This is a genomic window from bacterium (assembly GCA_035281585.1).
Taxonomy (GTDB): Bacteria; UBA10199; UBA10199; order DSSB01; family DSSB01; genus DATEDP01.
In genome coordinates, this window is the sequence record DATEDP010000044.1 from 1 (window position 1) to 47,046 (window position 47,046).

The 47,046-nt window shown below is 60.8% G+C and carries 35 protein-coding genes; 14 read left to right on the forward strand and 21 right to left on the reverse strand.

The genetic code is table 11. The features are described 5' to 3' along the window. Nucleotides 1–563, reverse strand: a 563-nt coding sequence (locus tag VJR29_03285; GenBank protein HKY62418.1) for a lyase family protein, incomplete at its 3' end; no start/stop codon positions are given. 455 nt (nucleotides 564–1,018) lie between these two features. On the opposite strand from VJR29_03285, the gene rho reads away from it, so the two are divergent. The 4 genes from rho (at nucleotide 1,019) to VJR29_03305 (ending at nucleotide 6,834) form a co-directional block, all read left to right on the forward strand. Then, nucleotides 1,019–2,242, forward strand: a complete 1,224-nt coding sequence (gene rho / locus VJR29_03290) for a transcription termination factor Rho (protein ID HKY62419.1) — start codon at nucleotides 1,019–1,021, stop codon at nucleotides 2,240–2,242. A 12-nt stretch (nucleotides 2,243–2,254) separates the two neighbouring features. Continuing rightward, nucleotides 2,255–3,658, forward strand: a complete 1,404-nt coding sequence (locus VJR29_03295; GenBank protein ID HKY62420.1) for an MBL fold metallo-hydrolase — start codon at nucleotides 2,255–2,257, stop codon at nucleotides 3,656–3,658. Between the two features lie 77 nt (nucleotides 3,659–3,735). Beyond that, nucleotides 3,736–5,232: a tetratricopeptide repeat protein gene (locus tag VJR29_03300; protein ID HKY62421.1), complete on the forward strand. Its 1,497-nt coding sequence runs from the start codon at nucleotides 3,736–3,738 to the stop codon at nucleotides 5,230–5,232. Between the two features lie 99 nt (nucleotides 5,233–5,331). After that, nucleotides 5,332–6,834, forward strand: coding sequence for a hypothetical protein (locus VJR29_03305; protein HKY62422.1), 1,503 nt, complete (start codon nucleotides 5,332–5,334; stop codon nucleotides 6,832–6,834). 36 nt (nucleotides 6,835–6,870) lie between these two features. On the opposite strand, the gene VJR29_03310 is transcribed toward VJR29_03305, so the two are convergent. From VJR29_03310 to VJR29_03340, 7 genes are all read right to left on the reverse strand, one after another. After that, nucleotides 6,871–7,959, reverse strand: a complete 1,089-nt coding sequence (locus VJR29_03310) for a hypothetical protein (protein HKY62423.1) — start codon at nucleotides 7,957–7,959, stop codon at nucleotides 6,871–6,873. 2 nt (nucleotides 7,960–7,961) lie between these two features. Next, complete coding sequence (locus VJR29_03315; protein HKY62424.1) at nucleotides 7,962–8,945, reverse strand: SPFH domain-containing protein; 984 nt, start codon at nucleotides 8,943–8,945, stop codon at nucleotides 7,962–7,964. Between the two features lie 62 nt (nucleotides 8,946–9,007). Beyond that, nucleotides 9,008–9,355 carry a DUF3147 family protein gene (locus tag VJR29_03320; GenBank protein ID HKY62425.1) on the reverse strand — a complete coding sequence of 116 codons (348 nt, stop codon included), beginning with the start codon at nucleotides 9,353–9,355 and terminating at the stop codon, nucleotides 9,008–9,010. Between the two features lie 43 nt (nucleotides 9,356–9,398). Then, nucleotides 9,399–10,373 (reverse strand): deoxyhypusine synthase family protein, encoded by a 975-nt coding sequence (locus tag VJR29_03325; protein ID HKY62426.1) that lies wholly within the window; start codon nucleotides 10,371–10,373, stop codon nucleotides 9,399–9,401. A gap of 15 nt (nucleotides 10,374–10,388) precedes the next feature. Continuing rightward, complete coding sequence (locus VJR29_03330; protein ID HKY62427.1) at nucleotides 10,389–12,047, reverse strand: FAD-dependent oxidoreductase; 1,659 nt, start codon at nucleotides 12,045–12,047, stop codon at nucleotides 10,389–10,391. A gap of 194 nt (nucleotides 12,048–12,241) precedes the next feature. After that, entirely contained in the window at nucleotides 12,242–13,243 is a 1,002-nt protein-coding gene (locus tag VJR29_03335) for an endonuclease/exonuclease/phosphatase family protein (GenBank protein ID HKY62428.1), read from the reverse strand. Between the two features lie 12 nt (nucleotides 13,244–13,255). Continuing rightward, nucleotides 13,256–13,588: a 4a-hydroxytetrahydrobiopterin dehydratase gene (locus tag VJR29_03340; GenBank protein ID HKY62429.1), complete on the reverse strand. Its 333-nt coding sequence runs from the start codon at nucleotides 13,586–13,588 to the stop codon at nucleotides 13,256–13,258. 23 nt (nucleotides 13,589–13,611) lie between these two features. Between VJR29_03340 and VJR29_03345 the strand changes: the two genes are divergently transcribed. Then, on the forward strand, nucleotides 13,612–13,977 hold the full coding sequence (locus VJR29_03345) for a hypothetical protein (protein ID HKY62430.1): 366 nt from the start codon (nucleotides 13,612–13,614) through the stop codon (nucleotides 13,975–13,977). A 7-nt stretch (nucleotides 13,978–13,984) separates the two neighbouring features. On the opposite strand, the gene VJR29_03350 is transcribed toward VJR29_03345, so the two are convergent. Both VJR29_03350 and VJR29_03355 read right to left on the reverse strand, forming a co-directional pair. Beyond that, on the reverse strand, nucleotides 13,985–14,695 hold the full coding sequence (locus VJR29_03350; protein ID HKY62431.1) for a phosphodiester glycosidase family protein: 711 nt from the start codon (nucleotides 14,693–14,695) through the stop codon (nucleotides 13,985–13,987). A 35-nt stretch (nucleotides 14,696–14,730) separates the two neighbouring features. Further along, entirely contained in the window at nucleotides 14,731–15,570 is an 840-nt protein-coding gene (locus VJR29_03355; protein ID HKY62432.1) for a universal stress protein, read from the reverse strand. Nucleotides 15,571–15,701: 131 nt separating this feature from the next. Here VJR29_03355 and VJR29_03360 point away from each other — a divergent pair, with 131 nt between their 5' ends. Next, a complete protein-coding gene (locus tag VJR29_03360; protein HKY62433.1) occupies nucleotides 15,702–15,908 on the forward strand; it encodes a hypothetical protein in 207 nt (68 codons plus the stop codon). A gap of 37 nt (nucleotides 15,909–15,945) precedes the next feature. Here the strand turns inward: VJR29_03360 and VJR29_03365 are convergent, their stop codons facing one another. The 3 genes from VJR29_03365 to VJR29_03375 form a co-directional block, all read right to left on the reverse strand. Next, a complete protein-coding gene (locus tag VJR29_03365) occupies nucleotides 15,946–17,265 on the reverse strand; it encodes an AAA family ATPase (protein ID HKY62434.1) in 1,320 nt (439 codons plus the stop codon). A gap of 119 nt (nucleotides 17,266–17,384) precedes the next feature. After that, complete coding sequence (locus VJR29_03370; protein ID HKY62435.1) at nucleotides 17,385–21,164, reverse strand: hypothetical protein; 3,780 nt, start codon at nucleotides 21,162–21,164, stop codon at nucleotides 17,385–17,387. A gap of 155 nt (nucleotides 21,165–21,319) precedes the next feature. Then, the gene (locus VJR29_03375; GenBank protein HKY62436.1) at nucleotides 21,320–22,618 is read right to left on the reverse strand and encodes an efflux RND transporter periplasmic adaptor subunit; all 1,299 of its coding nucleotides are present in this window, start codon (nucleotides 22,616–22,618) and stop codon (nucleotides 21,320–21,322) included. Between the two features lie 197 nt (nucleotides 22,619–22,815). Between VJR29_03375 and VJR29_03380 the strand changes: the two genes are divergently transcribed. The 4 genes from VJR29_03380 to VJR29_03395 are packed head-to-tail and all read left to right on the forward strand — an operon-like array spanning nucleotide 22,816 to nucleotide 29,290. Beyond that, nucleotides 22,816–24,147: a glycine--tRNA ligase gene (locus tag VJR29_03380; protein ID HKY62437.1), complete on the forward strand. Its 1,332-nt coding sequence runs from the start codon at nucleotides 22,816–22,818 to the stop codon at nucleotides 24,145–24,147. A 43-nt stretch (nucleotides 24,148–24,190) separates the two neighbouring features. Then, nucleotides 24,191–26,863: a pyruvate, phosphate dikinase gene (gene ppdK, locus VJR29_03385; protein HKY62438.1), complete on the forward strand. Its 2,673-nt coding sequence runs from the start codon at nucleotides 24,191–24,193 to the stop codon at nucleotides 26,861–26,863. After that, the gene (locus tag VJR29_03390; protein HKY62439.1) at nucleotides 26,863–28,146 is read left to right on the forward strand and encodes a hypothetical protein; all 1,284 of its coding nucleotides are present in this window, start codon (nucleotides 26,863–26,865) and stop codon (nucleotides 28,144–28,146) included. The genes ppdK and VJR29_03390 overlap by 1 nt, the downstream gene beginning before the upstream one ends. Further along, nucleotides 28,088–29,290, forward strand: a complete 1,203-nt coding sequence (locus tag VJR29_03395; protein HKY62440.1) for a hypothetical protein — start codon at nucleotides 28,088–28,090, stop codon at nucleotides 29,288–29,290. Before VJR29_03390 ends, VJR29_03395 begins: the two co-directional genes overlap by 59 nt. On the opposite strand, the gene VJR29_03400 is transcribed toward VJR29_03395, so the two are convergent. Genes VJR29_03400 through VJR29_03410 form a run of 3 tightly spaced genes read right to left on the reverse strand, consistent with a single transcriptional unit; the run spans nucleotide 29,287 to nucleotide 35,975 of the window. Next, nucleotides 29,287–31,284, reverse strand: a complete 1,998-nt coding sequence (locus VJR29_03400; GenBank protein HKY62441.1) for a hypothetical protein — start codon at nucleotides 31,282–31,284, stop codon at nucleotides 29,287–29,289. The genes VJR29_03395 and VJR29_03400 overlap by 4 nt on opposite strands. 31 nt (nucleotides 31,285–31,315) lie before the next feature. Then, the gene (locus VJR29_03405) at nucleotides 31,316–33,673 is read right to left on the reverse strand and encodes a hypothetical protein (protein ID HKY62442.1); all 2,358 of its coding nucleotides are present in this window, start codon (nucleotides 33,671–33,673) and stop codon (nucleotides 31,316–31,318) included. 46 nt (nucleotides 33,674–33,719) lie between these two features. Continuing rightward, entirely contained in the window at nucleotides 33,720–35,975 is a 2,256-nt protein-coding gene (locus VJR29_03410) for a hypothetical protein (GenBank protein ID HKY62443.1), read from the reverse strand. Between the two features lie 225 nt (nucleotides 35,976–36,200). On the opposite strand from VJR29_03410, the gene smc reads away from it, so the two are divergent. Then, complete coding sequence (gene smc / locus VJR29_03415; protein HKY62444.1) at nucleotides 36,201–39,761, forward strand: chromosome segregation protein SMC; 3,561 nt, start codon at nucleotides 36,201–36,203, stop codon at nucleotides 39,759–39,761. A 54-nt stretch (nucleotides 39,762–39,815) separates the two neighbouring features. Here smc and VJR29_03420 read toward each other — a convergent pair whose 3' ends face one another. Beyond that, nucleotides 39,816–40,475 carry a hypothetical protein gene (locus VJR29_03420; protein ID HKY62445.1) on the reverse strand — a complete coding sequence of 220 codons (660 nt, stop codon included), beginning with the start codon at nucleotides 40,473–40,475 and terminating at the stop codon, nucleotides 39,816–39,818. A gap of 149 nt (nucleotides 40,476–40,624) precedes the next feature. On the opposite strand from VJR29_03420, the gene VJR29_03425 reads away from it, so the two are divergent. Continuing rightward, nucleotides 40,625–42,313: a hypothetical protein gene (locus tag VJR29_03425; protein ID HKY62446.1), complete on the forward strand. Its 1,689-nt coding sequence runs from the start codon at nucleotides 40,625–40,627 to the stop codon at nucleotides 42,311–42,313. A gap of 70 nt (nucleotides 42,314–42,383) precedes the next feature. On the opposite strand, the gene VJR29_03430 is transcribed toward VJR29_03425, so the two are convergent. The 3 genes from VJR29_03430 to VJR29_03440 all read right to left on the reverse strand — a co-directional run bounded on the left by VJR29_03430 (nucleotide 42,384) and on the right by VJR29_03440 (nucleotide 44,444). After that, nucleotides 42,384–43,367 (reverse strand): hypothetical protein, encoded by a 984-nt coding sequence (locus VJR29_03430; protein HKY62447.1) that lies wholly within the window; start codon nucleotides 43,365–43,367, stop codon nucleotides 42,384–42,386. A 228-nt stretch (nucleotides 43,368–43,595) separates the two neighbouring features. Further along, nucleotides 43,596–44,225, reverse strand: a complete 630-nt coding sequence (locus tag VJR29_03435; protein ID HKY62448.1) for a hypothetical protein — start codon at nucleotides 44,223–44,225, stop codon at nucleotides 43,596–43,598. A gap of 12 nt (nucleotides 44,226–44,237) precedes the next feature. Further along, nucleotides 44,238–44,444, reverse strand: coding sequence for a hypothetical protein (locus VJR29_03440; protein ID HKY62449.1), 207 nt, complete (start codon nucleotides 44,442–44,444; stop codon nucleotides 44,238–44,240). A 205-nt stretch (nucleotides 44,445–44,649) separates the two neighbouring features. On the opposite strand from VJR29_03440, the gene VJR29_03445 reads away from it, so the two are divergent. Next, entirely contained in the window at nucleotides 44,650–45,294 is a 645-nt protein-coding gene (locus VJR29_03445; GenBank protein ID HKY62450.1) for a DUF2490 domain-containing protein, read from the forward strand. Here the strand turns inward: VJR29_03445 and VJR29_03450 are convergent. Next, entirely contained in the window at nucleotides 45,277–46,044 is a 768-nt protein-coding gene (locus VJR29_03450) for an exodeoxyribonuclease III (GenBank protein HKY62451.1), read from the reverse strand. The genes VJR29_03445 and VJR29_03450 overlap by 18 nt on opposite strands. Before the next feature lie 41 nt (nucleotides 46,045–46,085). Between VJR29_03450 and VJR29_03455 the strand changes: the two genes are divergently transcribed. Further along, nucleotides 46,086–46,607 (forward strand): CAP domain-containing protein, encoded by a 522-nt coding sequence (locus VJR29_03455; GenBank protein ID HKY62452.1) that lies wholly within the window; start codon nucleotides 46,086–46,088, stop codon nucleotides 46,605–46,607. Nucleotides 46,608–47,046 lie beyond the last annotated feature (439 nt).

Consider the following 47,046-nt stretch of genomic DNA (forward strand, 5'->3'; position numbering starts at 1 on the left):
GAGCCCAGCAACCTTTGAATGTCGCGATCGAACATCTCGAAGTAGGCCAGCAGGTAATGGGCCAGCGAGATCGGCTGGGCCCGTTGCAAATGGGTGTAGCCGGGCAGGAGGTCGTCGACGTGGCGCTTGGCTTGATCGACCAGGCTGCGCTGGACCTTGAGCAAGGCGCCGACGGTCTGGAATACATGGTCCCGGGTGTAGAGCCGCAAATCGGTGGCGACTTGGTCGTTTCGGGAGCGGGCGGTGTGAAGCTTGGCGCCGGCCGGGCCGATCCGCTCGGTCAGCTTGGATTCGATGTTGAGGTGGACGTCTTCCTTGGCGACATCCCAGCGGAAACGGCCTTGGGCGATATCCCGGTAGATGACTTGGAGTCCGGCGACGATCTTCTTGGCTTCGGCAGCCGTGAGGATCTTGCATTTGGCCAGCATCTTGGCATGGGCGATGCTTCCGGCGATATCGTAGGGGTAAAGCTTCCGGTCGAAGCCGACCGAGGCGTTGAAGGCATCGACCTCCTCCAGCGTCCGGTTTTTGAAACGACCTCCCCAAAGCTTCTTGTTTTTCATGGAGTCGAAAGCCTTAGGATGGAGCCTGGTGACTGTCAAGAAAGCTCTTGACACACCCCTGGGGCCTCACCATAATCGCCGGAGAATAGAGAAAGACAGATACTCGGTTTGAGTTCATTCCCGACCAGCCTACTGTCTTAAAGAAAAAATCCCCAATCGTTGAGAAGGAACCGAGGGCGGCAATGAGCGGCTCGCGGCGCAACGTTCTTACCTTTCAATTCTTATTTCCCCCTCGGGAAGCCCAATGAAGAGTTATGCCTGAAAATAAAACCTACGAATCCAAAGTCCGCCGTGGCGCCGGGCGCCGCAACATGTCCAATAAGCGCGGAGGCGAGGGCGCCAGCCCGCCCCCGATGATCACCGACACTCCGGGCGAGATTCCCGACGTCGCCGACGAGGAGATCCTCGAGACCGAAGAGGGCGGGGCCCTGCTCAACCTCAAGGACTTGAAGGAGATGAAGATCAACGACCTGATCCACATGTCGCGGGACTTCGGCGTCGAGAACGCCGCCGGCATGACCCGGCAGGAGCTGATTTTCTCGATCCTCCAAAACCAGACCGAAAAGCGCGGCATCGTCTTCGGCGAGGGCGTGCTCGAAACCCTGCCCGACGGCTTCGGCTTCCTGCGGGCCCCCGACTACAACTATCTGCCGGGCCCCGACGATATCTACGTCTCGCCCTCCCAGATCCGGCGCTTCAACCTGCGGACCGGCGACACCATCTCGGGCCAAATTCGCTCGCCCAAGGAATCGGAGCGCTATTTCGCGCTGCTCAAGGTCGAATCGGTCAATTTCGAGGATCCCGACGTCGCCCGCGAGAAGATCCTCTTCGACAACCTGACGCCGCTCTATCCCAACTCCAAGCTCAACATGGAGACCGAGCACAAGAATTTCACCTCCCGCATCATCGACCTGCTGACCCCGATCGGCAAAGGCCAGCGGGCCCTGATCGTCGCCGCCCCCCGCACCGGCAAGACCATGATGATGCAGAACATCGCCAATTCGATCACCAAGAACCACCCCGAGGCCATCCTGATCGTCCTGCTGATCGACGAGCGGCCCGAGGAAGTCACCGACATGCAGCGCTCGGTCAAGGGCGAAGTCATCAGCTCGACCTTCGACGAGCCGGCCAGCCGCCACGTCCAGGTCGCCGAGATGGTCCTGGACAAGGCCAAGCGGTTGGTCGAGCACAAGCGCGACGTCGTCATCCTACTCGACAGCATCACCCGCTTGGCCCGGGCCTACAACACGGTCGTCCCGCCCTCCGGCAAGATCCTCTCCGGCGGCGTCGACTCCAACGCCTTGCACAAGCCCAAACGCTTCTTCGGCGCAGCCCGTAATATCGAGGAGGGCGGCTCGATGACCATCATCGCCACCGCCCTGATCGACACCGGCTCGCGGATGGACGAAGTCATCTTCGAGGAGTTCAAGGGAACCGGCAACTGCGAGATCCATCTCGACCGCAAGCTGATGGAAAAGCGCATCTTCCCTTGCATCGACATCAACAAGTCCGGCACCCGCCGGGAGGAGCTGCTGCTCGACGACTCGGTCCTGAACCGGATGTGGATCATGCGCAAGCTGCTGGCGCCTCTCAACTCGGTGGACGCCATGGAATTCGTCCTCGATAAGATGCAACATACCAAGACGAACAAAGAATTTATCGAATCGATGAACAGCTAGAGGTTTTCCTCTTTGAGACTTTTATTCTTGGGCGGAGTACGAACGGTCACCGGTTCCATGCACGTGCTGGAAATGAAGGGCCACCGCCTGCTCCTCGAATGCGGGCTATTCCAGGGTCATCGCAAGGAATCGATGCTCCGCAACCGGATTTTGCCCTTTCCCTTCGACGTCAGCATGATCGACTCGGCGGTCTTGAGCCACGCCCACATCGACCATGCCGGCAATTTCCCGACCCTGGCCAAGAAGGGCTTCGGCGGCAACATCTTCTCGACCCCGGCGACCCGCGACCTTTCCTCGATCATGCTGATGGATTCGGCCTACATCCAGAAGGCCGACGCCGAGTATCTCAACAAGCACGAGCTTTACGACCCCGATTTCGGGCCGGTCGATCCGATTTACGACGAATCCGACGTCCTCAAGGCGATGGGCCAGTTCATCTCGGTCGACTACCACCGCGAGTTCGACGTGGCCCACAACGTGAAGTGCAAATTCCTGGAGGCCGGCCACGTCCTCGGCTCCTCGATCGTCCAGCTCGACGTCAAAACCCATTCCGGCAAGACCCGGGTCGCCTTCACCGGCGATCTGGGGCGGCGCAATATGCCGCTGATGCGCGATCCCGAGCCGCCGATCCAGCCCAATTACCTGATCATCGAGAGCACCTACGGCGACCGGGTCCACGAGCCGATCACCACGATGAAGACCCAGCTGGCCCGGGTGGTGAACGAGACTTACGGCCGGCGCGGCAAGGTGATCATCCCGTCCTTCTCCTTGGAGCGGACCCAGCTTTTGGTCTACACCTTGAATCAGCTCCTCCTCGAGAAGGCCATTCCCGAGATCCCGGTCTACGTCGATTCGCCGCTCTCGGTGCGGCTGACCGATATCTTCAAGCTCCATCCCGACTCGCTCGACGACGATGTCCGGGGCATGATCACCGCCGGCCATAATCCCTTCGGCGCGACCAACTTGAGCTACATCACCGAGGTTTCGGACTCGATGGCCTTGAACGGCCGCGAGGAGCCGATGATCATCATCTCGGCCTCGGGCATGTGCGAGGGCGGGCGGATCGTCCACCACCTCCGCAACAACATGGAGAATCCGAACAACACCATCCTGGTCATCGGCTACATGGCCCAGCACACCCTGGGCCGGCGGATCGTCGAGCGGCGGCGGCGGGTCCGGATCCTCGGCGTCGAGCGCGACCTCAACGCCCGGGTCGAGGTCATCAACTCCTTCTCGGCCCACGCCGACAAGAATGAGCTGGTCGACTTCGTGGAGGCCTGCGGCAAGCAGCTCAAGGGCATCTTCATCGTCCACGGCGACGAGGACCAGTCGCTGGCCCTGGCCAACCACCTCAAGGCCAAGGGCTTCGAGGGCGTGGTGGTGCCGATGCCGAAGCAATTCATCGAGATCGACTAAATCCCGCCGATTTCAAGCAACTTTGCCGGGCCGGGGCCGAGCCAACCTGACTATCGAATCATCCATAAGGGGCACTTATGATACCGATCCTTCTCGGGGCAGGCGCGGCTTTGGCGGCCTTTTTCCTTTCGGGATGCACCGACAATCAAAACCTCAAGGAATCCAATAGGCCCAAGCCGATGGGCAGCGGTCCCCAGCCCCCTTCCTCGGCCGACGCCTCGGCCCCGGCGGCGCCCGCCAGCTACTTCGCGAGCTTCGGGAACAACATTCGGGCGGCCGAGATGTACCAGCGCCTGACCGAAAAGGGCGTATCCGATGCGGCCTTGGACCAGGGCTGCCCCCCGCTCTTCGACCATTACGTTCCCCAACCCAAAATGGCCAAGGACCTCCGGATCGAGGTCTGCGAGGTTTTCAATTATGGCCTGAACAAGTACCGCGAATTTCCCGAAGCCGCGATGGCGCTCACCGGCAAGCCGATTCCTTGGACCCTGGAAGACGGCGATGCCGACCGAAAGGAGGATGAGCTCCTCCGAGCAAGCGTCCAAGAGAAGATCGTCTATTTGGAGAGCCAACCGGCTCTCCTGATGTACGAAAAGGGCAGCGAGGAATACCGAAAAAGACTGGGCACGGCCCTGAGTTTCTACGTCGACTTCCCCAATCTAATTCCGACCATCAATGCTCGCCGTGAAGAGCTGCGCGAGAAGACCAAGGTTTTGGCGGAGTGGGGCTTGCAAGAATTCCAAGCAAAGCTTTTGGAGAACGGCGGCCTCGGTGGAGTGCATATCTCGCAGAGCGCCGGCCAAGAATGGGTCGGCAACGCGGTCGAAGCCTGGACCTCCCAAGTCGGCGGACCCGGCGCCCGCGCCAAGCTGCTCTATGCCGTCTTGGCCCAAGCCGGCATCGAGCCGGTCTTCGTCCTCTCCACCGTCAAATCCAACGCCGACTTCATTGAAGTGGCTCCGGAAGCGCGGCCCTTCTTGCTCAACTTCGGCGGAAGTAAATCCGAGCACCTCCAGGTCGGCATTCCGCGGGCCTCATCCGGCCGCCCCGAATTGCTCCGTTTTCAAGGTTTGCAAACCGACGCCGACCCCTTCGCCGAAGCTCCTACTCAAGAATTGAGCTTGGCCGCCTACCTGGCGATGGACTTTCACGAGCAAGCCGATTTCTACCTGTTGCACGGGAAGGGCGATCCGGGGATTCCCTACAAGATCGCGCTCAACATGGCGCCGACTGACAGCGCCATCTTCAACAGCATCGCGGTGCTGCTGGAAAAACTGGAGAGTCCCGGCTATGCCGAGACGGCCTATAAGGAAGCCCTGCGCTTCGATCCCAAGAACGCAAGCGCCGCTTATAATTTGGGACAGCTCTACCAGCGCCAAGAAAGCTTCGAAAAGGCCGTCGATGCCTATCTGATCCCGGCCTCCTCGTTCCCGCCGGATCGAGTGAAGACGATCGCGCCGGCGCTGGAAAAAGTTTTGGCCAAGGATCCCAATGATCCGGAGGCTCTGGCCCTCGAGTCGAAGCTGAAAGTCGCGAGCGGGGTCAATTCGGCGGCGGGCTCCGTCGTGCAATAAAAATCTTTCCCGACGCCGGGGGTGGGCTTGCGGACCGCTCGGAAATTGTCTAGGTCAAGCCGGCCTCGGCCATCGGGGCAAAATTGAAAAGGGGCACTTATGATACCGATCCTTCTCGGGGCAGGCGCGGCATTTGCGGCCTTATTCCTTTCCGGATGCTCGGACAATAAAAAATCCACTCAAACCCAGGCTCCCTCGGCGAGCGCCAGCGGCTCGGCACCGCCCCCGCCTCCGCCGCCGGATGCCGGGGCGCCCGCGGACCCGGGATCGTTTCCGGTCTACTACAACGCCTTCGGCAACGACTTGCGGGCCGCTCAAGCTTATCAAAAGCTGGTCGAGATGAAGGTCACCGACGAGACCTTGGACCGGGGCTGTCATTATCCGGTGAGCCTGCAGGCCCGCTTTTTCGAGCGAGCCAAGGACCGGCGCATCGATGCCTGCGAAGTCTACGATTACGCCTTGGAGAACCACGTCAAATATCCCGAGGCGGCTTGGGCCGTCACCGGCGACCCGATTCCCTGGACCTTGGATTACCAGACCCTGGTACGTGTCCAGGAGGTGGTTACCAAGCTGCAAGAAAGCCCGGGTCTCAAAAAGTTTGCCAAAGATTCCGACGATTACAAGCGGCGGCTCGGAACGGCCTTGGCCTTGTTCGTCGATTTTCCGAAAGATCCAACCTCCCTCCAGGCCGCTCGTGAGGCCCTGAGCAAGAAAACCGCATTCCTGGCGGCCTGGGAGCTCCAAGATTTCCAAAAGGAGCTGCTCGAGAAAGGCGGCCTCGGCGGCTCGAAGATCGCTGAGACCATGGGGCCGGAGTGGGTGGAGAACGCTCAGCAGGCTTTGGCTCTCGGCCAGGGCGGGCCTGGCGCTCGGGCCAAGATCTTGTATGCTGCCTTGGAGAAGGCCGAGCTCCGGCCGGTCTTCGTGCTGGCGACCGACAAGTCGACTTCCGATCTCTTCGAGGAAGGGACCAAGGGGATGCCCTTCCTCTTAAATTATGGCGGCAGCCGCCTGCAATTTATCCAAGTCGCGGTGCCGCTGAACGAAATGGATCCGGCCAGCAAGCGGCCCAGCTTGTGGCGGCTCAAAGGCTTGGGCGAGGACGCCGGCGCGGCCGGCGGTGTCCAGGAGCTGGGCCTGACCACTTTCTTGGCGATGGATTTCCAGGAGCAGGGCGATTTCGCCTTGATCCGCTCCAAGGGCAATCCCAGCTCGGTCTACAAGAACGCGGTCCACCTTTACCCGACCGATACGGTGGCTTTCAACAGCATCGGGGTCTTGTTGGAGAAAGGTGAGAACCTCGAATTGGCCGAAGTCGCTTACAAGGAAGCCTTGCGCTTCGATGCCACCAATGCCGTGGCTTCCTACAATTTGGGACGGATTTATGAGCGGCTGGAAAAGCATCAGGCGGCGACCGACGCCTTTTTGAACGTCGCGGTGTTCTCGACCGATATCCTGGAGAGCCGGGCCGGCGTCATCGAGCCGGTCGTGAAAAAGGTCTTGGCCAAGGATGCCCAAAATCCCAATGCCATGGCCATTGTGAGCAAGCTCAAGGAGCTGCGCAGCGACAAGGCGGCCGAGAAAGCGGACGCCGGTCAGTAACCCCGCTTTGTCATCCTGAGCGAAGCGAAGGATGACCTATTCGCCGAGGTATCCGAAGATCATCAAAGCCGCCAGCACGCCCAAGACCGCCAACAAGATCTTCACCCAGCTCAGCGGGAATTGGCCGTCGATCTTTCCGGTCTGGCCGTTGGCGTGGAAGGCGTAGTCCTTGCCGCGGTAGTGATAATGTCCGATGTAGAGCGGCAGCAGGGTGTGCTTGATCTTGATGTCGCGGAATCGGCTGGAGGAGCGGAAGTTGCGGTGGGTGTCGGCCCGCATGTCGCGTAGGCAGTTGGCCTTGATTTGGGCCAGCATCAGGCTTTCGGCTTGGCGCCAGGCTTCCTGGGGGCCGATCGCGTAACGCTCGCAGAGATAGCCGGCGAGAAACTCGCTCCGGTAAGGCTTCACTTCTTGGGTTCGGTAGGGCTGGAGCGAGCGGATCTTGGGAAGGCCCACGCCGGTCGAGGCCGGGATCAGGGTGTCGTCGAAGGCATCCTCGCGAGCGCCCTCCCGATATTCCCAGCGAACTTTCTGCACCCGGCGATCGCCCTGCCGCTCGTAATAATAAAATCCGGCGTCGCCGCTCCACTGGGTCGAGGCCTGGGCGTCGAAAGTCCAGAAGGGTAGGTAGACGCCGCGGATCTTCCCCTTCTCCCAATAATTCTTCAAGTCGTTGGGCGCGAACCAGCGCTTGCCCAGCCAGGAGCGGAGCGACTCGGTCATCTTGCCGCTGTCGATGGCGAAGGGCAGGACGCTCTCCGGCCGGATGAAATCCTGGGCCTGATGGGCGTCGCTCACCACCAGCGGCTTGTCGCAAAAGGGGCAATTCAGCGAGGTGAACTTGTCGTTGGTCTCGGTGGTGGCCCCGCAACCTTCGCAACGCAGCTCGGTCAACTCCAGGCCCCAGGTTTTGGATGTCCGCTCTTGGAGATAGGTTTCGAGGTCGTGCTCGACGACCTTGGCCTCCAAACTCTCGGGCACTTGCTGGAGCGAGCCGCAATAGGGGCACTTGAGCTGGGAAGAGCCGGGATCGTAGCTGAGCTGACCGCCGCAGACCGAGCAGGGAAAGCTGTCGGATTTCTTGGCGTCGGATGCCGGAGCCTCGGACTCGATTTCCAAGGCCATGCTTATCCTCGGGGCTTACCGCAGTTGGGGCAGAACTTGCCCTCGGCCGGCAAGGCCCCGCCGCATTCGCCGCAGAATTTGGCGCCGGCCGCCGCGGCCGGTGCCGCCGCCGGAGCCGGCGGCTGGTTTGCCGCGTTCATGCTCTGGGCCATTTGCTGGGCCATCGCGAAGCCGGCGCCCATCGCCGGGCCCATGCCGGCCATGCCGCCGGGATTCTTGGCGGCTTCCTCGATGGCTTGGGCGGTTTGAAATTGGGTGTATTGTTGAAGGTTGCCGACCACTCCCATCTGGGTCCGCTTGTCGATCATCTTCTCGACTTCCTCGGGCAGCGAGAGATTCTCGACGATGAACTTGACCAGCTCGAGGCCGTAATTCTTGAACTCGGGCTGGAGCTTCTCCTTCACGCCGGCGCCGAGCTCGTCATAGTGGGTGGCCAGGTCGAGGGCCGGAATGCCGGCGGTCGCCACGAAATCGCTGAAGCCGCTGACCGCCGTCCGCTTGAGCTGGCCGGTGATCTCGTCGGTGGTGAAGTGGCCGTCGGTCCCGACGATCTCCTTCATGAAGACGGCCGGATCGACGACCTTGATCGAGTAGATGCCGAAGCCGCGGAGCCGGATCATGCCGAACTCCTTGTCCCGCAGCATGACCGGATTGTTGGTCCCCCATTTTTGGTCGGTGAACTGGCGGGTGCTGACGAAATAAACCTCGGCCTTGAAAGGCGAATTGAAGCCATAGGGCAGCGAGAGGATCTTGGTCAGGATCGGGATGTTCTGGGTCTCCAAGGTGTACATCCCGGGTTTGAAGACGTCGGCGATCTGGCCCTGGCTGACGAAGACGGCGTTCTGGCCCTCGCGGACCGTCAGCTTGGCCTTCATCTTGATCTCGTTTTGATGGACCGGAAAGCGGTAGACCAAGGTGTCGCCGGAATTGTCGGTCCACTCGATGACCTCGATCGCCTGGTTCTTGAGGAAGTTCATGATGCCCATGGGGAGCCTCCTTCTCGGAATGAGGGACCATTCTAGGGCGGCGAGGTTAAATCCACAACCGCCTAAATTCGAATCCCCAGCTTGGCCAGAAGCGCGGCGTAGAGAAAATAAAAGAGCGCCATCGCCGCGCAGGCCAGGGGCATGGCGACGGCGAAAGGCAGATGCTTGAGCAGCAGAGGCAGGAGAAGAAAGAAACCGAGCGAGGGCACGACCATCCAGAAGACGCCGATCGAGAGCCGCGAGACTTTGGCGGTGTCGCCGGTGTCGTGGTAGAGCCAGACCATGGCCAGGATCGAGGTCAAGGGCAGCGAGGCCAGAATGCTGGCGAACCAACCATAACGCTTGGCTAGCTCGGAGATGCCGGCGATGGCCAGGGCGCTGATCAGGGTTTTTAAGAGGAAGTAGGTCATTGGAAAGTCATCCTGAGCGAAGCGAAGGATGACAGGCCTCAAATTACCACCCCAGCAAATACGCGAAGATCAGCGGCGCCACGATGGTGGCGTCGGACTCGATGATGTGCTTGGGCGTGTCGATGCCGAGCTTGCCCCAGGTGATCTTCTCGTTGGGCACGGCGCCGGAGTAGGAGCCGTAGCTCGTCGTCGAGTCGCTGATCTGGCAGAAGTAGCCCCAGAGCGGGACTTCGGGTCGCTGCAAATCTTGGTGCAGCATCGGGACCACGCAGATCGGGAAGTCGCCGGCGATGCCGCCGCCGATTTGGAAGAAGCCCAGCGAATGGTTCTTGGTGAGCTTGGTATACCAGTCGGCCAGCTCGATCATGTACTCGATGCCGGTTTTCACCGTGTGGACGTTCTTGACGTCGCCTTCGATGACGTGGGCGGAATACATATTGCCGAGAGTCGAGTCTTCCCAGCCCGGGACGAACATCGGCAAATTCTTCTCGGCCGCGGCCAAGAGCCAACTGTCCTTGGGCTCGATTTGGTAGGAGCCCGTCAATTTTCCCGATAGTAAGATCTTGTAGAAGAATTGATGGGGGAAGAAGCGCTCCTTCTTGCTTTCGGCCTCCTGCCAGGCGTCGACGCAGTGCTTTTCGATGACCCGCATCGCTTCGTGCTCCGGGATGCAGGTGTCGGTGACGCGATTCAAATGCTTGTCCAGCAACGCTTGCTCTTGTTGGGGCGTCAGGTCGCGGTAGTTGGGAATGCGCTGGTAGTGGTCGTGGGCGACCAGGTTGTAGACGTCTTCCTCGAGGTTGGCGCCGGTGCAGCAAATTCCGTGAACCTTGTCTTGGCGGATCATCTCGGCCAGCGAGAGGCCGAGCTCGGCGGTGCTCATGGCGCCGGCCAAAGTGACGAACATCTTGCCGCCCTTCTGCAAGTGCTGGGCATAGCCCTCGGCGGCGTCGACCAGCGCGGCCGAGTTGAAGTGGCGATAATGCTTCTTGATGAATTGGGTGACGGGACCGGTCATGGAGGTTCCTCCTGTTTAAGCGGAGCGTAGTTGGTGGGAGGCGCCGCCCGCTTGGGGCGCGAAATCGGGCAGGTCGGTTAAATATTCTTCGAATTTGAGAGCCTCGGCCTCGCGGCGCTCCGGATCCCAGCCCAGCTCGTCGCCGAGGATGGCCAGGACCCGCGGCAGAGCGTGACGGGAGGCGGCGATATCGAGAAAAGCCAAGCGGGTGCGCCGGGCCAGGACGTCGACCGCCGAGGCGCCCAGCTCATGGCGGACGCCGTAAAGCACTTCGGCCTCGATGTGGGGGTGATTCGGCGCCAAGCGCTGGCCCAAACCGTCGCGGGCCAGCAGAGCCACCGCTTCGGCCCGGCCACCGTAGGCCTTGGCCAGATGCTCAGCCACTTCGGGCTCCAGCGCGAAGCGGCGCACCAGCCGTTCCGGCAAATCCTTCGAGTATCCCTCGGCCCCATTGAGCGGCACCACCTCGCTGCGCGAGGGGCCCAGCGGCTTGAGCTGGCCGACCTTGATCGCATGGTCGACGGCGTCGAGGGCCATCTTGCGATAGGTCGTCCACTTGCCGCCGGTGATGGTGAGGAGGCCGGAGCCGCTGATTTGGATCACGTGATCGCGCGAGAGCTTGGCGGTGTCGGCGGCCTTGGGATTGGAAACCAAGGGGCGAAGGCCCGACCAGGCCGAAAGCACGTCGGAGCGGCTCACCGGGATGTCGAAATACATCTCGAGGTGGCGGAGGATGTATTGAATGTCGTCTTCCGAAGGCTTGGGATTGGTCTCGATCTTGGCCGGATTGTCGGTGGTGCCGACCAAGGTGTGGCCGAGCCAGGGCAAGAGGAAAAGCACCCGCCCGTCTTCGGTCTTGGGGATGAGCAGGCCGGTCCCCGGCGGCGAGAAGCGCTTATCGAGGACGATGTGAATGCCCGAGGAAGCGGTCAGCATCGGCTCGACCTGGGGATCGTCCATCCGCCGGATGTGGTCGCAGAAGGGGCCGGTGGCGTTGACGATCAAGCGAGCCTTGACTTCGAATTCCTCGCCATTGATTCGGTCGCGAACCTTGGCGCCGACGAGCTTGCCGTCCTCTTTCGATAGCGAAACCACTTCGACGTGATTGAGCACGGTGGCGCCTTGGTCGATCGCGGTCATGGCGATCGTGACGTTCATCCGGGCGTCGTCGAATTGGCCGTCGTAATAAAGGACGCCGCCGCGCAGTCCCTTGCCCTTGAGCATCGGAAAATTGCGCTTGGCCTCCTTGGCGCTCAAGTAGCGGCTGGGCTTGAGGTTGGATTTGCCGGCCAGCCAATCGTACATCTTGAGCCCGGCCCGGTAGTAGGGAATCCCGAACCAATTGTAGAGCGGCGTGACCAAGGGCAGGGGATGGGCCAAATGCGGCGCCAGCTTGAGGACGGTCGCCCGTTCGTGGAGGGCGTCGCGAACCAGATTCCATTGGCCGCGGTCGAGCTTCTTCACCGCCTGCTCGAGGTAACGAACGCCGCCATGGATCAGCTTGGTGCTGCGGCTCGAGGTGCCGGAAGCGAAATCGTCGCGCTCGACCAGCGCGACTTTGAGTCCGCGGGTCGCGGCGTCGAGGGCGATCCCGGCGCCGGTGGCGCCGCCGCCGACAATCAGGAGATCGAAGGCATCCCTTTTCAATTGTTCGCGTAAGGCCGGGCGTTTCATAAGAAAATAGGGGGAGGCCGGGGCTCACCAACCTCGAGCCCTGCCTAACTCAAGGGCAACGGCGAGAGCAATCCCTAAGATACGATTTCCCCCCTTTGAAAAAGGGGGGCAGGGGGGATTGAGCGGCTATTGCATGCTGCAGGCGGTGCTTTTTTGGCCTTGCCGTCGCTCTAAATCCCCCCAACCCCCCTTTTTCAAAGGGGGGAAAGAATAGCCCAGACCGCGAGGTGGTCGCTGGCCGTCGAATCGGCGATATTTCCGGCCTTTTCGAGCCGAAAACCGGGCGAGTAGAAGATGTGATCGATGAGCTTATAGGCCCCGGAGCTGGGCATGCTGTAGAAGGGGGCCTCGGCCTTGAAGGGGCTCAGGCCGGTATTGGCCGCGAAAACCTTCAGCAATCCCTTAAGGTCGCGGTCGCTGTCCTCGCGGTCGGGGACGATCGGGTCGGCCAAATTGAAGTCGCCGGCGGCGATCTTGGCCGGGAAGGGGTCGGCCTTGATCAGGCGGCCAAGCTGGCCGATCTGCTCCTCCCGGGTCGCGGCCGAAAAAGCTTCGAGGTGGAGGTTGTAGACCGAGACCTGCTCTCCGCCCAAATCCAGGATCAGGTGCTGGACGATGCGGTCGAGGTAGAACCAGTTGTACCAGAAGGGGTTGTTCGGCGGCTTGGGGAACTCGATCAGCTGCTGGGACTGGATCGGAAAGCGGCTCAGCACCGCTTGGCCCGAGACGACTCGGCCGAAGTGGCGGTCCGGTGGCCAGTAGGGCCAGGCGACGTAGTTCTTATTCCAAGTCAAAACGTAGGCCCCATGGGCCAGGCCCAGCTTTTCGGCTAAGTAGCGCATTTGATCGACGTCGAAGCTGCGCCGCGAATAGAAATCGACCTCCTGCAGGAAGAGCAGGTCCGGCTTTAATTGCTGGAGATCGGAGGCCATCCGCTGGAGATTGGCTCGGACCTCGGCTTCAGTCGCCGGTTCCTGGTTATTCTTCAATCCCGAGCCGTAACCGATGTTGTAACTGACCACCGTGATCCGGTCGGGCTTGGCCGGCGGGGCCGTCGCTTCACCGAGGGCGAGGATGCCGCTGCGCGGGAGCTTCGATTCGGAGATGCCGGGACCGATCGCGTAATAGAGGAAGATGCCGAAGGCGAGGATGGCGATCGCAATGAGGAGGGCCATGGTTTTCAGGACTCGCTTCATGAGGACCAGGGATTAACCCATGGGCAGCAAGGCGTCAAACTTCGCGGCCAGGATGAAATCGTTTTCGGAAAGCCCGTCGATGGCGTGGGTCCAGATCGTCACGTCGACCTCGCGGTAATTCACGCAAAAGTTGGGGTGGTGATTTTCGGCTTCGGCGATCTCGGCCATCGCGTTCACGAAGGCGATGGCCTGGGGGAAGCCCTTGAAACGGAAGAGCCGGTGCAATTTCTCCCCCCGGAGCTCCCAGTCCGGCGTTTCCTTGAGCAGCAGCTGGACGATGGGCCCTTGAAGCTTGGGGACCCCGCCTTCGCAGGGCACGCAGTGTTTGCTCTTGAGATCGGTCATCGCCCCTGAGTATAGGCTTCCCCATGGCCTTCTCCAAGCTTCTCCTGGTTCCAGTGCTGTTCCTCTGGGGGCTGGCTCCGGCCTTCGGCGGTGAAAGCGCCGAGGATCTTCCGCCCCTGATCGAGGCCACTCCGACCCGACCCTACGAGGTTCTCACCCCGGTCGGAGCGGGCAAGAAGGACATGGCCGAAGCCCGCAAGCAATTGCAGCGCGAGGCGGCCAAGGCCCAGGCCGAGGCGGTGATCGCGGTCCGTTGCGAGCCCGGCGGCCTCAGCCGTCAGGGGCTTACCTGGTATCACAAGGATGCTTATTGCCGAGGCTTGGCGATCCGCTATTCGGGAGCTTCAGGAATTCCCCCCTTTGAAAAAGGGGGGCCAGGGGGGATTTAAAGTTCTATTATTTCCGGAAAATACCCAAAGCCACCGGCACCTTGGCCAGGCCCGAGATCCAGAGCTCGAGGTCGCCGGCCTTGGCGAAGAATTGAGTCGAGGAGCCGCCGTCGAGGTTGAGGGCCTGCCAAAGCCCGATCCCGCCGGCCTTCTCCTTTTTGGCCAGCCAGCCGGCGAATTGGTTGATCTCGATGCCGCCCTCGGTGGCGATCAGGACCAGCCGGCCTTGGCGGTCGATGCCGACCGCCGACTTGGGCGAGAACTCTTCCTTCAGCTTGAGGGTCCTGCCGTTGACCACCAGCCGCGGTCCGGCTTGGATGCCGTTTTGGAATTGGAGCGAGCGCTCGGCTCCGACGTTCTTCTCGATTTGGATCGAGCCGTCCTTGAGCAGGAGCGAGGCCCACCAGGAGATTCTTTTGGGCGGGTTCTTGAGCTTGCCGTTCTGCAGGACCAAGCCCAGCGGCTTGCCTTCGGCGTCGAAGAAGTTGGCATTGATCGCGGCCAAGGCCTTGCTCTTCTCGGCCAAAGTCTTGACCGCCAAAGTCGAGCTCTTCAAGTCGCGGGCGTCGATGACTTTGGCGTCGAAGCGCTTCAAATCGACTTTGAGGACGTGGATCTTGGCCCCGGCTTCGGTCTGGAGGGTGGCATAGTCCAGGCCCTTTTCCAGCGGCCGGTAGTCGAGAGCCCAGACCCGGGAGGCGAAAAGCGCGAGCAGCAATGACAGGCCCAGACAAGAAACCCTGAAACCTTGCCTCATCGGTCCACTAAAACATGACAATTGCCGCTCCACAAGGCGTATTCGGTGGTGGAGCCGAGGATGAACTCGACCAGGCGGCTGTGATGGCCCCGGGCCCCGATGAACATCAGGTCATGGAAGTGGCGCTTGGCGTAGGCCGGGACTTCGGTGTGAGGATCGCCCTCGGTTTGCTCGTACTTGGCGATCACCGGATAGGCTTCGAGATAAACCTTGGCCTCGCCCAGGATTCGCTTGGCCTCTTCCTTGTCCTTGCCGACGTAGAGGACGGTCAGCGGCAAATGCAAGTCGGCGCAGACCTGAGTCGCGGTGGCCAAGGCCTCATGGGCCTCATGCGAGCCGTCGTAGGCCAAGAGCGGATTTTTCAAATCTTGGAAGTCGTGGGTCACCACCAGCACCGGATGCTTGGACTTGCTCACCACCCGGTCGGCGGTGGAGCCGAGCAGCTCCTTGTCGAGTCCGTAATTCAGGCCGTGCCGGCCCAAGACGATGAGGTCGGCGAGCTCGGATTTTTCCAAGATCACTTTGTGGACGATGCCCTCGGCGATGGTTTCTTGATGGGCGACGCCGGCTTCGTCGCAGGCCTGGGCGAAACCGGCGAGGATGTTCTTGGACCTCTCCTCCATGACCTTGCGGGTTTCCTCCAAGAGGTTGAGCTGAGGGATGAAAGCCATGGCGCCGGAGATGTCGTACATCAGGGGACCTTCCAGAGTGAGGATATCTTGGACCGTTAAGGCATGAAGCTTGGCTTTTAATTTCTGTCCAAAAAAGAGGGCAGCTTTGAGGATCGAGGTATCCGCCGTCCCGCCATCCAAACAAACCAAAATATTTTTGTACATAATTTGACTCCTCAAGGTTTGCTTCGAGCCAGATTTCTTAACTATCAGAAAGGATAGCGATTTTAACGCAGGCCGTCTTGTCAAATCTTGCAACCTTATGTTACATCCACCGACAAGCTCGGGGGACCCCTATGGATCCGAAAAGGTATCAGCTCTACATCAACGGTAAGAGTCACGAAACCCGGGGCTTGGATCTAGCTTTCAATCCGCACAATGGAAATGTCGTTGGGAAAGTGGTTCTGGTCTCGGAATCGCTGCTTCACGAGAAAGCCCAGGACGACATGGAAGACACCGTCCGCATCCCGATCGCGGACCTCGACCCCAAGATGTCGTCGTAGCAGGGCCGTAGCAAGGGGCTTTAGCCCCGCCTCTTTTTTACCCCAAAGCCCAACTCGGCAGAAATAAGACGCGAGACTCGGCGTCCCATTTCCACTCTCCGTTATAAATATAAAATCCCCGCTCGGCTGATTTTTCCGCCCGGAGGAATTGCTGAAGGTGTTTCACTTTTCTTGGGTCTTTTTGCGAAGAGTAGGTGACTTCGAAGGGAAAGACTCGAGGCTGCTTCTGGACGACGAGGTCGACTTCGACATTGCCGCTGGTTCGCCAATAATAGATCTCGCTTTGCCGAGGGTCTCGATCGAGAGAAATCTGAATTTCCCGCAAGGCCCAATTCTCGAAGCGATGCCCGACGGCGCCGGTTTTCTCCAGAGCATTGAGGTCGTAGATGCCGGTTAAGTAGCTGAGCAGCCCATTGTTCGTTATGTAGCCCTTCGGCGACTTGACCAACCGTTTCAGCGAGCTTCCGATGAAGGGGAAGAGCTCGCGGTAAACCAGCGTTGCTTCGAGGTAGCCCCGATATTTTTTTAAGGTGTCGCGGGAACAGCCGAGGGCGTCCACGATCCGCTTGTCTTCGCGCACCGATCCCGTTTGCTGGGCGATGATTTCCATCATTCGCTGGTAGAGCCCAAGGTCGGACACGGTCGGAATGTCCCGGACGTCTTTTTCAAGATAGGTCTGGAGGTAGTTGCCGAGGTAGGCGATCCGGCCTTCGGTATCTTCGGTTTGCAAAACTTCGGGCAAACCGCCCCAGATGAGTTGTTCCCGCAACCGTTCTTGCAAAGGAATACGGTCGGGGAGCGTTTGGGAATGGATTTCCTCCAGGGCTGGGATATCCGAAGATCGAAAGAGAGCGTCTAAAAGCGAAGGCCGGCCTTCCTCGTTCTTTTGCTCTTTCAATGCCAGCGCTTCCCGCAGGTTGAATTCTCTTAAGTGATGCAGCTCGATCCGGCCGGCCAGGGTTTCGGCGGCCAATTGGTGAAGGCTCAAGAAGCCGGAGCCGGTGAGGATGAACTTGAGCGCCGGCGTTCCCTTGAAGCGGTCGTAAAGTACCTTGATCTGCTCGAAGAGCGCCGGGCATTTTTGGGCTTCGTCGATCGCGATCCATAAAGGCGACTCCGGAGAGATTTGCTTTCGCCCTCGCTCGATGAGCAGAGCTTCCAATTGCTCGGCCTCGATCCGGAGTCGCTCGGCTCGAACGTCCATGTTCAGCATCACCCAATTTTTTTCGGGAAATAGCGAGACGAAGGCTTGAGTCAGGGTCGATTTGCCGACCCGGCGGGGACCAAGCAGGGCGCTGATGTAGGAGGATTCGAAGGATTTAAAAATTATCTTCTGATTACTTCTAGTTACGAGCATTATTGTAATAATGCTTATTAAATTGTAAATTTACAAGTAATATTGCTAGTTAGATTGGGATTTACGAGATAATGTCATAATGACATGTTTTATTTGAATATATTGATACACCCGTATGTTTAAAGTTTTTGGTGCGTCCGCATTTTTTCGGTAAAGCTTTCCCGCTCCTCTTCGCTCAAAGCCTCTTCACCATTCAATTCGATGAGGTTGGGCAGGTTTTTGGATTCTCGAATGACTTGGGTTGCCGCTTCGTCAATCGGATTGAAGGTTAAATCGAGGTATCGCAGGTTGATCAAGTGATTGGATTCCGCAATGGCGCGCGCGCCCGCGGCGCCGATGTCATTGTCCCCAAGATTCAGGGCTTGCAGGTTGGTCAGCCCACTGGATCCTGCAATGGCTTGAGCCCCCGCATTTCCGATGGCATTGTCCGCAATATCCAAGGCTTGCAGGTTAGTCAGAACTTTGGACTGCGCAATGGCTCGCGCCCCCTCAGCGCCGATCGAGCCGCCCCCGAGTTTCAAGGATCGAAGATTGGCAAGAGCAGCGGACCCCGCAATGGCTTCGGCGCCTTCCTCGCCGATGTAGTTAATCCCAAGATCCAAGGCTTGCAGATTGGTGAGCGTCTTGGACCGCGCAATGGCTAGCACGCCTTCCTCGCCGAATTGATTGAACTCGAGATTCAAGGACCTCAGGTTGGCCAGAGCGCCGGATTCGGCGATGGCCAGCGCGCCCGCGTCGCCGATGTCGTTGTTCCCAAGGTGCAAGGTTTGCAGATTGCCGAGGGTCTTGGACTCCGCAATGGCTTGGGCACCGACCTCGCCGATGAAATTGTAACTGACGTTCAAGGACCGCAGATTAACCAGGGTGTTGGATTTCGCAATGGCGCGCGCACCCCCATTTCGGAAGGAACCGTTGTGCGAAAGATCCAAGGATTGCAGGTTGGTGAATGTCTTGGACTCCGCAACGGCGCGCGCGTCGGCCTCGTCGATTCCACTGCAAGTAAGCGCCAAGGATTCGAGCCGGCTCAACGCCGAAGACCGCGCTATGGAGGCAAGATTTTGGTCCAGTTGAGAGCCATGGATTCGCAGCCTGCGCAGACCGGCGAGATGCCTTAAGCGCTCCCCGGCGAGAGGCCATACTTTGTCTTTCGAAAAATACTCCAATTCAATGCCTTCCAGCAGGCTCGCATGAGGGCTTTGGAAAAAACGGTCCCAGTTTTCTTGAGTGGCGCCCGGGCTTTTATCGCCTTCCAAAACGAGACTGAAACCTTTCTCGAGATGGAAGTCGATCCTGATTGACAAATGGAAGTCTTCCTCGATCGTAGCTGCTATTTTCGACCGAATTCGATGGATTTGATTCTCAATCCAGGCGGCTGGTTCGGAGCCGTAGCCTTGATCCAGCAATTCTTGCCGCTTGATTTCGAGCGCGATCCACTCGCCGCGAGGGTCTCCGGCTGATTGGAGAAAGTCGCCGATGACGGAATAGTGGGCCGTGATCTCGTCGCCCTCCGCTTCTTTATCTCGGAGAGCGACGAGATCTTGCTCCAAATCCCTTAGCGTGGTTTTGACCTCAGAATCCGTCGGGGAAGGGTCCCAACCGCCAAGCCCTCCGGCGCTTAACGCGGCCCACATGGGAGCGAAGAGAGGATTTTTCATCCATTGCCGCCGGGTTTTTAGCGTCGTCGGGAGCGCGAATGAGGATTCCGCCGGAGCGATGGCTGCGCCAGTGCGCTTGTTTTGCATGGCCACTGCGCCGATTTGCAATCCACCGCCGGCGAGGCAGATCTTGGCGATCTCTTGGATCTCGCCGAGGCTCAAGGCTTGGAAGTTGCCGTCCAAGGCTTGGCGGACGTATTGGTCGAGGACTTCCTCGACCGCTTCGAGGCCGGTGTCGGAGAGAAGGTTCAGCGCTCCCTTGGAGCCGTGGCTCAGGTAACGGGCGGCTAGGTCCTTAAGAAGATACTTCTCAACGCTCTGGCCGCCGGCCTGGGCCAGCGGCGTCACCAAGGCCATCGAGGCCCCGGTCGAGAGAGCATCCTTGAGCCACTTTTCGATGGTGTCTTTCTCGACCCGAACTTCGCCGGTCGAGACGGCGAGGGCGTTCTCCATCGTGGCCATCGTCGCGCCCCAGAGAAAGCCCTGGACCGGCCTCAAGGCCGTCATTCCGGTGATGAAGTTGCGGATGGCGGAGAGCGCCGCCGGCCCTCGGGCCACCGCGGCGCTGCCCTGGGCGGCAAGACTCAAGCCTCGGGTCGCTGTGGCCGCGATCAAGATCGTTCCGAGGGTTTGAATGAAGCCTAAAAGCTGCTCGCCGCCGCTCATCTCGGCGGCCTCAAGTCCTTGATGAAGGGCATTTCCCTCTTTTAAGAGCTCTTGGAGCCTGTCGACTTGAGTTTGAACTTCTTCGGCCGTCTCGGCATTTTTTAGCTTCTTGATCAGGCTGTCTATTTCTCGGTTGGCTCCTTCGATATCCTGGATGTCGCCGGCTTTGGCCAGATTGGCGAGATTGGAGATCCCTCGGGAAAGGGCCTTGTGCTGCTTGTAGCCGTACCAGAGCTCCTGCTTGGTCTGCTCCAGACCCTGGATCAGCGAGACCACCGCCTCTTTGAGCTTCGGGTCTTTGATCTTGAGCTCGGTTTTCTTGGTAAAGATCGCCTCGCCCGACTCCTGGGCGTATTTCCAACGGTCGGATAAGGTGAGCAATGCCTCATAGGGGGCTTTTAGCTCCGGGCTTCGGCTCTCGAAGCGCTCTTTAAAGCCCTGGCCGGAGAATTGATGCTTCACCCAGGTATAGCTCTGGCTTTCCTTGGGCTCGGCGATGCCGTCTTTTAGGAAATCCTGGAGCTCTTCGTTGAACTTTTGCAGCTCTTCTTCGCTCTCGATCTTGTCGGCCTTGGCCAGGAGCCGCTCGGCCTTCTCGATCATCCAGGCATTGAGGCCATAGGGCTTCTCGCCCAAGGGCTCGTTGAAATAATCGGCGTCGGCGGCCAAGAGCCAAAGCCCGGCCAGCTTGCCTTTGACTTGAAGGATCGGATCCAAGCTCTTCGAGCCTTGAAGCCGAAGCTCTTCCATTTCCTTGATTTCATGAGGTTTGATTTTAAGGCCGGTGGAGCTCTCCAAGTGAATCACGCCGGTCACTTGCTCCGGATGTTTCAAATAGAGCTCACGGCGCGAGGCAAAGTCTTTTTCTTTCTCGTCCTTCGCATTCAAAGCCGAAGCCGCCACCCGGGAGGCGTGATCGACGTCTTCTTCGTTAACGCCCAAGTTCCAATAGTTCCACAGCGAGATCTTCTGGGTGATGAAGTGCTCCCAGTCGGGCGAAACCCGGGCCACCGCCTTGGCGAGGTCAGCTCGCTGCTCCAGGGAATAATGGGATTTATCGTCAAAGATAGTCTGAATCCGCTTTCGGCCCGAGCTCGAATTCAAATGGCTTTGAGCAAAATGATCGGCGTCGACCTCGATCAAGCGGGCTTGGAATTTTCCCAAAAGCTCCGAAGCTTCGGCAGCCGAAACGAAGACGGAGTAGTCGGGATCGATTTCCTGATAGATCAAAGCCAGCAGCTCGGAGAATTCCCCGTCTTCCAAGAGCCGCTGGTAGGGATCGCTGAAGCTGGAATGGTCGTTCAGCTCGGCTTGGGTCTGCAAAAAGGAAAAGAGCTCCTCGCGGCTTCCCACCTTGATTCGCGAGACATCCAAAGCCCCTTCGGCGTCCCGCAGCGGGGCCGGCACCAAAGGCCCCAAGAGCCGCTTGAGCTCCTCGCGCACCGAGCGGTGCCGGACGCTCAAGCCCGCCTCATCCGGCGAGTGCTTCAGCAAGCTCGGGTCATAGCCGGCGGCGTGGAAGTCCCCGAGCTCCTTAGCCCAATCGAATTTGCTTAAGTTTTTGGATTTTTCCGACATGATCTCTCACAAGCAATACTGCAGGGGAGATGCCAATGCCGATTTACAGATAAGTTATTGATATAAATGGTAATTATGAAAAGAATCGAACGGAAATTAATACTTAAAGTTCACGTTTTGTAATCAAATGGGAAGGCCTGCCCCTCAAACGAAAACTAGCCCGAAATCTTCACAAATTCTTCGTCTTCCTTGAGCGAGCCCAGGCCGTTGACTACGACCCGGTCGCCGTTGCGAAGGCCGCTCTTAATTTCGATCAGCCCTTCCATCGAGACGCCGGTTTCGACTTCGCGCTTCTCGGCGACCTGGCCCCTCACGACGTAGACGTACTTTCTAGTGCCGTCGCTTTGCACCGCATTGGCCGGAACCAGCAGGCCTTGATGCGACTTGTTGGCGATGGCGAGGTTGGCGATGCCTTCCATTCCGCCCTTGATGCGTAGAGCTTGGTTGGCGACGCGGATCCGCAGCTCCAAGGTCTTCTTCACCGGATCGAGCTCGGCGCCGATGAAGCTGATCTCGCCGCCGAAGGTTTCGCCGCCCAAATCGGGAACGGTCACCCGGGCTTCCATGTTCTTGTCGAGCCGGGCGATGTCTTCCTTGGGCAGCTGGAGCGTGAGCTCGATCGGGTCGATCTTGACGATCTCGACCAAGACCTCCTCGGGCTTGACCATCGAGCCCTCGGCGATCGGAATCTTGGCGACGAAGCCGTCGACCGCCGCCTGAATCGTGCTGCCGGCCAATTGGCGCTCGGAGATGGCCAGCTCGGCTTTGATCCGGTCGACCCGGGCCTGATCCAAGGCGACCCGGTCCTCGCTGGCTTCGGCCGGAACCGCCGGGGCCGGTGCGGTGGGAGTCGCGCGTTGGCTGCCGAAAGGCCGCCGCGGAAAACGGCGGAAAGGGAAGCGCCGCGGGAAAGGCGTGCTCTCGGTGGGCTCGGCCGCCGGGCTGGCTTCGTCGGTCACGACGTCTTGGGCGGCGTTGTCTTCCTCGATCGGGGGGTTCGCGTCTTCGATGGCTTCTTGTTGGGCGGCGGCCAAGTCTTCGATGGCGGTTTCGATGGCGTCGACGGTTCCGTCGGAGGTCCCGCGATTGCTGTCGAGCTCGAGCTGGGCCTCGGCCTCGCGCAGCTCGGCCCGCTGCCGCTCCAAGACATAGGGTAATTTTTCATCGTCGATCTTGAGCAGGGTTTCGCCGGCGGCGACCTGCTGGCCCTCGATCACCGAGAGGGCTTGGACCTTTCCGGTGAAATCGCTTTTGACCTGGAGCCGCTCCGAAGGGCTGAAGCTTCCCTTCAAGTCGATGGCATCGGGGATGTCGCGGGAGACGACCGCGGCGACGCCGACGCTGTAAACCTTGTCGTTGGGTCCCGGAATGTCTTTCTTCTTGGCCATTTTCCCGCAGGCGGGGGTGAGCGCCAGGGTGAGTGCCAAAATCGAGGCCGCGGAGATTTTTCGCATGGATGTTCTCACTTCGCAAAATTTGCAATTTTGCTGCGCGGATCGGCAAAGCCGATCCTTGCCGGTTTTAATAAGTCAGACGGGGGAAATTGCAATCGAAAACTCAACGCTAAGGGTGCGCAAAACTTAAAGCTTTTGTCTTGACACCCCCAAGCGCCAAGGTTAGTCGAGCCGGGCGTTTAAGGTAAAAAATCCACATGGAAAAACTAGTTTCTCTCGCCAAGCGACGGGGCTTCATCTTTCAATCCAGCGAAATCTACGGCGGCATCAACGGCTTTTGGGATTACGGCCCGGTCGGGGTCGAATTACGGAATAACATCAAGAACTTCTGGTGGGAACGGATGGTCCGGCTGCGCGACGACGTGGTCGGGGTCGATACCTCGATCATCGCCCACCCCCAGACTTGGGTGGCCAGCGGCCACGTGGCCAGCTTTTCCGACCCGATGGTCGACTGCAAGACCTGCAAAGGCCGATTTCGAGCCGACCACATCGAATCCTTGCCCTGCGGCCAGAAGCCTTCCTTGACCGTCCAGCAATGCGCGGTCGACCACAAGGGCCCCGGCGAGCTGACCGAGGTCCGCCAATTCAACCTAATGTTCGAAACTTTCGTCGGCGCGATCCGTGACGAGAACGCCAAGGCTTACCTCCGGCCCGAAACCTGCCAGTCGATCTTCACCCAGTTCAAGAACGTCCAGATCGTCTCGCGCCAGAAGATTCCCTTCGGCATCGCCCAGATCGGCAAGAGCTTCCGCAATGAGATTACGCCGCGCAATTTCATCTTCCGGTCCCGCGAATTCGAGCAGATGGAGATGGAATTCTTCATCAAGCCCGACGACGAGGCCGAGGCCCAGAAGTGGTACGAGTACTGGATCGACTATCGCTTCCAGTGGTTCCTCGATTTGGGAGTGAAGCCCGACAAGCTGCGCAAGCGACCCCATCGCCCGGACGAGCTGGCCCACTACGCCAAGGGCTGCGTCGACATCGAGTACGAGTTTCCCTTCGGGGTCTCCGAGCTCGAGGGCATCGCCAACCGCGGCAACTACGATTTGAGCCAGCACATCAAGGAAAGCGGCAAGGACCTGAGCTACTTCGACGAGGTCACCAAGGAGAAGTTCGTCCCGGCGGTGGTCGAGACTTCGCTCGGCGTCGACCGGACCCTGCTGACGGTTTTCGCCGACGCCTACGCCGAGGACACGGTCGAGGGCGAGGAGCGGACGGTCCTGCGCTTTTCGCCCCGGGTGGCCCCCTTCAAGGTCGCGGTTTTCCCCCTGAGCCGCAAGCTCGCCGAGCCGGCAATGAGGCTTGAGAAAGAGCTGCGCAAGCGCTATGCCACCGACTATGACGACGTCGGCAGCATCGGGAAGCGCTACCGGCGCCATGACGAAATCGGCACTCCTTTCGCGGTGACCTACGACTTCCAGTCCGAGGAGGACAAGCAAGTCACGGTCCGGGATCGCGACAGCACCAAGCAAGAACGCGTTTCGATCGACCAGCTCGAGGGTTATTTGAAGGATCGTTTGCAACTGTAGGGGCACCCCTTGCGGGTGCCCAAGGCACGGCGAAGGAAATCTTATGCCACGTCCCTGGGTCTATTTTTTCGGAAACGGCAAAGCCGACGGCAAGAGCGACATGAAGAACCTGCTCGGCGGAAAGGGCGCCAACCTGGCCGAGATGAACCTGCTGGGCCTGCCGGTGCCGCCGGGCTTCACGATCACTACCGAGGTCTGCACCGCTTACTATCAGAACAACCGCCAATATCCCGAGGGCTTGAAGGAAGAGGTCGCGCAAAACCTGGCCAAGGTCGAGGCGATCATGGATTGCCGCTTCGGCGATCCTGAGAAGCCGCTGCTCCTTTCGGTTCGCTCCGGCGCCCGGGCCAGCATGCCCGGAATGATGGACACCATCTTGAACCTGGGGCTCAACGACCAAACCGTCCAGGGCGTGGTCGCCCGCTCCGGCGACGAGCGCTTCGCCTACGATTCCTACCGCCGCTTCATTCAGATGTACTCCGACGTGGTCTTGGACGTGGATCGCGAGTTCTTCGAGCATCAGATCGAGGAGCGCAAGGAGCAGAAAAAGATCCGGCTCGACACCGAGCTCAGCGCCCAGGATTGGAAGGAATTGGTCGCCGTCTTCAAGAAGCATGTCCGCCAAATCACCGGCAAGGACTTCCCGGAGGATCCCAAGGAGCAGCTCTGGGGCGCGGTCGGCGCGGTCTTCGGCTCCTGGATGAACAAGCGGGCCATCGAATACCGCCGGATCAACGACATCCCGGAAGCTTGGGGCACCGCGGTCAACGTTCAGGCCATGGTCTTCGGCAACATGGGCAGCGACTGCGCCACCGGCGTCGCCTTCACCCGCGATCCCTCGACCGGCGAGAAGCGCTTCTTCGGCGAATTTTTGGTCAACGCCCAGGGCGAGGACGTGGTCGCCGGCATCCGGACCCCTCAGCCGATCAACCTCGCCGGCAAGAAGCATGACAAGTCGGATTTGCCCTCGCTCGAAGAGGTGATGCCCGAGTGCTACCAGGAGCTGGTCAACATCTACCAGAAGCTCGAGAAGCACTACCGCGACATGCAGGACATCGAGTTCACCATCGAGAAGCGCAAGGTTTGGATGCTCCAGACCCGCAACGGCAAGCGCACCGCCCAGGCGGCGGTGAAGATCGCGGTCGACATGCTGAACGAGAAATTGATCGAGCGGAAGGAAGCCATTCTCCGGGTCAACCCGGCCCAGCTCGACCAGCTCCTCCACCCGATGCTCGATCCCAAGGCCAAGAAGCAGGTCATCGCCAAGGGCCTGCCGGCCTCGCCCGGCGCGGCTGCCGGCAAGGTCGTCTTCTCGGCCGAGGATGCCCAGCACGCCCACGAAAAAGGCGAGAAGGTCATCTTGGTTCGATTGGAAACCTCGCCCGAAGACATCCACGGCATGCATGTCGCCGAGGGCATCCTGACCGCCCGCGGCGGGATGACTTCGCACGCCGCGGTGGTGGCTCGGGGCATGGGCAAGCCTTGCGTCACCGGTTGCGGCGAGCTGGCGATCAGCTATTCGAAGCGCCAGATGTCGGTCGGCGAGCATGTGATCAAACAGGGCGACTTCCTCACCCTGAACGGCTCGACCGGCGAGGTGATTTTGGGCAAGGTCCCGACCATCGAACCCGAGCTTTCCGGCGACTTCGGCATCTTCATGAGCTGGGTCGACGAGTTCCGCAAACTGAAGGTTAGGACCAACGCCGACACGCCCCACGACGCCAACGTCGCCCGCCGCTTCGGCGCCGAAGGCATCGGCCTCTGCCGGACCGAGCACATGTTCTTCGAGGGCGACCGGATCGACGCGGTCCGCGAGATGATCTTGGCCGACGACCGCCGCGGCCGCGAAAAGGCCCTGGCCAAGATCCTTCCGATGCAAAAGGGCGACTTCAAGGGCATCTTCCGGGAGATGAAGGATTTGCCGGTGACGATCCGGCTGCTCGACCCGCCGCTCCACGAGTTCCTCCCCCACACCGACGACGAGATCCAGCAAGTCTCGGAGAAGATCGACCTGCCCTTCGAGCGGATCAAGAAGAAGCTCGAGACCCTCCACGAGTTCAACCCGATGCTCGGGCACCGCGGCTGCCGGCTCGGCATCTCCTTTCCCGAGATCTACGAGATGCAAGTGCGGGCGATCATGGAGGCTGCCTGCGAGCTGGCCAAGGACGAGGGCTTCAAGATCATCCCCGAGATCATGATCCCGCTGGTCGGCCACGTGAACGAGCTGGCTTACCTCCGTCAATCGACCGAAGAGGTCTGCAAGAAAGTCCTGAAGGAAAAGGGCCTCCAGCTCGAATATTTGATCGGCACCATGATCGAATTGCCGCGGGCCGCGCTCACCGCCGACCAAGTCGCCCGCGAAGCCGATTTCTTCTCTTTTGGCACCAACGACCTGACCCAAACCACCTTCGGCCTGTCGCGCGACGACGCCGGGAAATTCCTGCCGGCCTACCTGGAAAAAAAGATCTTGCCCGAAGACCCCTTCGTTAGCCTCGACATCGAGGGGGTCGGGACCTTGATCAAGTACGCGGTCGATTTGGGCCGGCGGACCAAGCCCAAGCTCAAAGTCGGCATTTGCGGCGAGCACGGCGGCGATCCCCGCTCGGTGGCCTTCTGCCATAAGATCCATCTCGACTACGTCAGCTGCTCGCCCTACCGGGTTCCGGTGGCCCGGCTGGCCGCGGCCCATGCCGCTCTCAAGGAAGGGGATAATTGATGTCGGGCCTCAAGAAGAAACTCGGAATCCTCGGCTTGCTCCTATTGGGGACGGCCTCCTGCGCCGACGACACCTCCATCTTCAAGAACATCCCCTTGACCCTCGACCCGATCTTGCTGGCCAACCCGATCGCGATGGTCGGCTCCAGCGGCTCGAAGCGGCTCTACGTCGCCAACTCCAACAACGAGGTTCTCTGGTTCGACTCGTCTTTTTACGTCCTCGACATCAGCAACCCGGTCGCGCCGACCGCGGTGGCGGTGATTTCGATCCCCAATTTCTCGGGCAATATGCTGCTCGACGAGGCCCGGGGCTTCGTCTACCTGCCCAACCGCCAAAGCCCCGACGAGTCCACCACCGTCGATCATGTGCTCCGGATCAACATCAACGAGGCCTCGCCGGCCTTCCTCAACGTCGAAATTTTCGAGTCCGGCGAGGATCCCTTCGGCGGCTTCTTCGACGGCGTCGATTCGCTCTACGTCTGCGCCGACGGCGAGGCTCTGCGCTACGACGTCAACAACCTGACCAATTTCACCGCGGTCGACCTGGCGGTCACCACCGCCGACGGAAGGCTGATCGAGGCCGACGACACCCGCGAGCTTTCGCTCTCGCCGTCCGGCAACAATCTCTTCGTGACCAACCGGACCGACAGCATGTTGATCCTCAACGTCAGCCAGTTCCCCGCTCCGACCGCGCCGGGCCGGACCAATTTGGGCACCGAGGCCGTCGACTACATCGTCAACGGCACGATCTCGACCCGCGGCGCGACCCGCGACTCCCGCTTCCTCTACATCGTCGACGGCGTGCCGCCGGAGCTGCGGGTGATGAGCGACGTCGGCTTGGCGCCGGTCAACGGCGCGCCCCAAGAGATCACCACCGGCTCGCTTCAGGTGGCCTCGATCCCGGTCGGCAGCGACCCCGGCGAAGTCATCGTCGATGAGGTCAACCGGCGGGCCTACGTCGCCAACACCGACGATGACACCGTTTCGGTCATCGACACCGACCTTTTCGTCGAGATCACCCGGGTGGCGGTCGACAACAATCTGCCGCCGAACTTCGATCCGGGCGACGGGCCTTTCCCCTTGGCGCTGGCCAATGTCGACGGCAAGAACTACCTCTACGTGGGCAATTTCTTCAGCAACAACATTACGGTGGTGGACGCCGACGCTTTGGCGGTCCTTTCCTCTTTCCCCGACATTCCTGAATTTGAAGAGGACGAAAGTGAAGATGATGACATCGACTTCGACAGCGTTACCCAAACTCCGGGCTTCGGCAACACGATTTAAGCGGTTCGGAATCGCCGGATTCCTCGCGGCGCTCAGCCTGCTGGGCCTTGGCTGCTCGGGCAACGACGAGAACGATCTTTTGCTTTTCCCGGCCATCGTCGCGGTCGATTCGGAGTTGAACCGGGTCTTCGTCGTCGACAATGAGTTCAACGGGCTGAACCTCGTCGACCCGCTCATCGATCAGGCCATCGGCTTCGGGGGCGACGACCAGCCCTTGCTCGACGGCGAGGACGAGCAGCTCTTGCCGCTCTTCCCCTCCAACGCCGCGGTTGCGGCGTTGCCCGGCGGGGTTTCCCGGCTATTCGTGGTCGGCGGCGGCGTGGCGCCGATGAATCAGGTCACGGTCCTCGACTTCGACGACGTCAACTTGATTCGGCGGGCGACATTCTCCCCGATCGCGGTCGCCGGCACCGAAGAGGATTTTCTGCCCGGCGTGACGGTGGCGCCCGACCAGGGTTTGCTCTTCGTCTCGAACTCGGCCAGCGGCATGGTTCACGCTTATCAGATCGAAAGCGGCGCCGAAGCCGTCGGCTCGCCGATCGCGGTCGGCGGAATTCCCGGACGGATGAACTTCGATCCGGTCAGCGGCCTCTTGGTCGTTTCCAACGCCGGGCTGACGACGGTTTCATTCATCGACGCCGACGATTTGGCGGCGCCGGTTCAAACATTGGAAGTGGGGATGACCACCCGCGACGCCGCGGTTGCGAGCAATGGCAGCGGGAGCGCGCTCTTCGTCAACGGCAGCCAGCTCAACCTGGCCCGGGTCTTCCGGCTCAATTTGGCCAACTTGCCGGCTTCGGTCCAGCTTTTCGAGCTGGCGCCCAATGCGCCCGACGTGCCGATTCCCGACCCCAACTTCGTGCCCGGTACCTTGAACTACGCCAAGGCCGCGCCGCTCACCGACGGCCGGGTCGCCGGCTTCTTCACGATGTCGACCGGCGATTTGGTCGAGCTGGACCTGTCGCCGGATTTGACCACCCTGACGCCGGCCATCACTTTGGTCGGCGCGATCAGCGCCGAGGGTTTGGATACCTACGTCAACGCTTCGGGCCAGGCGACCAAGGTCTATTACGCGTCGCCCGGCGTCGGCACCCTCACCGCGGTCAACCCGCTCAATAACCTCTTCATCGATCAGATTCCCTAATCTTCGGACAGATTGGGGCTACGGTAACTCTGGGGCACCAGGCGCTGGATCACCCTTTGCCGCAACCGGGCTTCGCTGAATTGGTCGAAGTAGTCGGGCCCCGCCTCCAGATATTCGCGCAGCGCCGGCTGCTGGAAATATTTGGCCAGAGCCTCGGGCTTGGCATTTTGGGGGGGAGCGGGAAGCGGGGCTTCTCCCAGCAGAATCCGAAGCAAGCTGGCATGGGCAATGGCGGTTCTCAAGTCGAAGCGGGGTTCGGCGGGTTTCCCGGCACCGGCGGCAAATTCCTGGAGCTGCCTTTGCTTGGTCCGGAGTTGCAAAGCGATTTGATCGATCACCCGCTTGTTCCTGCTCAGGTTGAAGAGCAGGCTCCGGGCTTCGGCGATTCGCCGGGCGCTGTCCAAAGGCGCGGCCGCTTCGACGATCATGAAATATCCGCTCAAGGTGTTTTCGGAAAACGCCGAATTCAAGTAGGGCGCGATTTGTTGGATCAGACCGCGACGGTCGGCCGGCGGAATCGAAGGCAGGACCTGGCGGAAGGCTTGAAGGGCTCGAGGCTCCGCCCCCTTTTTGCCGCTTTGGACTACGTGAACCAAATCTTTCAAAAAGCGAACTCGGGCCGATGGCGGCTCGATCCGGGGAATCGCGGCTTCCAAAAATTCGATGGCCGCCAAAGAGGTTTGGATTTTATCGATTTCTTTCCCCCAGAACCTTCCTTTTGCCAAGCAATGGCTCGCGTATTCGGCGCCGTTTTTCAGCGCCGCCGGTGGAAGGGTAGGGGCTTTGGCTGTCAGGTTCTTGAGGACTTGAGCTTCCCGCTTCAGCTCAGGTCCGTAATCGGGCCCGTTTTTGAGCTTCCGGGCATCCATAAATTCGATGAGACCCCAAGCGAGGGGGCCTCCGGCCAATAGAAGGATCTCGAGCAGCATGAAGGGATCGAGACCGGCCATCGACATTCGGAGGCCTTCGGTTCCGGCCCAAGCCGCGGGGCTTCGGAGCAGGATGCCCAGGCCGGCTGCGCCGCCCAAGGCTTTGGCAGGGACTTTTAGAGTTTGGAGCAAGGAGAGATCCAAGGCCCGTGGCAGCGTTCGGCTTCGCCATTCCAGCTCCCGCATCTGCCGGGCATAGCCTCGGCCCAGCAACCCGGTGCCGAGGCGCATGCCGGCGCCCAAGCTGATCATCGAGGCCAAGGTATCGGTCACCGCGGTGGCGTCGTCGACTTGGGGTCGCAGGCCCAACCGCGTTTCGGCCCAATGGGCGGTCAAGAGGCCGCCGAAGAGCGCCGATTGATGGACGAGGGGATGGCTGTAGCGGGCGAAGGCGGCGCCTCGAGTGAGTGCGCCCCATTCGTTGACGCCGTGAAGCTGGGCCAGGCCTTGTTTTCCGGCCAGGCCGAAGAGCTTGATCGCGCCCAAGCTCAGGGCGGCGCTTTGCAGGTCCCGGCTCCAAGGGTTTTGCACCTCGAGGCCGCGGAGGACCCGGCCGGTGGCGACGAAGGTCGGCACTTCGGCGGCGAAAGCCAGCGAGCCGGCGCTAAGTCGCGCTCCCAAACCGCGGCTGTACCAAGCGGCCGGGCCGGCGGCCAAGGCCCCCAAGCCGGCCGCTCGGACCAGCCCGGCGACGGTGGTGCCGGCCAGCATCGGCAGGATCATCGCCGGATCGCTGGCGTCCTTGACGAAGCGCGAGATCAAGATTTCGGCCCGGGCCCCGATGGCACCGCGGCCTTCAAGGGCCGCGATCGCTTCACCGGCCTTTTCCGACAGTTCCGGAAATTCGGTTTGGGCGGCGACGGCGGCATAGAGCTTGAGCGCCCAATCGAGCTGATCGCGGTTCTGGAACCGCCGTCCCAGCCGCAGCAGATCGCCATAAAATATTTCGGCGTCCTGCTCGCGGCCCAGCGACTCCAGCTCGGCTAAAAGAGTAGGGGAAGGTGCGGTGGTTTCATCGCGCGGCCCTTGCAGCAGGCTGTTCGCGACATTTTTGAACTCGACCATGCGAATCTCGAAAGCTCCCGAGCCCTCGGATTCATTTTTCCGGTCCCAGAATCAGTTTGGGCATAAAAGCCTCCCGATAGGCGGCATTATGCTGGTGATAAAGCTTGTCATCGACCACGATCCAGCGCAGCGGCACCGGCCGCCCCTCCTGAAAGGGGCCGATGTTGCGAGGCCGGGAATAATCGCCTTCGCCGATCAGCCGGGCCTTGACGAAACCGGCGCCGGCGAAGAAAGCGGCGGTGGAGCGGTGGTGGCCTTCCTCGATCAGAAAATTCCCGTTGGGCTGTTCCCAAACGTCGATGCTCGGCATGGGGGCTCCGCGCTCGATTCGTTGCTGAAATTTTCTTGCCCGCGAGCGCTCCACCGCGAAGTGATAAGGCCGGAAAAAGATCCTGGAGGTCGGGATGTAGGCCAAGTCGGAGCCGAGCTCGATCTTTCGGTCGGCCGGCAGGAGGCCGAAGCCGTCGAAACCGAAGGGCAGGTGCTCCTCGATGAACTCGGAGTAGCTTTTGCCGAGCTCTTGGGCCCTTTGCTGCAAGCTCGCGGGCGAAAATTCCCGGGTCTGGAGCAAGCTGCGGTAGAGGAAGGCCTGGTTCTCGACATTGAGGTCCTCGGCTTCGAGCCGACGCCAGCGGAGGCGGCGGGCCTGGGCCGTCTTGGAATGGTAGAACTCGGCATCGAAGCCGCTTTCCTTGTCCCAATAATTTAAAAATTGGGGATCGACCTTCTTTGGCTGACCTAATTCCTGGATCGCTTCGAGAAAAGCTTCGGCTTCGTGACGATAGAGCGGGGCCAGCTGTTTCACAAAGCCCTCGAAAGCTTTCGGCGGCAGGTCGGCGGCGATTTGGTGAAAGATGCCGTCGAATTCGGCCGAGCCGAAATGGAGGTCTTCGAGCTTTCGCATCAGGGCCAAGTTGGAATCGGTGACCGGAATCTTTTCCTCGGCGATGGCCAGCGCCAGATGACTCAGGGCCTTCGCCTCGTCCCGCGGCAGCTCCGGATTTTCGTGCAAGAGCCGCCGGGCCAGCTCCCGGACCGCGCTGCTCGGGTGGGGTAACCATGAATAAAGCGCGGTGAGATCGCCCAAGACAGCGAGGGACTTGAGCAGCGCCGGCAGCTGTTTGGGGCGCTTGGAGCGCGCGAGAAAGTTCAGCACCCGATCATGATAGAGGCCGATCAGCTCTTCGACTTTCGGCGAATGTTCCGTTTGCTCTCGCATGGCCCGGAGCAAGGTTGCCAGCGGCGGCAATTGGTCCGGCGACATTTTGGGAATGGCCAGCTTGAGCGCCGCCAAGTTGCTGGCGGCCTGATCGAGCAAGGGAAGGAGCTCGCCTTGGACGTCGGTGGCGCCCTGCAGGGCCTTGCCCCAGAATCTCGGCTTGGCCGCCGGGTCCTTGAATTGGCTGATGGCCCAATGATGACCGGGTCCAGGCCCTTCGCCCGCCGCGGAAGCCAGGGCCGGAGCGAAGGCCGGATTCCAAGTTGAAGTTTCGCTGCCGAGAGCGGGCGGCCGGGGCTTCGACCGCAGCTCGAGCTCGGCTTGAAAGCGCGCGAAATCGCGGCCGAGCAGGCCGCGGCCCAAACGGGCGCCGGCTCCGAGGCTGATCGTGGCGGCCAGAGTGTCGAGAACGAGATTCGCTCCGCTCAGCTCGGGGCGGAGACCGAGCCGGCTTTCCAAGCGATGAGCCACGAGCAATCCGGCGAAGGTCGGCAGCTCGGTGGGCATCGCTGGCGCCAGGGCCCGGCCGGCAAAGCCCACCAGCTTCAAGGTGCCCAAGGTGAGCGCCGAAGGGATCAGCTCGGTGGCGAAGCTTGGTTCAGCGGCCGGGCCGATGCCGGCGACGCGACGCAGCGACCGCGCGGCCAAGACGAAGCTGGGAACCTCGGCCAAATAGCCGGCCGCGCCCGAGGCCAGGCTCAATCCCAAGCCCCGGGAAGCGAAGCCCGAGCCGGCGAGGAGCCGGGAAGCGGCGGCTGCCCGGGCTATGCCATAGACGGCGCTGCCGGCGATCATCGGAACGATCAACAGCGGATCAATGGCTTCCTTGGCGATTCGGGAGACGAGGATTTCAGCTTGGGCTCCGAAGCTGCCCTGGCCTTCGAGGGCCGCGAAGCTGCTCCGGGCCTTTTGGGCCAGCAGCGGAAAGCTCTTTTGCTCGGCGACCTTTTCGAAAAGGCGGCGGGCGAAGTCGGGACGCCGGCTTTCGATGCGCCGGCCCAGCCGGTAGAGGTCGGTGAAAAAGATTTCGGAGTCTTTCTCCTTGGCCAAGGCGGCGAGCTCGGCCTGGCAGGCTCGGCTTAAGGGCGAGCTTCCGCCCCGAGCCTCGTCCAGCAGGGGGCCTGCGACATGGTTCGCCGAAAATCCGTCAACTGCACGGAACACTGCCATTCGGAAATCCTCACCCGAGCCAATCTTTGCTTCTTCAAAAATAAATCTATTTGCGCTCGGGGTCGGTCTTCTTGAATCCGAGCAGCTGTTCAGCGAGCATCTCCCGGATCGCGGCGCTGGTGACCGGCTTGATGAGGGAGTCGCCGTTGCGAAGGTAAGCTTGCATGGCGGGTTGATTCAAATGCTCGCGGAGCGAAAAATCGGTTTCGAAATTGGGCGGCCGGTAACCCTCCGATTCGCCGAACAGCTCCATCAGCTTGTGGGCTTGGACCAGCGCATCTTCGAGGTTAAACCTAATGTTCATGGCATCTTCCGAATCCTTGAGGAATTTCCGGAGCGTTTCCTCGATTGGAGGTGCCGGCGGGTTCTTGACCTGCTCCTCCAAGACCTCGATGCGGCTCTGGCGCTGCCCCGGAATCACCCCGCCCTCGGGATTTTTTTTCAGCTCGTAGAGCTCGTTGACCAGGCCTTCTCGAATTTCCTGATATTGCTTGTCCAGGAAATTGCGGAGCTCCCGAAGCACCGATCGTTGCCGCATGAGCAGGGCGGCATTGTTGTCGAGGTTGTTGTCGCGACGGTCGCGTTGGAAGTCCAAGGCCTTCGCCGCTTTTTCATAAGCCTCGGCTCGTTGCTCAACACCCAGCTCCATGGCCAAGGCATTGAGCAAGAAAAAGGCGGTCAACGCTTTATCCGGTTGATAGGCGCGGGCTCCCATTTGGACCCGGTCGAGCAGCTTCGCTCTTCCTTCCTTGCCGAGATGCTTGAAAGTTCGACCCAGCGCCGCCAAGGCGAGGGGACTGAAGTTTTCCTTCCCATCCAAAATCAGATCGACCCAGGCCGAGAAGACTCGAAATCTCTGTTGAGCATCGAGGTGGTTCGTTTCCAAAGCCTTTTCCATGAAATTCATCGCGGCTTCTACCGTTGAGGCATCGCCGCGCCGGCGGCCGGCCATGCTTTCCTTCAGAGAATTTTCCGCCCGGACCGTTTCCTTGGCCAGCTTGGCCGGGAGCATGGTCGGAATGTCTTCTCCGAGCCGGTTCAATCGGTTGGCCGGGCCGGTCGGCGCTACGTTGGATCGGTAAATTCGGTAAATCCCATAAGCAATGGCTCCGCCGAATACGAGACTGGAAAGGATGGTCGCGGTCAAGGTCGTGGAATTCCAGCGCCCATCGGAGGCATGGGCCAAGGGGCTCCGCAGGAGAACGCCGAGACCGGCAGCGGCGGCGGTGGAGGCGGCGTTCAAGCGCGGCAGCTCCAAGGCGAGGGACGGCAGCGGCAGCGCCTTTTGCACGCTTTGCGTCCGCCATTCCAGCTCGTGCATTCGCCGGGCGTAAGCCTCGCCCAGCAGGCCTCGACCCAAGCGGGCGCCGGCCCCCAAGCTGATCATCGAAGCCAAGGTGTCGGTCACCGCGGTGGCGTCGTCGACCTGGGGCCGCAGCCCCAGCTTCGTCTCGACCGAATGGGCCGACATCAGGCCGCCGAAGAGCGAGGCTTGGTTGACCAAGGGATGGCTATAGCGGGCTAAACCCAGGCTGCGAGTCATGACGCCGTATTCGTTGACTCCGTGGAGCTGGGCCAATCCCTGCTTGCCGGCGAAGCCGAAGACCTTGATCGCGCCGAGGCTCAGGGCGCCGGTCGAGAAATCCTGGCCCCAAGTGGCTTGGGGAGCCGAGCTCATCGCCCGCAAGGCCCGGCCGCTCAAGACAAAAGCCGGGACTTCGGCGGCGAAGCTCAAGCCGCCGGCAGTGGCGCTGGCACCGAGACCGCGGCTGTACCAAGCCGCCGGCGTGGCGGCCAGCCGGCTCAAACCGACGCCGCGGACCAGGCTGCCGACCGAGGTGCCGATCATCATCGGGGCGATCATCGCCGGGTCGCGAAAATCCTTGCTGAAGCGGGAAACCAGCACCTCGGCCCGGGCCCCGATCTCGCCATGGCCTTCGAGGGCCGCGACCGACTTCTTGGCCCGTTGGGCCAGCTCGGGAAAGTCGTTTTGGCCCGCGACCAAAGCATAGAGGCGCTGAGCCCATTCGGGCTTGTCCCCGCCCTGGAGGCGGCCGCCGAGGTGAAGGAGGCCGCTGTAGAAAAGCTCGGGGTCGCGTTCCTTGGTCAAGGACTGGAGCTCGGCCCAGAGGCCGTGACCCATCTGCTTTTGAAAAGAGGCGACTTGTTCGGAAGAAAGGGAGTTGAAGGAAGGGAGCCCCAGCAGCGAAGCCGTCAGTCGGCTTGCCGAAAACTCATCCCCGGCCGGCGTCGGTTTCGAACCAATGCCAAGTCCGGTCTCGGTCTGGATTTGTGCCCCCATACCAATTCCTTCGAGATATCATGGCCTCGGGAAGGCCATTTCAGCGTTAATGGTCCTTCATCTATCGGGTAAAAAGGCCCTTAGTTGCGGCCTTTGCTCTTTACAGCCGAAACGGCTCCATGCTAACTCCGAGGAAGTCGGGTCCTAAGAGGGGACCTTCCTTCCAGGTCAGAAATTCCAAAGATTTCATATATTTATTGTCCTCGTGCGCGTGGAGTTTGGCTTTTGAAGATCAAAAGACTGGAAATCCAAGGATTCAAATCCTTTCCCGACAGGACCGTGATCGACTTTCAGCAAGGGATCACCTCCATCGTCGGCCCCAACGGCTGTGGCAAATCCAACATCGTCGATGCCATTCGTTGGGTCATGGGCGAGATGAGCGCCAAGCACCTCCGGGGCAAGGCGATGGAAGACGTCATCTTCGCCGGCAGCCAAACCCGGCCGCCGACCAATTTCGCCGAAGTCACCATGGTCATGGGCAACGAGGACGGACGGGCCCCGGCGGCTTACGCCAATTATTCGGAGATCGCGGTCACCCGCCGGCTCCACCGCTCCGGCGAGAGCGAGTACGCGATCAACAAGACGCCTTGCCGCCTGCGTGACATCTACGACGTCTTCCTCGGCAGCGGCGTCGGCACCAAGGCCTATTCGATCATCGAGCAGGGCAAGATCGGCCAGATCATCACTTCCAAGCCCGAGGACCGCCGCACCATCATCGAGGAGGCGGCCGGCATCAGCAAGTTCAAGAGCCGCAAGGAAGCGGCGCTGCGCAAGATCGAAGCCACCAAGGGCAATCTGCTCCGGCTCGCCGATATCCTGGCCGAGCTCAAGCGCCAGATCAACTCCATCGACCGCCAAGCCCGCAAGGCCGAACGCTACCGCGAGACCGAGGTCGAGCTCCGCGACCTCGACTTGCATCTCTCGAGCCACGACTTCCTCCGGTGGAACGGCGAGCTCGAGGAGCTGGAGCGCGGGCTCAAGGCGCTGGAGGAAGGCGAGGCCGCCCTCAGCGCCGAGGTCGCCCAGCAAGAGACCCAAATCGAAACCGCCCGTCTCCGTTTGGTCGAGCTCGAACGCCAACTCATGAGTTTGCAGGAGGTCCTGTATGAGAAGAACAATTCCCTTCAGCTCCATCAGGCCGGCATCGACTATAAGGGTCGCGAGATCGATTCGCTCGGCCGACAGAACGAGGCCGCAACCAAAGACATCGAGGTGGTCAAGGGTCGCTTAAGCGAGCTGAGCCAGGCCGTCGCCGCGGCCAACGAGTCCCAAGTCGGCATCGATCTCGAATTCGCCGCCGCCCAGGAGAATTCGCAGAACCTCGAGGCCGAGCTTCAGGCCAAATCGGCCGAAGAGCGCGACGGCGCCTTCGCGATGGAACGGCTCTCCCATGAGATGATGGCCTTGCTCCAAAGCCTTTCCGAGCGAGGCAGCCGCAAGGAAGCCGTCCAGCGGCGCAAGGTCGACTTGGCCGGCCGGATCGGGAAGGACCAGGCCGAGATCGACGAGATCGACCGGCTGATCGGCCAGCAGAACGCCAAGCTCCGCGAGATCCACGCCCAGCTCGGCGAGGTTAAGCAATTCAAGCTCGAGCTGATCCAGCAGGGCGACAGCATCGCCTCCAACATCGCCGGCCAGCGCGAGGAGAGGGCCCAGGCCGAGGCCAAGCTCCACGAGCTGAAGGACAAGCTGGCGCTGAAGCGCTCCCGGCTTCATTCGCTCGAGGAGCTGGAGCGCAACTTCGAGGGTTACAAGGACGGCGTCCGCAACGTGATGACCAAGCGGAGCCAGCTCGATCCCGACAGCGCGATTTACGGGACGGTGGCCGACATCGTCGAGACCGACTCGCATTACGAGATGGCGGTCGGCGCGGTCTTGGGCGAGCGCCTCCAGTACGTCGTCGTCAAGAGCCAAGAGGCCGGCGTCGAGGCTTTGCAATATCTCAAGACCGAATCGATGGGCCGGCTCTCCTGCATTCCGCTGGAGGTGCGGGAGGAAGGCGAAGACGCCCATTTCCCTTATGGCGAGGAGCACGGCGTCCTCGGCCCCTTGCAGCATTTCGTCCGGGTGAAGCGCGATTACGACAAGGTCGGGCGCTACCTCTTCGGCGACGTCGTCCTGGTTCAAAACCTCAACCGGGCCCTCGACCTCTGGAGCAGCAACGGCCACCGCAAGACGCTGGTCACGCTCGACGGCGAGGTCGTCGATCCCTCCGGCATCGTCACCGGCGGCTCGCGCGAGGGCGGGGCCCAAGCCATCCTCGAGAAGAAACGCGAGATCAAGGAGCTGCGCCATGAGGTCGGCGTCGTCGAGGCCCAGGTTCGGGAGCAAGTTTCCCAGGTCGAGCGCTGCGGCGCCCGGATCCAGATGCTCGAGCAATCGCTCGAAGCCCTGAAGCGCGATTCCCACAGCGAGGAGCTCAAGATCGTCCACCAGGAGCAGGACTTGAACCACCTCCAGACCGAGCTTCGCCGCCTGACCGAGCGCCGGGACAAGCTCTCGCTCGAGATCTCGGCGGCGATGCAGGAAGAATCGGACTTGGTCCGGGAAATCGAGGAGCTTGAGGCTGAAATTCTCGGGATCGAGACCAAGAAGACCGAGGCTCAGGCCAAGACCGAGGAGACCAAGCTTCGCCAGGCCGAGCTGCGGACGGCTCTCGACCTGCTCCGCCAGCAAACTTTCGAGCAGAAGTCGCGGCTGGCCCTGGTCGCCGAGAAGAAATCCAACCTCGAGCGAGAATTGCAGCGGATGGTCGAGGAGCGGGCCGCGGCCCAGCAGCAGCTCGACGAGCGCCATGCCTCGATCAGCGCCGCCAACCAGCAAGTGGCCCAGCTCAAGCGCGAGATCGAGGAGAGCCGCGAGCTTTTGGCCAAGCTGGTCGTCGAGATCCAGGAACGGGAGGCCAAGGCCGTGGGCCTGCGCGATGAAATCCAAGGCTTGAAGGACCTCATCGCCTCGCTCGAGGCTTCGCTTCGCCAAAACCGGACCCAGGCCGAAGGCCTGCGCCAGGAGCTGCACCAGCGGGTCTTGGGCCTCAGCGAGGGCCGGACCAAGGTTCAGCTCCTCAAGCAGCAGATCTTCGAGCGCTACCACGTCGATTTAGTGGAGAAAGCGCCGGAATTCGCCGAGCGGCCGATCGAGCGCGAAACCCAAGCCGCCAAGGTCGCCGAGCTGCGGGAAAGGCTCGAGAAGATCGGCCCGGTCAATCTGGGTGCCATCGAGGAATACGAGGAGCTCAAGCAGCGCCATGAGTTCATGGACAAGCAGTGCACCGACTTGACCGAGTCGCTGGACGCCCTGCAGCGGGCCCTCAACAAGATCAACCGAACCACCAAGAAGCGCTTCCAAGAAACCTTCGACACCGTCAACCAGCTCTTCCAAGAGGTCTTCCCCAAGCTCTTCAAGGGCGGCAAGGCCGAGCTCTTGCTCACCGACCCCGAGAACATCCTGGAGAGCGGCGTCGAGATCGTCGCGCAGCCCCCGGGCAAGAAGCTCCAGAGCGTTTCGCTGCTCTCGGGCGGCGAGAAGGCCTTGACCGCGGTCAGCTTGGTCTTCGCGATCTTCATCATCAAGCCCTCGCCCTTCTGCTTGCTGGACGAAGTCGACGCTCCGCTCGACGACGCCAACATCGACCGTTTCAACGACATGGTCCGCTCCTTGGTCGACCGGTCGCAGTTCATCCTCATCACCCACAACAAGCGCACGATGGAGATGGCCGACACGCTTTACGGCATCACCATGGAGCAGCCCGGCGTCAGCAAATTAGTCAGTGTTCAATTGCAGTAGCCCTCCCCCCTCGCGGGGGAGGGTGGTTTCGCCCAGCGAAACCGGGAGAGGGGACTAATAAGCGCTCGAGCCGTTGCTGACCCGCGAAGCCCCCCGGAACAGAGCCAGGGCCGCCGCGATCTCGTCGGAGCTGTGGAGGACGCTGCCCAAGGCGCCCCAGCGCTGGGCCATCTCGGGAGTTTTGCCGAGGCTTTGGCCGATCCGATAGCCGCCGTAGGCCAAGCCCAAGCTGATCACGCCGACGCCGAAGTCGGTCGAGGCCTCGCGGAGCGCCGCCCGGTCGTCGGCCCGCCAGGCGGCGACGCCATTCCAAGTGCCGCGCGCGATGAAGACCCCCGAAACTCCGGTGCCGAGCCAAAGGAGGCCGCGGGAGAATGCCCGGGCGTAGGGATTGGGCAGCCAAGCCCCCAGCGCGACGATGGTGCCGACCACGCCGCCGACCACGATGGGGTGCTCGTAGGCGTCGTGTAGCATCCGGCGGCCGCCTCGCGGCAAGCCCAGGATCATTTCGGTGAGGAATTCGCCGGTCGAAATCTCGTGATAGCTCGTCACCCGTTGAATTTCGGCCTCCCGGCGGCGGCGGAAGTCTTCCATCGCGTTGAGCCGGCGGGCCAAGGGCGAGGGCTCGGGCGGGGGCGCCGAAGCTATCGGGATGCTTGGGGTAAAGGGTCGTCGCGGCGGCGGGGTCATGGTGTCGTAGCCTTTCCAAAACAAATGAAAACAATTTTCAAAAATGTAGAAATCCGAATCGGCGCCCCGCGTCAAGAAAAAATTCAAATTTTAAAGGGCTTTTTTGATTTCTGATTGACAGCCGCCAGGCCCTCCACTAGCTAGCGAAAGCTATTTTCAGCTTAGGAGAGCCCATGGAAAAGCGGCGTTTGGATTGGAAGTTCTTGTTCGTTTTCGGCCTCGCGGTCTTGTCGGCCTGCGCTTCGCCGATCGTCCCCGAAGAGGAAGAAGAGGAGGCCGATCCGGCCGAGGTCGCGATCGGCGAGCGGCTGTTCCAGGAAACCCGCTTCGCCCAATTTTTCTTCGCCAATTCGGCCGGCGTGAACCAGGCCCTCGCCGTCGGCGATCCGGTCCTCGACATCAGCGAGACTTTGGCGGCGGCCTTGCCCGGGCCTTTCGCCGGCAAGTCGATGAACTGCGCCGCCTGTCACCTGGTCGACCAGCAGTTGAACGTCAGCGGCGGCGGAATGCGGACCTACACCGATTTCGCCGAGCGCTCTCCGATCCCGGCCCGCGAGGACGGCAAGACCCATGCGCCGCGAAATTCGCCGCCGCTGGTGAACTCGGCCCTGCCGCGGCCCGGCGATCTCTTCCTCCACTTCGACGGCGAGTTCGCGACGATGCCGGATTTGGTCAAGGGGACCCTCACCGGCCGTAATTTCGGCTGGCTGCCGGGCGAAGCCGATACCGCGATCGCCCATGTCGCCAAGATCATCCGCGAGGACGACGGTCTGGGCGACATCGCCCAGAGCTTCGACGGCCTGGCCTATCGGACCCTGCTTACCGGCACCGACCCCAACATTCCGGCTGACTTCCGCCTGCCGCCGGAATTCCGGATCGACGTGGCTTCGGCCAGCGACCAACAGATCTTCGAGGCCGTGGCCAAGCTGGTCTCGGTTTACGTCAATCAATTGATTTTTTCCCAGGATGCCCGGGGCAATTTCAACTTGTCGCCCTTCGATGAGTTCCTGCGGCTCAACGAATTGCCGCGCCAGCCCGAAGCCGGCGAATCCGATCTCGACTACAGCCGCCGGCTGCTCGCGGCGGTCGATAACCTGCCCAATCCGGTTTTCGTGGCCGCCGGCAGCAAGAGCTTCGCTTTCCACGACCAGCCCTTTGAGTTCGGCCCGGCCGAGCTCGAAGGAATGAGGATCTTTTTCCGCGAGCCTTCGGCCTTGCCGCTTCCGCCGACCGAGGTCGCCGGTGGAGGCATCGGCAATTGCATCGCCTGTCACGCCGCGCCGGCCTTCAGCGATTTCAGCTTCCACAACACCGGCGCCACCCAGCGCGAGTATAACGGGCTCCACGGCGACGGCGCCTTCCAGGCGCTTTTCGTTCCGGACTATGCCGCTCGCCAAGCCGATCCCCAGGCATGGTTGCCGGCCTCGGCGCTCTATCCCAACGGGACCGGCGTCTTTTTGAGCATTCCTCAAGCCGACCGGCCCGAGCTGACCGATCTGGGGCTTTGGAACGTCTTCGCCAACGACGCCGTTTCCAAGCCCCAGGCCGGACTGCGCGATCTGCTCTGCCGCCGCTTGAACGACGTCAATTCGCCTTGCACCGCTCAGGAGCTTTTGCCCCTGGCCTTGGCGGCCTTCAAGACGCCGGGGCTCCGCGATCTCGGCCATTCCGATCCCTACATGCATAACGGCAAATTCCCGACTCTCGAGGCGGTGGCTCTCCACTACCTCCAATTCTCGGAGCAGGCTCGGAACGGCGGGATGCGCAATCCGCCGGCCGAGTTCCAGGGCATGGCCCTGCGAGGCGAGAACTTGCCGCTCTTGGTGAAGTTCCTGGATTCGCTGAACGAGGATTACGAGTAGGGGCGGGGGCTTGCTCCCGCCCTTTTGCACGGAGAGGGTTGGGCGGACAGGGCACCCGCAAGGGGTGCCCCTACTTGGTGAAAGGCACGGCGCCGCTGAAGGCGGTTTGCAGCCCCAAGAAAACCTGATTGGAGGCATAGTACTGGCCGTGAACTCCCCGATATCCCATCGAGAGCAGGAAGGATTCGCTGGGATAGTAGCCGGCCGAGAACTCGAGGTGATTCTCGCTGATCGCAATCGGCGGGTTGGCCTCGCTGTCGGCGGTGGTCGACTGGGTGATCCAAGAGTAGGCTCCGCGGAAGAGGAAATTGTCCGGCGCCAGCATCAGGGCCAAGGTCACCGCGCTGCGCTCTTCCACCGCCGAACCTTGAAAACCGCCGTAGCGGTGGGTGAAGCCGAAAACTCCCGAAAACATCCCATACTCCAAAGCCGCGCCGATCCCCTGTCCGTGGACTAGGCCGGGCTGAGACTTGAAGGAGGTGGCTTCGGCCTCGGGCTGGACCGTTCCATAGGCCGCCAAGGTCAGGGTCGGGGCCTCGCTGTGATCCTCCAAGCCTAGAGTCACCAGGCCCTCGAGGATTCCGAAGTGCGAACGGTCCTTGCTCTTGAGATAAGCGACATTGGTCTTGAGCTCGCGGAGGGTGCCTTCGTCATTGTCGATGTGATAGAGCGCTTCGCCGCCGAAGATGCCGAGGTCGGGGACGATATTGGCGAAGTTGGCCGCGACGCTGTAGGCCCGGTTGGTGAGAAGGCCCTCGACCTCGGTCTTCTCGTAATGGTGACGGCCGAGGCGCAGGTAAAAGGAGTCGCGAATCGCGAGACCGCCGCTCAGGGTGAAATTGAAAGGCGGGGTGAGGTCGTAGTGATCGACGCCGAGCGGGGAGGCATCGACGTCGTGCAAGCTGCCTTCGAGGCCGCCTTCAAGGAAGACCGGCTCGTACTCGAGGCCGAGCCCGCCCTCGAGCTTGAAGCCCAAAGGGTAGGTCGTCGTATCCTGAAAGTTGGCCGGAAGAACGCCTACTCCGGCGATGTTCCAGCGAAATTCGTCCCCCATGGCTCCTCTCTCAGACCCTCTTGCCCTTAATTAGTGAAAACAGCTTTCAGCTTATCGCCGGGCGATCGCAAAAGTTTCGCCTTGGTGGGGCGGGCCTGAAGGCCCTTGCTACAATAATGTGGCGAGGGGCTTTAGCCCCGCTTCCTCAGTCCCGCTTCCTCATAATAAAAAACGGGGCCGGCTTTGAAGCCGGGCCCCGTTTTTAGCGGGTTTGTTGGGAAGCTTTTTTTAAGCGTAATAAGCTCGAAGGCCGCGCAAGGCCGACTCGATGCTGGCGCTGGCGAACATCGCATCGTTGAAGCCGATGTCTTCGTCGCTGCCGCCGACTTGAAAATCGTAGGCATAGGCCGCGAAGACGGCGTCGACCGGATCCATGCCGGGTCGGGGATCGAGCTCGGTGACGTCATGGGACTGAAAGACGGCCCGAATGTCTCGCTGCACCGACTCGTCGCGGATGCGTCGCCAGCCTTGGCCGCGGGCCGAGCACTCGGCCATCAGGCTTTGGGCGGCGCTACGGCCACCGCCGGAGTCCAAGCGGCCGATGGTTTCCTGCAGCTGGTTGTAGGCGGCCCGGCTTTCGTTGGCCGCGATCAGCCGATCGCCGTCGGCCGCCCGATTGAGGGCGGCGATGGCCAGGCGGGCTTCGGCGAGATCGAGTTGCCGGCCTTCGTCAGGCGCGGCTTCGCCTTCGGCTCGCTCGTTGACGGCGGCGGCCGCCCAAAATGTGTTGTTGATTTGGTCGATCGACGATTGCCGGCTGGAGGTTTCCCAGCCTAAAAACTCACGAGCGCAGGCTCGTTCGATGGTTTGGCGGTACAGGGCTTCGACTTCGGGGCATAGTGTGAAAGTTCGGGACACGGTTTCCTCTTTTTAGTGGGCGAGATGAGGCGAATAGGGCTGGGAAAAGCCCTTGCTCTGCCGTTCATGCTTGGCCAAAACCTCTTGGGCGGCCTCGATCAGCGATTTCAGCTCCTCGACTTCGAGGAAGAAGGCGCTGCGCCCCAAATAGAGGGTGGCGTGGCCGCTGGGGCAGATCGAGACCCCATAGTGGGGTTTGTTTTGACATTCCTGGCTCATCGCGCCCTCCTTATTTGAAAGTTAATTTCAATTAAGTGATGGTTTAGGAAACATTAAGAGAATTGTCAAAGAAAAATGGGAAATAGTTAATGAAATATATTTTCAATACGAAGCCGCAGTGTTCACCGCGAATTCACCGAACCGGCTTGAGGTCTTTTCGGAACTCCCGCAAAAAGACTGCAAACCTTAGATGGGGGTGTGTTCCATGAGGAAGAAGCTTTGCGGCCTGCTGGCCGCACTGGGGATTTGCTTCAGCGTTTCGGCTCAGGCTCAGTCCGATTTCCAGCTCTGGACCGAGCTCAAGTATGCCCATCCTTTCGGGAAGTCGCCTTGGACTCTGCACTGGGCCACCGAGAATCGCTGGGGCGACGACGTCACCAACTACATCACGTTCAACACGACCCTGGGCTTCGACTACCGGGTCTTCAAGTGGTTCAAGCCCGGTTTTTTCTATCGCTTCGAGAAATCGGACGGAAAACCCCGGGAGAACCGGATCTTTCCTCAAGCCGAGTTCATCGGGCGACTGGGGCCGGTCGAAGGCTCGACTCGCCAACGCTTCGAGATCCGGTTTTTCCCCGATGAGACGCGCTTCCGCTATCGCTCGCGATTCAAGGTGGCTTTCCCGATCAAGGCCAAGCCGGTCTCGTTTTCGCCGTATCTCTCGGAGGAGATCTTCGTCGAGCCGAGCAACGGCGGCTTCAACCAAAACCGCTTCGCCGCCGGCAATGCCTTCGGCTTTCTGGAGGGCAAGATCGTCTTCGATCTTTATTACATGCTGCGGATGGACCAAGCCGACCCCGATTGGAGCAAGAAGCACATCCTGGGTACTTCGTTAGGTCTTAAGTTCTAGGATGAGGGGGCAGTGATCCGAACCCTGGACTTCGGGTTGGTGATAGATCTTCTCGACCCGGCCGCGCAGCTCCGGCGTGATGAAGAAGTAATCAATCCTCCAGCCGATGTTCCGCGGCCGGGCGCCGGAGCGGTAGGACCACCAAGTATAATGATTGGGGTCGGGGGTTCTTTCCCGAAAAATATCGACGAAGCCGCTGGCGATGAACTTGTCGACCCAGGCCCGTTCCTCGGGGAGGAAGCCGGTGTTCATCTCATTCTCCTTGGGCCGGGCCAAGTCGATCTCGCGGTGGGCGGTGTTGTAGTCGCCGCAGAGGATGACCGGCTTGCCGGTCTTTTGGCGGAGGCCGTGAGCATATTCCATCACGGTGTCGCTGTAGCGCAGTTTGTAGGGCACCCTGCCCAGGTCGGGCTGGCCGTTGGGAAAGTAGCCGGTGATCAGGTGGAAGTCGTCGAATTCGGCGCTCAAAGTCCGGCCTTCGTCGTCGAACTCCGGCCGGCTCAGGCCTTCGACCACCGAAAGGGCTTGGCGGTTCAGGAAGATGGCGACGCCGCTGTAACCCTTCTTCTTGGCGGAGGACCAATGGCTGTTATAACCTAAGGGCTGGCGCAGCTCCGGCTCCAATTGGTCGGGATGGCACTTGGTTTCCTGGAGGCAAACCACATCGGGTTTCTCCTGGGCCAGCCAATCGAGCAGGCCTTTTCTGGCGGCGGCGCGTATGCCATTGACGTTCCAACAAGCGATTTTCATAAATGGACCCCTTGATACGATTCTTTTCTATAGCGGCTCTTTTGCTTTGTCTATCCTTGGGCGCGGCGGCTGAGGCCAAGGGCAGCGGAGCCATTCCCTTCCATCTTCAGCAGCAAGCTTCGGGAAAGTCCTTGAGCCCGGCCGAGCTCTCGCGTCAGGTCGAAAGCCGGATCTTCGAGGGCACCAATGGGGTCCGCGAGGCCAAGAAGCTCAAGCGGCTGGGCTCCGAGGAGCTCCTGGTCAAGGCCGCCCGGGACCATGCCCAGGACATGATGAAGCGCAACTACCTTTCCCATAACAGTCCCGAGAAGAAAACGGTGATCGACCGCTTGCGCAAGTATCAGCCCAAGCTCGAGCGGAGCGTGGGCGAAAACCTCCACACCATCTCCAGCGCCCAAGGGCTTTTCGATCCTCGGGCCATCGCCGATCAAATGATGGACGACTGGATGAACTCCAGCTCCCACCGCAAGAACATCCTCTCCAAAAAATACGAATACCTCGGCGTCGGCTGCACCAGCGACGGCCAACGCATCTTCTGCGTCCAAGTCTTCGCGGGACCTTAAGAGAAGAGTTCCTTATTGGTGCCGGCTTGGGCGTTTTTGCCCGGTCGGGGTCTGGGGGTGGGGGGTGCCTCTCTCAAATTCTGCCCGGTCGGGCTAGTCGGGTTCAAAAATCCGCTTCGCAATAAAACTTCGTGGCTTCCTTCGTCAGCCCCGAAGTTTTTTGCTCAGTCGGATTTTTGAACCCTCCTACGCCCTCCCTCCTGCAGAGATATTTTCGAGAGGCACCCCCCACCCCCAGACCCCGCCCTACCATTGTGCCGCTGGAGAGACCTCTTTGCGTCTTTGCCCAAGGTAGGTTGGGGAGGGCCGGGGACTCCTCCGAACGGCTTTTGAACCGTCGATCACCCTAAAGCATCCAATAGACATCGATGGTTCAAGCTTTCCCTGGCCCGGCTTGAGGGCCAGGGAAAAAAGTGAGGAGGATGTCCCCGGCCCTCCC

Bases quoted from the DNA above. Each gene is read 5' to 3' on its own strand.
- VJR29_03335 (HKY62428.1), bottom strand. From the start codon at position 13,243: ATGAAGCGAGTCCTGAAAACCATGGCCCTCCTCATTGCGATCGCCATC.
- VJR29_03305 (HKY62422.1), top strand. From the start codon at position 5,332: ATGATACCGATCCTTCTCGGGGCAGGCGCGGCATTTGCGGCCTTATTC.
- VJR29_03425 (HKY62446.1), top strand. From the start codon at position 40,625: ATGGAAAAGCGGCGTTTGGATTGGAAGTTCTTGTTCGTTTTCGGCCTC.
- VJR29_03405 (HKY62442.1), bottom strand. From the start codon at position 33,673: ATGGCAGTGTTCCGTGCAGTTGACGGATTTTCGGCGAACCATGTCGCA.
- VJR29_03330 (HKY62427.1), bottom strand. From the start codon at position 12,047: ATGAAACGCCCGGCCTTACGCGAACAATTGAAAAGGGATGCCTTCGAT.
- VJR29_03345 (HKY62430.1), top strand. From the start codon at position 13,612: ATGGCCTTCTCCAAGCTTCTCCTGGTTCCAGTGCTGTTCCTCTGGGGG.
- VJR29_03395 (HKY62440.1), top strand. From the start codon at position 28,088: ATGATGACATCGACTTCGACAGCGTTACCCAAACTCCGGGCTTCGGCA.
- VJR29_03440 (HKY62449.1), bottom strand. From the start codon at position 44,444: ATGAGCCAGGAATGTCAAAACAAACCCCACTATGGGGTCTCGATCTGC.
- VJR29_03360 (HKY62433.1), top strand. From the start codon at position 15,702: ATGGATCCGAAAAGGTATCAGCTCTACATCAACGGTAAGAGTCACGAA.
- VJR29_03355 (HKY62432.1), bottom strand. From the start codon at position 15,570: ATGTACAAAAATATTTTGGTTTGTTTGGATGGCGGGACGGCGGATACC.
- VJR29_03390 (HKY62439.1), top strand. From the start codon at position 26,863: ATGTCGGGCCTCAAGAAGAAACTCGGAATCCTCGGCTTGCTCCTATTG.
- VJR29_03375 (HKY62436.1), bottom strand. From the start codon at position 22,618: ATGCGAAAAATCTCCGCGGCCTCGATTTTGGCACTCACCCTGGCGCTC.
- VJR29_03365 (HKY62434.1), bottom strand. From the start codon at position 17,265: ATGCTCGTAACTAGAAGTAATCAGAAGATAATTTTTAAATCCTTCGAA.
- VJR29_03310 (HKY62423.1), bottom strand. From the start codon at position 7,959: ATGGCCTTGGAAATCGAGTCCGAGGCTCCGGCATCCGACGCCAAGAAA.
- rho (HKY62419.1), top strand. From the start codon at position 1,019: ATGAAGATCAACGACCTGATCCACATGTCGCGGGACTTCGGCGTCGAG.
- VJR29_03320 (HKY62425.1), bottom strand. From the start codon at position 9,355: ATGACCTACTTCCTCTTAAAAACCCTGATCAGCGCCCTGGCCATCGCC.
- VJR29_03370 (HKY62435.1), bottom strand. From the start codon at position 21,164: ATGTCGGAAAAATCCAAAAACTTAAGCAAATTCGATTGGGCTAAGGAG.
- VJR29_03300 (HKY62421.1), top strand. From the start codon at position 3,736: ATGATACCGATCCTTCTCGGGGCAGGCGCGGCTTTGGCGGCCTTTTTC.
- VJR29_03380 (HKY62437.1), top strand. From the start codon at position 22,816: ATGGAAAAACTAGTTTCTCTCGCCAAGCGACGGGGCTTCATCTTTCAA.
- VJR29_03340 (HKY62429.1), bottom strand. From the start codon at position 13,588: ATGACCGATCTCAAGAGCAAACACTGCGTGCCCTGCGAAGGCGGGGTC.
- VJR29_03325 (HKY62426.1), bottom strand. From the start codon at position 10,373: ATGACCGGTCCCGTCACCCAATTCATCAAGAAGCATTATCGCCACTTC.
- VJR29_03445 (HKY62450.1), top strand. From the start codon at position 44,650: ATGAGGAAGAAGCTTTGCGGCCTGCTGGCCGCACTGGGGATTTGCTTC.
- VJR29_03410 (HKY62443.1), bottom strand. From the start codon at position 35,975: ATGGGGGCACAAATCCAGACCGAGACCGGACTTGGCATTGGTTCGAAA.
- ppdK (HKY62438.1), top strand. From the start codon at position 24,191: ATGCCACGTCCCTGGGTCTATTTTTTCGGAAACGGCAAAGCCGACGGC.
- VJR29_03400 (HKY62441.1), bottom strand. From the start codon at position 31,284: ATGGTCGAGTTCAAAAATGTCGCGAACAGCCTGCTGCAAGGGCCGCGC.
- VJR29_03450 (HKY62451.1), bottom strand. From the start codon at position 46,044: ATGAAAATCGCTTGTTGGAACGTCAATGGCATACGCGCCGCCGCCAGA.
- VJR29_03430 (HKY62447.1), bottom strand. From the start codon at position 43,367: ATGGGGGACGAATTTCGCTGGAACATCGCCGGAGTAGGCGTTCTTCCG.
- VJR29_03315 (HKY62424.1), bottom strand. From the start codon at position 8,945: ATGGGCATCATGAACTTCCTCAAGAACCAGGCGATCGAGGTCATCGAG.